We start from the raw sequence: 57,671 nt of genomic DNA on the forward strand, positions 1-57,671 counted from the left end.
CGCCCAACTGCTGAACGCGGGCAAACTGCCGCTGAATAACAGCGCGCAGCTATTGCAGCTGATCGGCGACCGATTAGCGACGGTGATGGGGGGCTCCAGCGGGGTGTTGATGTCTATCTTCTTTACCGCGGCCGGACAGGCGATTCACGACGGCAAAAAGCTGCCCGACGCGTTGCTCAGTGGGCTGATGCAGATGAAACAGTATGGCGGGGCCGACCTGGGCGATCGGACGTTAATCGACGCTCTGCAACCGGCGCTGGAAGCTCTTCGCGACCAGGGCATGCAAGCTGCCGTCAGCGCGGCGAAAACGGGAGCCGAAAGCACCGCCCGGATGCAGAAAGCGGGCGCAGGACGTTCGTCGTATGTGAACAAGGAGAACCTGGACGGCGTGACCGACCCGGGTGCGGTGGCAATAGCAGAAGTGTTCGCGGCGATGATGACTGGCTAATCCTGTAAGCCCGGCAAGGCGTCGCCGCCGCCGGGCACTCATTACTCAACGCGCGAGACTTAAAAATCCGCTTTCAGCACCACGCGATAACGGGCTTTGCCCTCACGGACGTGCTTCAGGGCTTCGTTGATTTGCGACATCGGGAACAGCTCGGTGGTCGGGGCCACTTTGGTGCGTCCGGCAAACTTCATCAGCTTGCGCAGTTCCGCCGGGTTACCGGTGGCAGAACCGGAGATGCTGCGGTCGCCGCCAATCAGGGTAAAGGCAGGCACCTGCAACGGCTTCATCACCGCGCCGACGGTATGGAAGTTGCCGCCGTAGGCCAGCGCTTCGAAGTACGGCTGCCAGTCCAGATCCACGCTCACGGTGTTGATGATCAGGTCGAACTGCCCGGCCAGCTGTTTCAGCGCTTCCGGATCACGGCTGTTAACTACGCGGTCGGCACCCATCGCCAGCACTTCTTTCTCTTTCGCCGGATTAGAGCTGAACGCCGTCACTTCTGCACCCATGGCGTGCAGCAGTTTGATGGCGATATGCCCCAGGCCGCCGATACCAATCACGCCCACGCGGCTGGTGGCGGTGACGTTATTGAGCAGCAGCGGTTTGAAAACGGTAATGCCGCCGCACAGCAGCGGGCCTGCGGATTCGATATCGATGCTTTCCGGCAGGGGAATGACCCATTGCCAGTCGGCGCGCAGTTTATCGGCAAAGCCGCCGCGGTTGATGATGGTTGGCAGCGAGCCTTCCAGACAGTTGATTTGGTTGCCGCTGATGCAGGCATCGCAATGTCCGCAGCTGCGCGCCGTCCAGCCCACGCCCACGCGCTGGCCCACTTTCAGGCCTTTATTCTGAGCCGCCGCGCCCAGCGCCGCCACGCGACCAATCACTTCATGGCCTGCAACCAGCGGATAGCTCGACATGCCCCATTCGTTGTCGATCATCGACAGGTCTGAATGGCAAATGCCGCAGTAATCGACCTGCACCTCGACGTCTTCCGGCTGCAGTTCACCCGCGTCGTATTCCCAGACTTCCAGATCGGCACCCGCCTGTTTCGCGGCGTAGCTTTTTATGATGGACATCGCACTTCCCTCAATTTGATGTTGAACTGGAAGTGTAGAGCATGGCAAGCGGCGGTGCTTAACAGAAGGCGGCGGGAAAGGTCTGAGTGTGGGGAACTATGCCTTAATTAACAGGGCATTCAGCCAGATTTCATTCCGCTCCGGGCGCTTATCTTCCGTCAGCCACATCGACTGAATATCAATGCCAGTGAGCTGCTCAATAAGGCCAGCCAGCGATTGCTCATTGTGATCGGTAAAATGGCGACCGTCTTTTTCGCGCTCGCCATCACCGTATTTGAACGAGACATACCACACGCCGCCGGGCTTCAGGGCGCGAGCCAGGGTTTGCATCGCATCCGAAAGCTCCGCAGCAGGCACATGCAGTAACGACGCGCAGCACCAGATACCATCGTAGCGCTCGGTCTCATCGAGCGCCTGAAACGTCAAATGTCGTACCGGAATACCGGCATAGTGCGAAGCCAGTTTGACCATTTCCGATGAGGCGTCGAAGGCCTCAACTTGATAGCCCATCTGGCGAAAGGCTTTGCTGTCGCGCCCGGAGCCGCAGCCTGCGTCCAGCACTCGCGCCGCAGGCGGAAGCTGAGTGGTGAAAGCGGCATACAGGGAGGACATATCCACCCTCACGGTGCTGTCAAAAAACGGCTGGGCGTTGGTCTGGTAAAAGTTTATGGTCATCAGAGGATCAGTGTCTCCCGAAGGGGTGGATTCCATTTTTGCAGTCGAAGACGTAAGGCTGCGTTCCAGCTCTCGTTTAAAAACGACCTGCGCGTCGGCTCATTCGTGCCCGTCTGATTAATAATCGCCTCATGCAACGGCAAGCGACTGTTAATAAAGTATTCATTGCGGGCGTGAAGACGATACAGCAGATCCAGCTCCGGGACACGATCTGACTTGCCTTCAATGCCCCGATTACACGGCTGACAGGCCAGCACCAGATTCCAGACCCCGTTCAGGTTCACGCCAGGCATCGACGGCTGTATTTTCAACGGTAAAAAATGGTCGACGTCGGCCAGTTGCGCATGCCCCGGCTCAAGACTGACAGGCGCATGGCAGTAGAAACAGTGTCCTTTCTGATAGCCATTCAGACTGTTTCGGCAACTGGTGAGGGTGATGCGTGACGATTTCAACCGGGTGAACAGCGTTTCCTGATTCGGGTCGTAATGCACGTCCAACAATTCAGGCGGGAGATTCATCTCCCAGGCTTTCTCCACCAGACGCCAGCGGGCATCTGTTTCATGCCTCAGGTTGTGAAACTGAGCGCTTTGAATGAGGTGATAAAAATCATCCGTCAGGCGGATGCTTTTACTTTCCCGCTGCTCATTGATGAAAAACTGTTTGGCGATAGGCCCGCCTCCGACGTTGTGAAACGCGTCCAGCACAATGCCGAACCCGTGCTTCACGGTCTGTTGAATGAGCTGGTCGTCGGCGATAACGCCCTCGTTAAACTGCATGCAGGCTTTCAGCAACGGTCCGGGTTTGCTCATATTGAGCGTTTGTTTGGAGGCATCCCGCAGATGCGCGCAGAGATGACGGCTGAACGGGACCGCCAAATCTTCAAGGCGGATAACTTCATGCTCATGAGAGACGTCATACAGCGCATGCGCCAGCGCAAACTTATAGGTCGCGAAGTTCTTGCCAAAAAGGATCACCCCGCGCCAGTAGCTTTCCCGCGTGGGGTCGACCTGATAAAACCGCATACGTTGTCCTGATTGATTCGGATGGTGAATAACGAAACCCGTAACAGGATCAGATAACAAAGTGCGGGGAATGTAAACCACAGCGGTCACGTTGCAGCGTTTTGCGAGCAAGGTTCCAGAAGAGTAGGGAAAGCGGGCGGAGTGACTGTTTTTTCGTCGTTCAGAAGGGCTTACGCTGGGCAAGGCTTGCACAGGGATGAGCAACAGGTATAATGCCACCCGCTATCAGCGTATCCCTTCCGTGCCGGAGTGGCGAAATCGGTAGACGCAGTTGATTCAAAATCAACCGTAGAAATACGTGCCGGTTCGAGTCCGGCCTTCGGCACCATCGGAACATCAATAGACGTCAACGGACGTCTTTTTTTGTGTCTGAAATCCAGTATCCACAAGGCTTCCCTCGCTTTTCCACTCAACCTAAGTCAACCTGATTCAATCTACATCAACTTACTGATGCGGGTACAACTGCGGGTATATCCCGGTTCGATTATGTTTGTACCCACACAGGACCCTTGAAAGGATTCTCATCATGGCTCTGAGTGATGTGAAGGTTCGTTCGGCTAAGCCTGAAGCAAAAGCCTATAAACTGACTGACGGCGACGGCATGGTTCTGCTGGTTCACCCTAACGGCTCCAAATACTGGCGGTTGCGTTATCGCTTCGGCGGTAAAGAAAAGATGCTGGCGTTGGGAAAATATCCCGAAGTCTCGCAGGCGGATGCCAGGTCACGGCGGGATGAAGCCCGTAAACTATTAGCTAATGGCGTCGATCCCAGTGAGAACAAGAAAGCCGTTAAGGTAGAGCTGGAGCAAGAGGCGATAACGTTTGAAGTGGTAGCCAGAGACTGGCACGCCAGCAATCAAAAGTGGTCTGAGTCGCATAGTGCTCGTGTATTGAAAAGCCTGGAAGATAATCTCTTTTCAGCCATCGGTAAGCGGAACATTGCTGAATTGAAGACACGGGATCTGCTTGTACCCATCAAAGCAGTCGAGTCATCCGGACGCCTTGAAGTCGCCGCCCGTTTACAGCAGCGTACTACCGCGATTATGCGGTATGCCGTTCAGAGCGGCTTAATCGACTACAACCCCGCGCAAGAGATTGCTGGTGCGGTTGCTACGGCGAAAAGACAACATCGTGCGGCTTTGGAGCTTAACCGTATACCTGAATTACTTCATCGCATTGATCATTATTCCGGCAGGCCTTTAACTAGATTAGCTGTCGAGCTTACTTTGTTAGTCTTTATCCGCTCGAGCGAGTTACGCTTTGCCCGTTGGTCAGAAGTGGATTTTGAAACGGCTATGTGGACGATTCCAAGTGAGCGTGAACCGCTGGAAGGAGTTAAACATTCTCAGCGTGGTTCAAAGATGCGGACGCCTCATCTTGTTCCTTTGTCGCGGCAAGCCTTAACTATTCTGGAAAAGATTAAAAGCATGAATGGGAATCGAGAGCTGATTTTCGTAGGCGATCACGATCCCCGTAAACCCATGAGTGAGAACACGGTGAACAAGGCTTTGCGAGTTATGGGCTATGACACCAAAACGGAAGTCTGTGGGCATGGTTTCAGAACGATGGCGTGTAGTTCGTTGATTGAGTCGGGGCTGTGGTCGAGAGATGCGGTAGAGCGGCAGATGAGTCACCAGGAGCGTAACTCAGTACGTGCAGCTTATATCCATAAGGCCGAGCACTTGGATGAACGCAGACTGATGTTGCAGTGGTGGGCGGATTATCTGGATGCTAATCGGGTGAAGGGGATAAGTCCGTTTGATTTTTCGAAAAAATAATTGAAATGTGCTGAGATACTTTGATGAAAAATCTCAGCGCATTTTCCTATAAGTGTATAATTATTAATCACTATAACATATTTTCTTTCATTTGAAGATCTTCTGCTTATGTAAATGTGATGAAGATTACAGATGTTTACTATCGACTTCTTTAGTCTTAGTGCTGTGAATAATAGCGAATATATCCAAGCTTGGATTGTTTTTAGGAATAAAGAATTAAATGGAAATAATGAGTTTTGAGGAAGTAATTACTTATCTACATAAGAAATCTCGGCCATGCTCTCTACTTATGGGGAATGGTTTTAGTATGGCCTATGATAACGAAATATTCTCTTATAACGCCCTCTACAACTTTTTAACTTCAAGAGATGATCAATTAATAAATAAACTTTTTGATGTGATAAAAACTAAAAATTTTGAATTAGTAATGCAGCAATTAGATACAACATTGGCTTTATTAAAGGCTTTTGGCTCGGATGATAAGTTGCAGAGTGATATTATTTTAGCAAGCAAAAAGTTGAAAGACGGTTTGCTAAGTTCGATACATCAACTTCATCCTGAGCATGTATATAAAATCCCAGAGAAAAAGATAATTGCTTGTGCTGAATTCTTAAATTTATTTATTAAAAGCGGCGGGCATGTTTTTTCTACGAATTATGACATGTTATTATATTGGACCCTTATGAGAAAGCATGTTGAAAATGCTATCGATGGCTTTGGTCGAGAGATAGAAAATCTTGATGAAGTGCTCCGTGGAGAAACGCCAGAATATTCTGATCTTGTGTGGGGGCCAAACATAGAGAACCAAAATGTTCATTATTTACATGGTGCTTTACATATTTTTGACTCAGGGATTAATATCGAAAAGGAACAATATGATCAAAGTAATTTTTTATTAGAGAAGATTAAAAAAAGACTTGATAGAGGAAGTTATCCAATTTTTGTAACAGCCGGAAATGGAGATGAGAAACTTAGTCATATTAGGCATAATAGATATCTATCACATTGCTTTGATAAATTATCATCATTAGATGGCTCTTTGATTACTTTCGGTTTTAACTTTGGTGAGTATGATGAGCATATCATTGATGCGATCAACAAAGCCACCCATGCTCAAAATAAAACACCTCCAAAACTATGGAGTGTGTATATCGGGGTTTATTCTGATAATGATGCGGAACATATTCGTTCAATTCAATCAAAATTCCACGCGAAAGTGAAAGTTTTTGATGCAAAAACAGTTAATGTTTGGGGTGTTTAATTTAAATACTGTAACGGTTTTCTTATGGCATGAATTAAGTTGAGGTTTATTAACCTCAACTCTTCTTCAATTCTAATGTTTTCGCTGATCTTAGCAACAAATACAGAATTATCTCTGGGGAAGCTCCAATTTACTCGCCGATCATTCGTTGCATGCTTTGTGTCCAGGATGCTTTGAATGCTGAGTCCCCTGCGAACAGTTTATAAAGCTCCAGCTCATCCTTACGTCGTTGCAACATGATCTCTTTAAGCATCTTTTCAAAAGCCAAATTTCTGTTATGTGGATCAGGATTATTTTTATACTTAGACTCAAAATCAGGGTGATTACGAATGCTCTCAGCAATGTTTATAAACTTCACTTTCTGTTCTTCAGGCGTAGCGCTCCACCCCTGGAACCATCTCTCATTGAAGGTGCGAATTATTTCGTCTAATGGATCTTTTTCCTTTTCACTGCTATGTGCTCCACGTGGATTTGGGTTTTGTGGATCAAGCTCAGCTTCCTCATCGCTCAACTTGATTGTGTGATTGAGCTTCACACGTTGCAGCCCATAGGAACTCAAATCAACAGAATCTAAAAGCTCATCAATGGCATCTGCATCAGGGTCTTCAACTTTCAGCTTAGGTATGAGGAATTTCAGGAACCAGAACAGTTTCTCCCAAGCCACCATCTCATAAGGCATGATAGAGGCCATTTGCCCGTAGATTTTCACGAATTGTTTGGCTTTAATTTTGAAATCAACTTTAGCTTCAGATTCGAGTTCTAACTCACAGTCAAAACGAGCTGCTGCAACATCGATTATCGGGCTAAGATTTTGGGCATCCTCGTTATTAAAATAACGAGTTACAAAGTCTTCAACCTCATGCCACTCATAAACCCCCACATCGTCCATTTCATCTTTTAACTCATGCAACACGTTGATATCGGTAGCTTGCGACAAAGATGTAGCAGTATAAAATGGGTCAAATGCTAACTGAATGTCTTCAACAGAATTGAAGAAATCCAGTACAAACAAATCTTCTGTTTTCTTTCCCAACTTGGGTGCACTACGATTGAGTCGCGACAATGCTTGCACACACAAGACGCTCGCTAGCTTTTTATCCACATACATCGCACAAAGCTTTGGCTGGTCGAATCCGGTAAGATATTTATTGGCGACAACTAAAAGTCGATATTCATCAGTGTCAAACATATCTTTAGTATCAGTTTCGGCAAAACCATTGATATCAGCTTCAGTGTACTCAATTCCATCAACTTCTTTCGTACCAGAAAATGCAATCAGGATTTTAAATGGGTTGCTTTGTTCTTCAAGTATACGTTTGATGGCTTTGTAGTAACGAATGGCAGTCTCAATGTTTTGAGTTACTACCATCCCTTTTCCTTTGCCTTTGAGCTTTTTCGCATTGACCACGTGAGGCACAAAATGCTCCAGCATGATCTCTGCCTTCGTATCTATAGTCTGCTGACTGCGTTCAACATAGGCTCTAAGTTTTTTCTGGGCTTTTTTAGTATCGAACTCTGGGTTGTCAGCTATCGATTTTTCAATCTCATAATAGCTCTTGTAAGTCGTATAATTGGCAAGCACGTCCAGAATAAAACCTTCTTCTATCGCTTGCTTCATCGAGTAAAGATGGAAGGGTTTAAACGCACCATCTTCTTGGTGTTCTCCAAATTTTTCTAACGTACTGTTTTTCGGCGTTGCCGTAAACGCCAGATATGATGCATTACCTCGCATTTTACGTGACTTCATAGCCTGAAGTATTTTATCCTGAGCATCCTCAGCCTCTTCAACGTCAGTCTTACCCATTGCTCGGTTCATATTGTCATGCGCTGAACCAGACTGAGAACTGTGCGCCTCATCGATTATCACGGCGAAACGCTTATCACTCAGGTCGGCAATACCATCAATGATAAACGGAAATTTTTGAATCGTCGTAATAATGATCTTCTTGCCGTTTTCAAGAGCTTGCTTAAGTTCAGATGATTTATGCGCAGGGGCAATAATATTTTTTACCTCTGAAAACTCTTTAATATTGTCCCGTAATTGCTTATCCAACAGGCGTCTGTCAGTCACGACAATCACAGAGTCGAATAAAGGCTGCTCCAGGCTTTTACCTCCTGCCACAGATTCGGTAGCAGGATAGGTCTCAATAAGCTGATAGGCAGCCCAGGTAATTGAATTAGACTTACCAGAACCAGCCGAGTGTTGGATTAAATATGTCTGACCAACGCCATGAGTAGCAGCATGATCGACCAATTTTCTGACAACATCTAGTTGGTGGTATCGAGGGAAAAACAAGGTTCGCTTCGTTAATGATTCTTTACTTGTGCCATCCAGACGGACAAAATGCTGAATGATGTTGGCCAGGCTTTCTTTGGTGAATATCTCTTGCCATAGATATGCCGTTTTGTGCCCTGCTGGGTTAGGAGGATTACCCTGGCCAAGGTTGTGTCCTTTATTGAACGGCAAGAAAAATGTATTGCTTCCCGCCAACTTCGTGGTCATGTAGACCTCATCCGTATCCACTGCCATATGCACCAGACAACGACCAAAGGTCAGTAATGGCTGAGTAGAATCACGATCGTCACGATATTGCTTTTGCCCATGGTAGCGAGCTGTTTGTCCCGTCCAGGCATTTTTTAACTCTAGGGTGATCAACGGTATACCGTTAATGAACAACACCATGTCTATTTCTTGTAAAGGATTTGCTACCGAGTAACGTACCTGCCTAGTACAACTGAAAACGTTATCAGCAAAGTTTCGCTTTACTTTTTCACTACTGCTTGCCAGTGGTGCTGGGTAGAGCAAAATGAAGTGGGCATCATCTACACTCAGGCCTTTCTTGAGCACGTGCAAAATACCGTGCTTTTTGATGAGCCGATCAAACCGTTCCAATAACTTGCGTTGCCAATCTGCTGGATTATTTTTTTGTAATTTAGTCAGTTCAGTTTCTTGTGTCTTTTCAATAAATTGCCAGAAGAAACGCTCATCAATGGCATATTGCATATTAAAGTCACTAGGAGCACCAATGACATACCCTGCACCGGAGAATTGGGGGCTTAGGCCACCTTTGAGGTCCTCAGTACTGATACCTACCAAACATTTTTCAATGGTTGACTCTAATGCTTGTTCATTGGTTTGACTAACCATAGTTATAAGATCCTTAATCAGAACATCTCTGTCTAGCGCCAGTATATCCAAACGTTCACGGGCATCACCAAAACCATCTTCCTTTAGTGCCATCTGCAATTATTTGCTTAGTGTTTCAGATCGGCGCGACGTCCATTTTCTAAGACTTTTGCGTGCGCTAAAGCCCCTAAAACCACGTTCGTTGAGCTTCTTGGCCTTAACCGTGCTGGGTTGATAATCCACCGTGAACATCTTGCAGTGTCCTATTGCCCCACCATCTCTTGCGTGATTTTTATTTTTCCTGTCACGGCGCTATTGATCAGTGTGGTTTTGTATTCTTTTAGCTTTTCGATTTGATCTTTCATTATAGTGATATTCCGAAGAAATAATTTTTCCTGATTGTCAATGAAATTAGCAATTGCGACCTGTTCCTCAAAAGGAACGATTAATAAATCCACCATGCAAAAGTTTTCATATCTTAAAGCTTGCCCGTCTCGAACTAAATTTGATGTACATTGAAGTGCTTCAATGTATCGTTGAGATTTTAAAAGATGTTTGTAGTATGGCGAATGAACCAGTTCACAAGGGATCAATGGTACATAGGCAGAACTAACACAGCCAGTATAAGCACAATACTCAATTCCTCCCTGAAAGCTCCTCATACTAATAACAAAATCATTTTCCTCGACATGTTTAAGTATATCAAAATTAAGCTCAACTTGAGTGACTCGTCGACCTTCGAGCTCCATGAATTTTTGTTGTGATATGACTCCATACTTTTGAGAAGCAGTTAGTTGTTCATCGCTTTTGCGTGCCTTTTCTTTCCGTTCTCGAAATAGCCATCTACTTCTTTCTGTCTCCCAGTGCTCTGGAATCGTACCAATCCAGTCTACACCTGAGTCCTTCATTGGTACGTTTGGGTCAAGCCCTTGAGTTACTGACTTTTGAATAATGATTTGCTTACGCTCTTTCAGCAGGTTGATTTCCTGCTCTTTGATAGTTACCGCTTCGTCGATTTGTGCTATTTTTTTGTCGAGAAAGTCCGCTATTTTGATCTGAGTTGTTTCTGGAATATCGAATACTGGCAAGCGCTTAAAATCAAGAAAACTTAAATTCTGTCGCAAGCCAGAACCAAATTTATAGAGCACCTTGGTTGTATCCAAAGAATACAAATAATAATGAAGGAACCTAGAGTTGAATCCATTTTTGACACTTAAGTTTAGATATGCACTTGTAATAATGCCTTTGTCCTTCGCCAGGCCGGTTCTTAAACTTACTTTATCATTCTGGAGATCTGTACAACGAATAATGATATCTCCAGGTTCAACTAATTGATATGTTTCAAAGGATTCAGGAACGAGGCCAACGAGTTTTTCTTCAGGTTTGATTACAATATTCCCATAGCTCAAAGATAAAACGATATTTTCCTTCATTCCTTTATTACTGCGCTTATTTTCAGTAAAGGCAACAACCCCTGGTTTTAGATTCCATGAACTTGGAATATCTCCTAACCACTCAACACCAGAGCTTTTATATGCCTCATGCTTAGGCATTAAAACTAAATTATCCATCATGCCTCTCCTTGTACTTCTGCGACTTTTATACCTAAAATCTGCGCAATTAGCCCATCCGCTTTGTGCTCCAGACTAATAATATCTGTTGCCACTTCTTCCAGACTTCGTAGAGGTTTATGACGGTAGAAATATCTGTTAAAGTTAATTTCATAACCAATTTTCACCGAATCTAGGTTGATCCATGCTTCATTTACATGTGGTCTTACTTCGTCGAGAAAGTACTGATAAATACTTTGTTTTAATGGAACAGACTCAGTGTCACGAAGGTCAGCATTGGTTTCGTAAGTAATGTATTCGCCTTTTTTACCGCTTGGGTAGTAGCCAAAATCAGGCAAGTCGCCCTCTTCGCATTCATAGCGATCAAGCAGACCATCTAATTTATCACCGCTTAACTTAACGACTTTTTTAACTACTTTCTTTGCTGATTCGTCATACCAACTGACGGCATTCAAGATGGCATTTTTCTCAGATGCAGATAACCTCACACCACTCACTTTAAGTGATTTATCAACAAGGCTCGTAAACTCATTAAAATCATCAAATTCATTATCGCCAATGTCAGACATCAATTTTTGCGCGGTTTCCAGAATGGTTCTAAGTGCCACCCAATGCTTGACATCAAGTAGTTTGGTTCTGGCTTTTGCATTTAAGCTGATTTCGTTCTCTTCACACCAGGCGAAGATTTCCTTCTCAATGGATTTCAGGAAACTCTTTTTCTGATCACTGCCGAAACCTGTGTTATTATAAACATCATCACCATATTCGGTATATAAGTGCGTCATGACGTCGCTAAACTGCTTATCAAAACGCAATGCTGCAATAGCGTCCTGAGTAAAGCGTGCTTTACGTCGGTCTGGACGTTCAATAGTGACTTTATAGTAACCAAAGTCATCATTGCTAAATACCTTGCTGGCAATACCAATGGGGTCATTGTTTGTATCTAACTGCCTTTCAACATCCAAGCAGGAAAGGTAGGTTTTGGTGATCTCAGTGATATGTTCAGGTGCAAATTCGCAGTTTTTATTGCCTAAATTTTTGCGCAGTTTGCGATAGAGTAAGCTAGCATCAATCAACTGCACCTTGCCTTTTCGCGAGGCGAGCTTATTGTTGTTAAGAACCCAAATGTAGGTAGTAATACCTGTGTTATAGAACAGGTTATTGGGTAATTGAACGATGGCGTCCAGCATATCGTTTTCGATAATAAACCGGCGAATATTACTCTCACCACCGCCCGCATCCCCTGTAAACAAGGATGATCCATTATGAACAGATGCGATCCGGCTACCGAGCGGACTGACGCAGGGATCTTTCATCTTGTTGACCATTTCCATTAAGAACAGCAACTGGCCATCACTTGAGCGCGGTGTGGCATCGACTACTTCAACGTTACCCCAATAGTCTTTCAGGCTCACTTTAAAGCGAAGGTCAATAACATCACTTCCGTCTTTGATGTGCCTCTGCTCAGATGCCCAACTTTTTCCGTAAGGCGGGTTGGACAACATAAAGTCAAACCGCGAGGATGCAAACTCGTCTGTAGATAGTGTAGAGCCTACTTTGATGTTCTCAGGGTTATTACCTTTAATCATCATGTCTGATTTACAGATAGCGTAGGTTTCGTCGTTAATCTCTTTGCCATACAGATAGATATCCCGATTGTCATTGGGATACTTCTCTTCAATGAAATTCTGAGACTCAGTCAACATACCGCCACTACCACAAGCTGGGTCGTAAACAGTCATGGTGAGTGGAAGCTGGTCCTTCACCGGATCAAAAACCAAGTGTGTCATCAGCTCTATCACTTCCCTGGGCGTAAAGTGTTCACCGGCTTCTTCGTTGTTTTCTTCATTAAACTTACGGATTAACTCTTCAAACACATAGCCCATACCCAAGTTGGTGAGGGCTGGCATCTTGTTGCCATCGGGATCTTCCACGATTTCTGGCGTTAAATTGATGTAGGGAGAGACAAATTTCTCAACCACATCCAGCAGAACTTGCTTCGAAGCCATGTGGCGAATCTGTGACTTAAGGTTAAAGCATTCAACGATTTCTTTAACGTTGTCGCTAAAGCCAAGTAAGTACTCTTCAAAGTTTGCCAGGAGTATTTGCTGGTTGTTAGTTGCGGTGTTAAATAGTGACTTCAATGTCCATTTTGATGTGTTATAAAACACATAGCCACTGGCTGCCTTTAAGGGCTCATCATCCAACTCTGTAGCTTGCATCTCTTCTTTTTGGAACTTAACTTCCGCCAACACTGCTTCCTTGGTTGGCTCTAACAAAGTATCCAAACGCCGCAAAACCACCATAGGTAAAATCACATCGCGGTACTTACCTCGAACGTACACATCGCGTAAACAATCGTCGGCAATGTTCCAAATAAAAGAGATAAGCTTGTTGTGTACACTATGATCCATTTTTCTTCCTAATCACTGCTCATTTTTACATCTGAATGAAGAACTAAACTTGGTCTGCATGACTGTTGGTATGTTCACAAAAAGGTACAAGCAGCCAAAGATAGTTTCGAATCGTCCCAGTTTAACCAAGTACGCTCCTTAGTCCAGCCCTAACCTAAGATGGAAAGATGGTGTTAGCGGACAGCTTGATATTCATGCTGTATCACATAGTAGATGGCTTCATTCTCGGCCGTTACAATGCTTCAGAGCACTGCTTGTAACTACTGCATTTCCTCATGCTTTTAGCCAATCAAAAGAAATTTCACCACAACTCATCTACAGCAACGCAATCACTGCACGGATGTCTTGACCTGCTCCCCGTTGATTAATACACCGTGATGTTAGTAATGTCTTCATCAGCAACGTGAGGGCATCCCTATGAAGAAGCGTTTTTCCGACGAACAGATCATCAGTATCCTCCGCGAGGCTGAAGCCGGGGTTTCTGCCCGTGAGCTCTGCCGTAAGCACGCCATTTCCGACGCCACCTTTTACACCTGGCGTAAGAAGTATGGCGGTATGGAGGTGCCCGAGGTTAAGCGCCTGAAGTCGCTTGAGGAAGAGAACGCCAGGCTCAAGAAGCTGCTTGCCGAAGCCATGCTGGATAAGGAGGCGCTTCAGGTGGCTCTGGGGCGAAAGTACTGACGACAGACCAGAAGCGGGAAGCCGTGATGTTGATGTGTGATGCGACCGGTCTGTCGCAACGTCGTGCCTGCAGACTTACAGGTTTGTCCCTGTCGACCTGCCGTTATGATGCTCAGCGTCCGGCTGCTGATGCACATTTATCAGGGCGTATTACTGAGCTGGCGCTTGAACGCAGACGTTTTGGTTATCGGCGCATCTGGCAGTTGCTGCGTAGGGAGGGCCTTCACGTCAATCACAAGCGGGTATACCGTATTTACCACCTTAATGGACTGAGCGTAAAACGCAGACGACGCCGTAAAGGGCTGGCGACCGAACGGTTTCCGCTTCTTCGCCCGGATGCGCCGAACCTTACATGGTCGATGGATTTCGTTATGGACGCACTGGCCAACGGTCGCAGGATCAAGTGCCTGACCTGTGTAGATGATTTCACGAAGGAGTGTCTGACGATCACCGCTGCTTTCGGTATTTCAGGCGTTCAGGTCACGCGTATTCTGGACAGCATCGCGTTGTTTCGGGGCTATCCGGCGACAATAAGAACCGATCAGGGAGCGGAGTTCACCTGCCGCGCACTGGATCAATGGGCCTTTGAGCATGGCGTGGAACTGCGTCTTATCCAGCCGGGCAAGCCGACTCAGAACGGATTTATTGAGAGTTTTAACGGACGATTCAGAGATGAGTGCCTGAACGAGCACTGGTTCAGCGATATTGTTCATGCCAGGAAAACGATTAATGACTGGCGACAGGATTATAACGAGTGCCGTCCACATTCTTCGCTGAACTACCAGACTCCGGCTGAATTTGCAGCGGACTGGAGAAACGGGAAATATGAAGAAAAAACAACCGACATTATGGACTGACCCCACGACAGTAGACAAATTCTGTCCTCACGATGAGGCCTGTTCAAAAGCCTCCGGACTGACGCCGCCGAGATGACTGTGGCGCCGGGACCGGTTATAGAACACTTCAATGTAATCGAAGATATCCGCCCGGGCCAGATCCCGGGTTTTGTATATTCTCTTCCTGATGCGCTCTTTTTTCAGTGAACTGAAGAACGATTCGGCCACCGCATTATCCCAGCAGTTGCCACGCCGGCTCATGCTCGGAGCCAGGTTATTGGCCCGGCAGAAGCGCTGCCAGTCGTCACTGCCGTACTGGCTGCCCTGGTCTGAGTGCACGATAACCTCGCCGTCGGGTTTACGTCGCCAGACCGCCATCATCAGCGCATCCAGCGCCAGTTCGCGTGAGAGAGTGGGTTTCATCGACCAGCCGACCACGTTACGGGCGAAGAGATCGATAACCACCGCCAGATACAACCAGCCCTGCCAGGTGCGGATGTAAGTGATGTCGGTGACCCAGACCTGATTGGCCCGGACAACAGTAAACTGCCGCTGCACGCGATTCGGGGCAACCACTGAAGGTCGACCAGCGATACGACGTGGCGCTTTATAGCCGCGTACGGCTTTGATCCGGTTCAGTTGCATAATACGACCCACCCGGTTTTTGCCGCAGGTTTCCCCGATTTCGTTCAGGTCGCCATGAACCCGCCGGTAACCGTATACGCCTCCGCTCAGTGAATATGAGTCACGGATAAGCGTCAGCAGGCGCTGGTTATCTTTATCACGTGCCGAGACCGGGTTGTGCAGCCACGCATAGAACCCGGCCCGGGCGACATTCAGTACCCGACACATCGTCATCACACCCCATACAGTGCGGTGCTCATTGATAAAGCGGTACTTCAGTCGGGCTCCCTTGCAAAGTACCGCGCGGCCTTTTTCAAAATATCCCGTTCCTCTTCGGTACGTTTTAGCTGCGCCCGTAGTTTCAGGATCTCGCTTTTGGCCTCCAGTAAATCCCGGGCATGCTGCTCGCTGTTATCGGGTTTAATCGCCCGTAGCCACTTGTAGAGGCTGTGTGCAGAAACGCCCAGACGGTCAGATACTTCGGCGACGGAATAACCGCGTTCCGTTATCTGACGGACAGCCTCTTCCTTAAATTCAGGTGTAAATCGTGGTGTGCCCATACGCTCCTCCTATGCTCAAACTATAGGGCAGGATCGTCTACCGGGGCGGGGTCAGTCCAACTATAGGGCAGGATCGTCTACCGGCGCGGGGTCAGTCCATTACTAGCTGAAGGTTGTATCTAATCTTGGGGGCAGGTCACTGCCAGTGAGGTTCCTTTCTTGCGTAACGAGGCGATGATATCCGCCTGGTGCCAGTCTTGTTTGTTCATGATTCCCTCCATGCGACGAAAAGTAATGTGATGTGCTAACAATGAAATGCTACGAGATTCGTAGTTTTATATCCATTACAAAAACTACGAATTTCGTAGTTTTGCGATCGTTCGTCATTTTTCAATGAAAGACCTATGTAACAAGAACTTATTGGAAACCGTGTCACATTAGTTACGTTTCTCGTAGTATCGTGAAACATATAAAGCTACGACTATCGTAGCTATGAATGAATCCACTACCCACCAACAGATTTTTTGCCAGCGTCTGAAACATGCAAGGCTGGCGAAAGGTCTCTCGCAGAAGAAGCTCGGCATGCTTGCCGGGATAGACGAGTTTGTCGCAAGCACCAGAATCAATCGTTATGAACAGGGCGTTCATCAGGCCAGTATCGAAGTAGTGCATCAACTCGCTAAAGCACTGGAAGTCCCGACGGCGTATTTCTATACCGAAGATGACGACTTGGCATTGTTGCTGTTCAACTGGGAGCGGATAGAGCCTGAGTTGAAGAACACATTATTGACATCTCTTCAGGCTGAACCTTTTAAGTAAAGTCGAATTAACAAAAACGTATTGGAAATCCAGCACCATGAGTTACGTTTCTCGTAGTATCGGGAAATGTATAAAGCTACGACTATCGTAGTTATGAACGAATCCACTAGCTACCAACAGATTTTTTGCCAGCGTCTGAAACATGCACGGCTGGCGAAAGGTCTCTCGCAGAAGAAGCTCGGCATGCTTGCCGGGATAGACGAGTTTGTCGCAAGCACCAGAATCAATCGATATGAGCAGGGCGTTCATCAGGCCAATATCGAAGTAGTGCATCAACTCGCCAAAGCGCTTGAAGTGCCGACGGCCTATTTCTACACTGATGATGACGATCTGGCATTGTTGCTGTTCAACTGGGAGCGGATAGACCCTGAGTTGAAGCGAAATCTATTGGCATCTCTTAAACCAGATTTATAGGGCCCAGCCGTTATTACGATGAGACCGGAAAGTTAATAGATCATCGCAAATTAATTCTTGGGATGAATAAATAAGTTCCAGTAATTATGTCTAGCGGGAGATTTTATTAACCGAAAATAAAATCTCCGTTCTTTTAATTCAGAGCGTTAGATCTCATATTGTCTTTTAATACGCCGTTAAGATTGCGTTCCACAAAGGATCGGCAAGGGACTGAAAGTGGATACGGTAGAGTAACTAAACGGGACATACTTTTATGCAGGCCATTCTAATCTGACGGCAACAGAGCTATTTTTCATGGTGTTCGTAATGACGACGGCCAATCATTTTGGGGTGAAAGATATTACAGCCATTGCTGCTCTCTATAGCGGCGTTAATAATCAGACCACTCGCGCAAAACCCAAAGACGCCATCCCCGGCACATCGCGAGTTTCAAAGCGTGTCAGAGGTCTTCTCAAAAATACGATGTTCCCTTGCGGTATAAAAATGCCAACATGGATAGGGGGTTACACCCCCTGGACCGTCGAACGGAGGATGGTACGCAAAGTTAGCACCTTCGTAGCCCGAACGATTCCCCTAATTGGTGAGGTTGTTCTGGCGGCAGATGTATCACAAATCGCTTACTGCTCTGTACGTGATTACAACGCGATAGCACGAGGCAGCGATAAGTTATGGTAGACGATATTGAACAGCGGGTGATTGCGCTCGTTACGCCCTATAGCGGCGTGTACATGTTCAGGAAAAAGAACTATGACACCTATACAGCTGAATCCAGTATTCACTTTGATTTCCGTCTGGATGTTGACGAAGCCGAAGAGTTAATGAATGCGTTTTTCACGGAGTTCAATGTCGACCCGGGGAATTTCAAACTGGAAACGTATTACCCGGAAGTAGAATTCTCATTGAATCCCTTCAAAAAACAAAGAGTCGATGTGCCCGATTTCACCATTGGCATGCTAATCGAATCCGCAAAAGCCGGGAAATGGTTATATGACAAATCACCCGCAAGGAGCGCAATAATGGCTGTTCCTGTTCAGAAACACTGCATATGGTGACAGACAGTGAAGTATTAGCGTTTTTCCGGGGAGAACTGGGTCTCATGGTCACATTTACTTTCAAGCCGATCCCCATTGAGCTTGATACGCCGCTGCAAGGCTATGCTGAATGGGACGAACTGCCCTATGCCATTGAGGATTTTGGTGAGAAATTTCACGTCGATATCTCGGTGATCGATTTCGGTGCCTATTATCCGTGGAAAAGAGAAAGTGTTTACCGTAAGTGGTTCACCAAAGAACCTGTGGTGCAAACCTCAGAACCCTTAACCATTCGCATGTTTGCCGAATCGGCGAGGACGGGTTACTGGTTATATGCCAGGATGCCTTAAAATAGGGGGTATCGCCCCCCGATAACCGCACAACCACTTACCCCACCAGTTCCACCCCATTCCCGTCCGGGTCGACGATCACCGCTTCGTAGTAGCCGTCCCCGGTCATTCTTGGGCCGCTTTTCAAAATCCCTTCTGCACGGGCCTTATCCGCCAACGCATCCACGGTTTGACGGTCGCCGACGTTGATGGCGATATGTGCCCAGCCGCAGAACTCGCGGTTCTCGGGGGCGTCGGGCAGGTTAGGGAGGGTCATCAACTCAATCGTTGGGCCATCGGCGAGGGTAATAAAATGCGAGGCAAAACCCGGTCGGTTTTTGCTGAGATACTTTTCGTTGGCTTTCCCGCCAAAATATCGCTGCCAGAAGGCGGCTTGTGCCTCCAGGTCGCGGGTCCACAGGGCTACGTGCGCAATCTTCATGGTTATCTCCTTGAATGCAGTCTCTCAATTATGCATCCATTGACCCCGGGCCGATATCGCCCGGCGTTCAGGATGTGATCGCGAGGGGGAGGAATGCTACTCTGCCTGTCCGCTAACTTCATTATGGATACCACGCGATGCTCACCGGTCTGAACCATCTCACGCTTGCGGTCACCGACCTTGCCCGCAGCATTGATTTTTATCAGCAGCAGTTGGGGCTGCGGCTGCATGCCCGTTGGAATAGCGGGGCGTATTTTAGCTGCGGATCGCTATGGCTGTGCCTGTCGGTCGATACGCAGGTGTCGGATAAGCGCGATTACACCCACTACGCCTTCAGCATTGCCGTCTCGGAATTTGCTGGATTCGTGGCACGTCTTGAAGCGCAAGGCGCGGTGATGTGGAAGGACAATAAAAGCGAAGGGGAGTCGTTCTATTTTCTCGATCCTGACGGTCATCGGCTGGAACTCCACGTCGGGGATTTAGCCCAGCGTGTGGCGGCCTGTCGCGAAAAACCTTATGCCGGGATGGTATTTTTTGACTGAACAGTAAAGTTCATATCACCGTCGCCTTCATCCCCTCAATCGATGCCGCATTGATTTTTCTCCAGCACCCGACACATCTCGTCAATCGGCAGCGGCCGCCAGAATAAGAAGCCCTGCGCCAGTTCAATGCCTACCGAGCGCACCAACGCCATCTCGTGCTCGGTCTCAATCCCTTCGATCAGGATCTGGCGTAGCTCATCTTCGGTCTCCACCCCTTCAATCACCACGTGACATTCGGTCAGCCGACAGAGTTTGGTGACCTGATTTAAGAACTGCAGACCCCCTTGGGTGGCTAAGCCCTGCACCAGCGAGCGGTCGAGCTTAATTTTGTCCAGCGGGTAGCGCGTCAGGTAGTTGAGCGTCGAATAGCCCGCCCCAAAGTCATCCAGCGCAATTTTTATCCCGTGCTGCTTGAGCTGGCCGAGAATAAACGACACCTGTTCTGGGTTGGTCAGCGCCTGAGACTCGGTTATCTCCATCTCCAGCGTCCAGCCTGCGGGCAGCGGTTCGCTCAGAATGCGCGAGATAACGTTGAACAGCCGCGGGTCATGCAGCGTCTGCGGAGAAACGTTTACCGACAGCGTCATGTCGCTGTAATTGCTCAGGTGTTCACGCAGGTAGCTCACGGCCTGTTCCATCACCCAGAAGTCGATATCGGCCATCGCGTTCAGGCGGTTGTAATAGTCTAAAAAGTAGGGCGGGGTGATGGTACCGTCGTTGCCCTGATGGCGAATAAGCGCCTCCATGCCGATGATCCGTCGGTCGCTCAGGCGCACCTGTGGCTGGAAGTAGAGGACGAAATGACCACTGGATTGCAGGGCATACACGCGGTCCAGCGCCTCCAGATAAGCTTTCTCTTCGGTCAGCGCGCGGTAATCGGGGACCAGCTCCAGATTGGTGGGTTGCATGAACAGATGCTGATCCGGGGCGTTCTTCTTGCTGAGGGTCCAGCGCTGAATAAAGGGGGCATAGATCATCGCCCCGACCACGATAATCAGCAGGTTCAGCGCGATGGCTGCCAGAGAGCCGTTGGTGCCAATCCAGGTGCTGATGATCGGTGGCACACTCCAGCTCACCGTCTCGGAAATGGTAGGCACCAGATGCCACGCGGTGGCGGCGTAGGCGATGATGTAGGAGACCGCAGGCACCAGCACGAAAGGGATAATCAGCAGCGGGTTCATGACGATCGGCAGGCCGAAGATCAGCGGTTCGTTGATGTTGAATATCGCCAGCGGCAGCGACGGGCCAAAAATATGGCGATGCGAATTATCTTTACTGAACAATATGCACAGCAGCAGGCTGAGGGTATTGCCGGTGCCGCCCATGGTGCACCAGATGTTGTAAAACTCCGGACTCAAAATATTGAGCGATCCCTGGCCCGCGTGCCAGGCAGAAATATTGGCCTGTGCCTCAGCGATGAAATGGCTGTCGATATCGCTGAAGATGAAATAACCGTGGATGCCAAACAGCCACGGAATGCAGCGCAAAACGATATACAGCAACCCGGTGGCGAAGCTCTGCGGATAACTCTGCTCCAGGGTGTGACGGATAATCGGTGCCAGTGGGTTCACTATTTGTTGCATCAGGGTATTCACCACAAAGGCGAAAACGGAAATCATCACCACGGAAAACAGAAACAGGGCGAAGTGTTTTTTGTTGCGCGTTTGCAGGCGGGGCTGCTTATCCACCGCACCAATGACCTGGTCTAATAATGTATTGACCACCAGGCCGGATAACAGCGCGACCGGAATCGAGATATCCATAAAAAATAGCCGATCGTGGCTGATGGCGCAGCTGATAAACAGCAGGCTATAGAAGTTGACCGTCAAAAAATGAACCACCGAACGGTGATTACGAATCGCCCAATGCAGCGCCATAAAAGCATTCATCAGGATCGGCATAAAATCCATCAGCGTTTGCTGGAGCAGTTCCAGCCAACTGGCAAAGGCGACCCATCCCAGATGGGCGGCAATAACGGAACACACCAGAAGCAGGGCGCGAATAATGACGAAGGGAACAATGGCTAACGAACTGGCGACGATGGCGCGGATAATGTTGTTGTTAAACAGCACTGCCTTGCTGGTGTTTAATTGATAAATAAAATTGTTGTGTAGCCATGTCTTCACCATCGGGATAACCACCGTTTGACAGCTTTGCCAGATATTTGCAGATATATTTCGATTCGCTGTTTCGGAATGAGGCGGGAACAGTCTGATCGCCTGAATAATGGGGCGCAGGTTTTTCAGCGACGGGCTGAATATAACCATATAACGGTATTGTCGATCAATAGAGAATAATTAATAGGTTTCTTTGATAGGGCTAAGTGATCAATTGCAGGACAGCGATCGGTGTAAGCTATTGATGTGTTGCTATTTTTGTGGGTTATGTATGAGTTGTGTGTTATTTGTTTGAATTATGTTTTTAGTGCCCGGACGTCGCTTTTAAGGGACGTCGGGCATGAGGGGCGATTTTCCACGTGAGGTGAAGGCGTTGTCTTTTATCCTCATTCACTCCATCGCTACGTGGATCGCCTCGCCAAGTTTTTCCATCACCTCACGGTGCTTGTCGCTGGTCGGCAGGGCGCAGTTGATACGCAGGCAGTTGCGATACTTGCCGGACGCGGAAAATAGCGACCCCGGTGCCACCTGTATTTTCAGCTCACACAACTGCTTCGCCACACACACCATATCGACGACTTCCGGTAATTCCACCCACAGCATAAACCCGCCTTCGGGCCGGGTGACGCAGATCCCGCAGGGGAAATACTGGCGCAGCCAGCAGGTGTAGGTCTCCATATTGCTCTGATAAATCTGGCGCATTTTGCGTAAATGGCGATGGTAGTGGCCTTCGCGTATAAACGCCGCGACCGCCAGCTGAGTAGTGGGTACGTTGGTGCCGCTGGCGGCATATTTCATGTGCAGCACCCGATCATGATAGCGGCCAGGCACTATCCAGCCGACGCGCAGGCCGGGGGCGATGGTTTTGGTAAACGAGCTGCACAGCAGCACCCGGCCGTCGATATCCCAGGATTTAATGGTGCGCGGGCGCGGGTAGTCATTCGCCAGTTCGCCATACACATCGTCTTCGAAAATGACGATATCGTGGCGTTGGGCCAGGGCGAGAACCGCGCGTTTGCGGGCATCCGGCATGATAAAGCCGAGCGGGTTGTTGCAATTAGGGACGAGGATCACCCCTTTGATGGGCCACTGCTCGAGCGCCAGTTCGAGGGCTTCCACGCTGATCCCGGTTTGTGGATCGGTGGGGATCTCGATGGCTTTAATGTCGAAGCCGCGCAGCAGCTGCATGGTGCCGTAAAACGACGGCGACTCGATGGCCACGATATCCCCCGGTTTGCACACCGACAGCAGGGCAATCGCCAGCGCCGCGTGGCAGCCGCTGGTGATAATGATGTCGTCGGCGCTGACCGCCGCTTCGCTGTCGAGCATCAGGCGGGCTATCTGTTCGCGCAGCTCCCGGCGGCCCGCCAGCTCGTCATAGCTGAAGATCTCGGCGCTGTTGTGCTGCACCAGGCGGCTCATCTCGCGCCAGAGCGGTTTCAACCCCGGCTGGGTGACGTCCGGCGAACCGCCGCCAAACGGAATAATTGATTTATCATGGCGGGCATCCAGCAGGGTTAAAATCTGATCCCAGTGGCTGACATCCACCGGACGCTGAACCGGGCGCGACATTGCCGGAACCGGCGGCTGGGCTTTGCGCGGGGCAATAAAATAGCCGGAGCGCGGTTGCGGCATGACCAGCTGCAGCGTTTCCAGCGTCTGATAAGCCTGCTGAACGGTGCTGATACTGACGCCGTGTTCCTGACTGAGACTGCGCACCGACGGCAGTTTTTCGCCCTGACGATACAGCCCTTGTTCGATCCGGTCGGCGATAATATTCGCCAGATGCTGGTAACGCGTCATTGCTGTATCCCCATTTCTTACCATACAGATGATTAAACCAGTACAGACAGGCGCGAAAAACGCCGTGCAGATACTGTTTTAGCGAATCTGTATGTTAAAGAAAAGTACAATTTGAATCTGTATTGTAAAGCCTGCTCGCGGCGATGATAGGGCATCGACAGCGTGGGGAGGTGCAGGATGGAATTTCATGAAAATCGCGCGAAAGCGCCATTCCAGATTTTTGTATTGATGGGTCGTTGGGCGCTGCAAAGCTGGCGGGTCAGACAGACGCGGCGAATGTTGGACCGCCTGAGCGACGAGCAGCTTAAAGACGTCGGCCTGCGGCGCGACGACTACTGCTAAGGGTTCAACCCGGCCATCGTGCCGGGTTTTTTGTTTCACATTCCATGCTGCGGGACTCGAACGTTTCTTGATACTTATCAAGGTAAGTATTATTCTGTCGCGACGTTGTGAGGAGGATAGCATGGCGGAACAGACGTTATTTGCCCATCGGCCATTGGGGATGCGCATGGCGATGGTGGTGCGCCAGTGGCGTGGAATTATCGATAATGCGATTACCGATACCGGCTTAACGCAGTCGAGCTGGACCACGCTCATGCAGCTCCAGCAGTCGGGTGACAACATTTCAGTTAGCGAACTGGCGGAAATGCAGGGTATTGAGCTGCCGCCGCTGATGCGCACCCTGGTTCACCTCGAACAACAGGGCTATCTGCTGCGTACGATATCGCCGTACGACAAGCGATGCCGCCTGTTAACGCTGACCCCGAAAGGCCGTGACGTTCTGCAACGGCTGACCAACGTGATTGATGCCTGCCAACTGCGGGTGACGGAAAATATTCCTGCCGACGTCATGGACGCTTTTAGCGACACGCTTAACCAACTCGCCTGCAATATGCGGAATATCCGCGACGACATAAATAAGATCTAAAAAATGATGAGTCCCGAACAAAAATTTGCCCGCTGGGTTAGGGTCAGTATTGCCTCTTTCCTGCTGATGTTTATCTACTTTATTGTGGCCGATATCTGGATCCCCCTCACCCCGGACTCCACGGTGATGCGGGTGGTGACGCCAGTGTCGGCCCGCGTCTCCGGCTACGTGTCGCAGGTATATGTCCATAACAACAGCCAGGTGAAAAAGGGCGATGTGTTATACGAACTGGACCCGACGCCGTTTATCAATAAGGTGGAAGCCGCGCAAATCGCGCTGGAACAGGCGAAGCTCACCAATCAGCAGCTGGATGCGCAAATCGCCGCCCAGCTTGCCAATCTCAAGACCGCGCAGATAACCGCCCGCAATAATCAGGCAACGTTCAGCCGCTATCAGCGCCTGGCGACGATGCAAAACGTGTCGCAGCAGGATCTGGATAACGTTCGCACCGCCTGGCAGAACAGCCAGCAAGCGGTCAGTTCGCTGAATGCGAGCATTGATAACCTGCGGATCCAGCGCGGCGAACGCGATGATGAGCGCAACGTCACGCTGCAAAAATACCGCAACGCGCTGGAGCAGGCGCAGCTCGATCTGGGCTGGACGAAGATCCGCGCCGAAGCCGACGGCACGGTGAGTAACCTGCAACTCAGCCCCGGACTGTACACCAGTGCAGGTACGGCGCTGGTGGCGCTGGTGAATCACGACACCGATATCGTGGCGGATTTTCGTGAAAAAAGTCTGCGGTATACCCGCCCAGGAACCGCTGCGGCGGTGGTGTTTGACGCGCTGCCGGGGAAAGTGTTCCGTGCCCACGTGACCAGCAGCGATGCGGGGATCCTGGCCGGGCAGCAGGCAGTCAACGGACAGCTTTCCCAGCCTGATAGATCGAACCGTTGGGTGCGTGATGCCCAAAGGATGCGCATTCACGTCGAGTTGGATGAGGCCGTCGATGCCATGCTGCCAACCGGATCACGTGCCACCGTTCAGCTGTATAACAGCGACGGGGTGTTTGCCCGATTCTTCTCCGGGCTGCAAATCCGTCTGGTGAGCTGGCTACATTATGTCTATTAATACCCTGGCGCGCGTATTCACCCCGCACGATAACATCGTCTACACCGCCAACGACTTTCGGCAGACGTTGCGGATAGTGTTCGCCGGGATGATTGCGCTCAGCATTTCGAGCTTCTACAACGTGCAGTACGGCGTCTTTTTCGTGGTCTATCCGCTGATGCTGCTCTCGCTGGTGCCGGTGATTAATCGCCATGTGGCGACCCAGTTTGTGTTTAGCGCGGTGCTGAACTGCATCGAAATGGTGCTAATTATTGGCTATCTGTCGCAATGGCCAGTGGTGATGACGGCGGTGGTGTTTGCGCTGTATGTAATGCGCTTTCGCTTTATGAGCCAGGGGCCGCTGTTTTTGTTCGGTTCGATGGGCGTGGTATGCCAGAGCGTGATGCTCAATTTTATGAGTTACTCCGCCAACAGCTGGCACACCCTGATGTTCTCTAACATCGAGGCCAGCATTATGGCGGTGGCGTTAAGCGCATTGATGCATTTTCTGCTGCCCGACGTGGAACCGCGTCAGCCGCCGCCCCGCATCGAAAAGGATGCGGCGCGTGTTCGCCATGAATCTCTGCTTTCCGGCACGGTGGCGACGATTATCTTTGTGATATTTCAGGTCTGCGATCTGAGCGATTCGCTGTCGGCGTTAATGGCGGGCGTGCTTATCCTGTTTCCAATGCATTATCGTGGCGCAGTGCTGAGTTCGCTCTGGCGCGTGGTCGGGGTGGTACTCTCCTGCCTGTATATCCTGCTGGTGCAGCTGGTGCTTTACGACCACAGTAGCCACATGTTGCTGATGATGCCGTTGATTGGCCTCGGGCTGGCGTTCAGCGCCCGTCTGCACGTGATGGAAAAAGTCGGGGCCGGGGTTGGGTTTGCCAGCATCACTACCATTGGCATCATGTTCGGGCAAAATCTGCACCCGGAACAGGACCTGGTGTTCAGCGATCTGTACCGCGTGGTCTCGGTGACGGTCTCGCTGCTGACCACGCTAACGATGGTCTTTCTGCTGCACCTGATCCTCAACCGCTTCGCCGCTACCCGCTTTGTGGTGAATAACCCGAATGCGTGACGGGCTTTTTTGCCCGATGGCGCTGGCGCTTATCAAGCCGTAGGCCTGGCAAGCGTAGCGCCAGCGGGCGTTAGCCTCAATGAATCATTGGCATCACTAACGCCGGGAGCTGAGACAGCAGCCATAAAATCAGGCCAATGGTGCCGCCGACCAGCGTGCCGTTGATGCGGATAAACTGCAGATCCTTGCCGATGTTGAGCTCAATCTGGCGCGACATGTCCCGTGCATCCCAGCTTTTGACCGTGTCGCTGATGTGGCGGGTGAGGAATCTGGCAAAGTCAGGTGCTACACGGCGGGCGGCCTGTTCGAGATGGCCGTTGAGCGAGGCGCGCAGGGCGCTGTCGGCCACCAGCGTTTCGCCGAACCATTGCCCGGCTTCGGCAATCCGCTTCTGCGTCCGGGAATCCTCGTTTTGCAAATCCTCCTTCAGCCACTGGCGCAGATCGGCCCACATTTCGCCGAGATAGCGGTTAAACGCCTCATCGTCTTTCAGATAGCGTTTGATATTGTCGGCTTTAACGGCCATCTCCGGGTCGGATTTCAGGTTGTCGATGAGCTTGCGTACCGCGTTATCAAAGGCATGACGCACCTGATGGGCGCTGTCCTGGCTGACGTCATCCAGCAGGGTATTCACCGCCTCGGTGACCATTTCGGCGCTGTGTTCGCCCAGCCATTCGGTCGGCAACAGTTTGGCTTTCAGCGGATGCTCTTTCTCCAGCCAGTGAATGATTTGCCGGGCGATAAACTCGCGGCTGCTGTCCCGCTGGAGCAAGGCGATCAGTTGGGCAATCAGCGCGTCGAGCAGCTTCTGATGGCGGTTGTTTTTGGTCATACTCTCCAGCATCACCGCGCTGGTGCCGGTCAGGTCGACCTTATCAATCGCTTTATGCACCGCGCGTTTGAGCAATCCCTGAATCCGTGAATCGTCAGTCAGTTCAAGAAAACCGCTCATCACCTTGATCAGATGCTGGCCGACGCGCTGTGCGTTATCAGGCTGCTTAAACCAGTTCCCAATCATCAGCGCTGGCTCATGCTTCTGAATTAAATTGACCAGCGACTGGGTATCCAGAAATTTTTCCTGCACGAAATGCCCGAGATTGTCGCCAATCCGGTCTTTATTGCGGGGGATAATCGCCGTATGACGGGAAATAAACGGCAGCGGCACCCGGCGAAATAAGGCCACTACCGCAAACCAATCAGCCAATGCGCCAACCATTGCCGCCTCCGATATCGCCTTCAGCGCCCCGACCCACGGGACAGGCGGCAAGAATAGCGTGGTGACGAAAATGGCGGCCGCAATCAGCAGCAATGAGAGCGCCAGCAGTTTGGCGCGTTTTAGTTCAGCTAATTTATCCATAGGTATAAGCATAGAGCGGGACGGCGGTGGAGTGCAAAATGTTGCACTAAACGGCGACTCTGCGGCTGATTTCGACCACTTGATCGCCCGGCAGATGATAATAGTGTGTCGCGTGCGAGCAGTTCCGGGCCATAAAGGCATAACAGCGGCGCTGCCAGTGGGCGATGCCCTGGCCGTCTTCGCGCCCGACGATGGTTTCATGGCCTAAATAATAGGTGGCGTCGGTCAGGTCAAACGGGCAGTTTTTGTGGCTGATTTCATTCTGCAACGCCGGGATATTCGGGCGCTCCATAAAGCCATAATAGGCGACCGCGCGCCAGTAATCCGGCGCGGCCTGGCGGATCACCAGTCGGTTGCGGGTAGCTATTCGCGGCACGTTCAGCACGATAACGGTCAGGGCTAGCACCTTTTGCTGCAACGCCCGATTACGCGTGACATGCCAGCGCATGACCGGCGGAATACCGCTTTGCGAGCGGGTCAAAAACACCGCCGCGCCCGGCCCGCGCGGAATGTCGTTTTCCCGTAGCGAGCGAAAGAACGTTTCCACATCCATGCCTTTATCGTCCAGCGATCGCAGCGTCGCCGCCCGGCCACGGTGCCAGACCAGCATCACCGAGCAGATAACCGTCGCCAGCAGCAGCGGGATGTAACCCCCATCCAGCACCTTGATCATATTGGCCACCAGGAAGCAGGCATCAATAGTCAGAAACAGCAGGGCGACCAGCGCGCTGGCGGTGCGGTTCCAGTGCCAAATCCGCCGCATCGCCACATACAGCAGGCCAGAGGTCATCAGCATGGTTAACGACACCGCAATGCCGTACGCGGCGGCGAGGTTATCGGAGGATTTGAAGAACACCGCGAGGAACAGGGTGGCGAACATCAGCAGCCAGTTGACGATGCCGATATAAATCTGCCCGTAGTTGTCTTCTGCCGTCTGCTTGATGTTCAGGCGTGGCAGCCAGCCGAGCTGGATAGTCTGGCGGGTCATCGAGAACGCCCCGGTAATGATCGCCTGGCTGGCAATAATGGTGGCAAGTGTAGCGAGGATAACCAGCGGGATTTGCAGGGCAGGCGGGCACAGTCGGAAGAAAATGTTGTGACTGATATCTGCCCCAGAGAGCAGCAGCGCAGACTGGCCCGCATAGTTCAGCACCAGGCTGGGGAACACCAGGCCAAACCAGGCCAGCCAGATCGGTTTTTTACCGAAATGCCCCATATCGGCGTACAGCGCCTCCGCCCCGGTGACACACAGGAACACACCGCCAAGCACCAGAAAACTGACCAAACCGTTCGACAGTAAAAAATGCACGCCGTAATACGGATTTATCGCCATCAATACCGCCGGATGTTGCGTAATGCCCCAGATGCCCAGCCCGGCGAGGATGAGAAACCACAGGATCATGATCGGACCAAAGACGATGCCGATTTTAGCGGTGCCAAAGGGTTGGATGGCAAACAGCCCCAGCAGAATGACGACGGTCACGGGCAGGATGTAGTGTTGCGCTTCGGGGAACACGATGTTCAGCCCTTCCAGCGCTGACAGCACCGAAATAGCGGGCGTGATCGCCCCGTCGCCGTAGATCAGCGCCGCCCCGAGCAGTCCGGCAAAGATGATCATCCCCCGGCCTTTACCTTTGCCGTTGTGCTGCAACAGCGACATCAGCGCCATGATCCCGCCTTCGCCCCGGTTATCAAAGCGCATCGCGAACGCCGCGTACTTCAGCGAGGTCACGAGGATCAGCGTCCAGATAATCAGCGACAGCAGGCCGAGGATTATCTCCGGCGTGGGAGTGCTGCCAGAGAGCAGGATCACGGTTTTCAGGGTATATAACGGGCTGGTGCCGATATCACCGAACACCACCCCGACGGCGCTACCCGCCAGCAGAAGCTTGTTGGAAGCGTGCGGCGGTGCGTTTTCCGTTGCCGTGTGGTCCATAGAGACGTCCTGTGAAAGATTTGGCCTGATAAAAATATAGTCAGGGATCAAACTACTGTTATATGAAAGCGCTTATTCGTTGAGCAATGCTTGTAAATAACAGGCAAATAGAAGGGTAGGGGAAGGCTAACGTGTGATGATGTCATGGTTGAAATGCGACAAGACGCTAATTTTTGACATCGTCAGAGGTATAGAGTTTTGGGCTTGTAGAACAAGGAGGTGTTATGTCGGATATCATTTCGATCGCAGACAGGATCGTCGATGTCATTGTTTCACCTAATACTATTAGCGGTTTAATTAGTGGTGCAACATCGGTTCCCGTGGATTTGGGCTATCTGGTACAAGGATTTTTTGATACGGATAGTCACTCTCGATATCATCGGGAAACTGAACGTATAAGGATGATGTCAGCCGTTAAACACGATCTTCTGAACTATGAGCATTTAAAGGAAGCTGTAACCATAATTTTACGTGAGTTTGAAACACATGTTTCTGTTGGCGAAAAAGACGCGTTTTATAGCAGAACAGTTTTTGCTGTCCTGGGCAGGATATCAACCAACTCCCTTCTTTCATCGAAAATCACGAATGCGATACTCGATGAAGCTTCATTTCTTGCGAATATGCGTAATAGCTTGTTTATTGGAAATGTCATGTTAATCGGTGGAATGATGGAAAGGAGTATCAGAACATCAGATAGACTGGCGGCCAGTGATCCGTATATCTATGATTTACTACGCGCACGGGATTATGATTTGCTTTATTTCCTGATCGAACCAGCGATGAAGCCCTTTGTTGATGCTCTAAATGTAAGACAGCAGGGAGGACAACCGCAGTTTGATAAAATTATCAAACGGGTGGAGGAAAGACTTCATGGGCAATAAATTTGAAGACTGCCTGATAGGATGGTTAGGAGGAATGTTCTCTTGGCTTATAACAGCCCTTTGTCTTTTTTATATTGCCTATTTTGATACATGGCTAGTTACGCTTTTTTTTATTGTAATGACTATTGTCGGTGGTCTCCTGTTTGCCCAGTGGGTCGACAGGTCAAAAAAGTGACTTACTCATAAAAGGAATTAAATATGTCTAATCCAGCTTATCTCTGGTTAACCGATCAGAATGATTCACCTATTTCTGGAGCATGTTGCGTATTAGGGCGAGAAGGTGCGATAGAAATCAAACACCTCACTCATAATATGAATATTCCAACAGATGGCAACACAGGAAGACTGACTGGAACACGTGTACACTCTCCAATTATCCTACAAAAGGAGTTTGACCGTACAACACCGACCCTATACAGGGCGATTAGCGAGGGGACGGTGCTAAAGTCGGCTATGATCAAAATGTATACTATCCTTGAGTCAGGATTAGAAGCTGAATATTTTAATATAATATTGAATAACGTAAAAATTGTTTCTATCACCCCAGTCTTGTATCCAGGTAATCAGACAGGATTGCATTCAGAATCTCTTCACTTACGCTATGAAGCCATTACCTGGAAATATGTGGATGGAAACATCATCTACAAAGACTCATGGAATGCACAAGCTATTGCTTGAAAACGCTTTTACGATCGGCTTCAGAAAGATGTTCTATGAGGTTGATCGTATTTAAAATAAACTGAGGTTTCCATAAGATAATTACATGTCAAACAATAAAATGCATATCGCTTTCTTAAAAGGGACTTGGCTATTGAAGTTTTCTTGTGCGGTTTTATTTCTGATGGCTTTTAATTTTATAACGAATATTTTTGGAATTATAGTATCTTCCAGCATCGGTTGCAGATTCTTAGCGGTAATGAAATTGCATTCGTCTATCATGCGGGCTTCCAACTTACGCCCGGGCTCAAAACCGGCTTTCGCCAGCCACTGGCCGCGCAACATAATCGCAGGCAAACGATCGTGTTTTGGATAGTTGCTCCCATAAGAGACGGTATAACTGTGCAAAGTGGAAGGAAACACTACCGCTTTCATGCATTCCTCAATATTATTGGTGTTAACCATAATTTCTATTTCCGTTTAAATAGGATTTTCGGCGAGTTCTCGTCAGATGCTGCAATACCTGGCGGGAACTATCAATTTGACAGTTTTGATAATTATACGAAATCCTATGTTCGCGAATAACCGATATTGAGATGGTGTCTACCTGCTCCCCATAAACCGTCACCTTCCCGTCATCTTTCTGTCATCTGCCATTCTTATGGTGTTTCACATTCATAAAAAGGTGACAACAACATGAAAATTAAACTTATTTCTCTGGTAATCGGCACGACCCTATCTTTCTCTGCACTGGCGGCGGAACCGACCGCGGAGCATTATGTGGTGAGCATCCCTGAAGGCTCGCACATCAACTACAGCGGCGCGTTTGCCAGCGCATTTCCAAACGGTTTGCCGGTGGGGATCGGCTCTGGCCTGTTGTTTACCGGCAAGCAGGGCGATGCGCTGACTTTTGCTACCGTGACGGATCGTGGCCCGAACGCGGATGCACCGAAGATCGGCCAGAACGAAGCGAAGATTTTTGTGACGCCGGATTTTGCACCGCAGCTGCTGTCTATCCGGGTGGAAAGCGGCAAAGCCGAGGCCACAAATGTGCGTCCGCTGCATGACGATAAAGGCAATATCAACGGTCTGCCGCTGCAAAGCGGAATGATTGGCTCAACCAACGAAGTGGCGCTGAGCGATACCCTAAAAACCCTGACCGGGGATAATCGTGGCCTGGATACCGAAGGCATTACCCCGGACGGCAAAGGCGGTTTCTGGCTATGTGACGAGTACGGGCCTTTCATCGTTAACGTCGACGGCAAGGGCAAAATCATCGCCATTCACGGCCCACAGGCGCTGGACGGCGAGAAATCGATTGCCGGTGGTCTGCCGAATATCATCAAGTGGCGTCAGCCAAACCGTGGCTTTGAGGGCATTACCCGGATGCCGGACGGGCGCATTATCGCGGCGGTGCAGAGCACGCTGGATATCGACGGCAAGAGCAAGAAAAAGGCGCTATTTACCCGCCTGGTTAGCTTCGACCCGGCGACTGGAAAAACCGCGATGTATGGCTATCCGATTGACGACGTGTATGACAAAAACAGCGATGCCAAAATTGGTGATATCGTGGCGCTGGACGACCAGCACATCCTGCTGATAGAGCAGGGCGGCGATAAGAACGATGTGATGCGCAATAACATCTACAAGGTGAACTTGAGCCAGGCCAGCGATCTGTCGGCGTTTGATAAACCGGGCGAATACCCGGAATTTGACAGTGCGGATCAACTGGTCAAGCGCGGGATCCAGTTGGCGAGTAAAACCCTGGCGGTCGATCTGCGTAAGCTCGGCTGGCAGCAGGAAAAAGCTGAAGGACTGGCTTTGATCGATAGCAAGACTCTGGCGGTGGCTAACGATAATGACTTTGGGGTGAAAACAGTGATGCAGCAGCCGGTTGACGGCAAAAAACTGAAGGATTACCGGGTCAACGATCAGGGCAAGCTGACGGTGGACGATAAGGTGGTGGCAACGACTATCGGCATTAAGCCGCTGGAAAAACCGGAAGCGGATAGCGAGCTGTGGGTGGTGACCCTGCCGGAACCGTTGCTGTAATTATCTGCATTCTGCACAGGGTAAATTCCACCGTTTATCTGATTCATCACCCTATGCATGATGGGTGTCGTGTTCGGTTAAAACTGTGGAATAATGTCACCATAATGGGCCTATCCCGTTAGGCTCTAACCATGATATGGGAGTGGATAATGGCGACTGAACTGCTGGGACTGACGTGGGATGAGAACGTTCTCCCCGAGGTCAAAGAAGTGGGTACACGTGTAGCACTTTTTACCTTTAAAACCCATATGGCAGGGTTCGTCTGGGATGCCGCCCAGTTGGAGAATAATCCCTACACCTTTGTTGAAGTGAAAACCTTGCTCGATGGCGTGACCGTGGGAGGGCATAAAGTCAGCGATACCGAGCAGGTGCTAAATCTGGCGGATAGCGGTAAAAAGCTGATCGAATTAGTGCAGTCTGGTCGGTTTGACCTTGATAAAAGAACCTTCACGCTGCTGCATAGCATCATTGCACGTAATGAAGCCTTAGAGTGGGGAGTGTTCCGGGGCGAGGGCGAGGAAGTGCATTACAGTGCCCGTGTTCATCTCGGGGAACTGGGCACCCATTTTCCTCCGATGACAGAGGCCGGAGCGCAGGAGTTGAACCGAATTTTTATTGAAGGCGTCAGTCAAATAAAAATGCTGGATCCTTTTGAAGGTGCGCTGGCGATGTTTTTGTTTGGTGCATATTTTCAATTTTTCTTTGATGGCAACAAGCGCACCAGTCGCCACATGATGAACGGCTGGCTGATGCAGCATGGCTATAATCCAATCAGTATTCCTGCGGCTCGCGCACTGGAATTTAACAGTAAAATGGTGCGTTTTTATCACAGCAAAAACGCGAGCGAAATGATGGCGTTTTTGGCGGATTGTTATCAGCCGTGAGTAGATGCCGGAGGGCAGCGCGCAGAGAGATGCCTGGTCACTCAATCATCTGAGACGCACGTTCATACGTTTCGACTAAATGATCGCGCAACACACCCGAACCATGCATAGTCACCAGAAGATTCTGCCGTGCCCGGGTAAAACCGACGTATAACCGTTTAATGTCATCGCTGAGATCTTCTTCGTTATCCCTTCTCTTCGCCGCATCCAAAATAACAACCGACTGGAATTCAAGGCCTTTGCTGCTCGGCAGGGGCATTATGCAGAGGTTTTCATGCTGTGGAGACCAGCGCTTTTTATCGTAGCTGTTAACAATGATTTGATGGGGAATTTTGCGCGTTTCGAGATGAGACTGGAGTGACTGACGGATGCTGGAAGTGGAGGGACAGAGAATGGCGATATCGGACCATGCCACGCCCTGCTGATGTTGCTTAACGACCCAATCCAGAGCATAGGTTATTTCTTCATCTTGACGATTGAAACAGGCAAGAGAGGGATAATGACCATGCTTTCCTCCGGCATCAGGCTGATGATACTGGAGTGCATCTTCAATATGGTCGTTCAGATAGTTAAAGGCGATACTACTGGCGAAATGCAAGATTTGCTGCGTATTGCGGTAATTGATATTGAGAATAGTCGTGCGACCCTGCGCTTTAATATCCACGCTTGATAAGGTGAAATCCAACGCTTTCTTTTTTTGATAAATAGATTGCGTATCGTCATAAAGAAACAGCAACGCGTTATCCTTCGTATCTGGCATGCGTGCAAGGATTTTCAGCCACTCAGACTTAAAGTCGTGACCTTCATCTATTAATACGGCACTGTATTGCTCAGGTTCAATGACCCCATCGTTGAACCCCTGGATAAATGCCGCTTCCATTCGTTCAATATAGTCTTCTTTATTGGTAGGCTGAAGATTATGTTGCTTTAATAATTGATTGCACCAGGCATGAAAATGCGTGACTTCAACAGGTAGACGCAGCGTGTGGGTCGCCAACATTGACTTCAGTTTTTTTGCCAGAGTGATGTTGTAGCAAATCACCAGGATGGGTTTATCGCTCTCAAGCGTTTTGGCGAGTTCCAGACAGCGGTGGAGCAAAATGAGTGTCTTACCCGAACCGGCGACGCCGTGTATCACTCGATGTCCTGCACCCATGCTTCGCGCCAGGAGCTCTTGTTGCATATCCATAATTGAGACAATATCCGGTGCGCTGAGGGTAAACGTGTTGGCAGCCACTTCGGTGATAGCGGGGTTAATACGAATGTCGGGATAGAGGTGCCAGCGAATACGGTCAATTTTCTGCGGGTCTATCTGGTGTGAAAAAGGATGCTTAAGCAATGACATAAGGCAGTGAGACACACTCTCCCGAGACATGAATTCATTGAGCTCGTCTTTACAGATGACCAGATCGTTGGGCAAGATCTCGGCGAGTTCTTCATGCGAAAAGGCTTTTTTGAGCTGGGTGCGGGTGATGTTGGAAAGGTAGACGCCGTAGCCGTAGGGCAGAATAAAACTCCCCTTGTATTTGCCTTCCTGTTGCTGTAATTGCGGATCTTTTTTCAGGCTATCAATGGTCTGGAAAGTGTATTGCCGAACTTGTTCGATGGGGTTTTTTAACGCTTCGACGGCATTTTTTGTTTCATAGAATACCGTGGTTTTATTGGCGGATTTAATTTTAGTGATAAACCAATCTTTAACTTCCAGAAACAACATGCCGTTATCGGGGGCGAGGATGACAAAATCAGGATGCATACGCTTTTCACCCATCGGTATGTCATACCAGCACGTGCAATTATCGTTTAATCCCCTTTCTAAAATCCGTGCTAACCTTTTCTCACCTGCCGTTATTTTTTCACTACAGCTGCTTATTGTCGGAATAATGATAGCCATATCTTGTCCAAATTGGGTGCCCTGATATTATTCATCGGTTGAATATCAAAGCCTATATTTGAAAGGATTTTTTTTGAATATTTGGACTCTAGCAAAAAAAAGACGTGTCGGAAAGAATCATTATACAAATCACTACCTGGGGGATTGCCATCCCCCATTCGCTTTGAGTCTCGGTTACTTCTGCAACCCCGCAAATGCCGCGCGAATCTCCGCTTCCGGTAGTTGCACACCGATAAACACCAGCACGCTGTGCGGTGTTTCCTCCCCCCACGGGCGGTCCCAGTCGGCGCTGTATAGGCGCTGTACGCCCTGGAACAGTAGGCGGTTCGGTTCGCCGTCAATCCATAGCATCCCTTTGTAACGCAATAACTTATCGGCAAAATCGAGCAGCAGGTTTTCCATCACCCGTGAAACGTCGCTGATATCGACCGGGTAGTCGAGTTCTACCACAATCGATGAGATGTCGTTTTGCTTCTCGGCCATAAAGTGGAAGCGCGGTTTGGGCTGGACAACGTTCTCTTCGAGCATAAAACCGTTGGTGTTGAACAGCTGGGCCAGGTCGATATCCCCGTGAATAACGGTGTAAATCGGTGCCCGGGCGTTGATGCGTGTCAGCCGTTCGCGCAGCTTGTCGTTGTCGGTGGCGACGTCGGTTTTAGTCAGCAGAATACGATCCGCATAGCCAACCTGCGATTGGGCCAGCGTGAACTGGTTCATCTGTTCATCGGCGTGAACGGCGTCCACCAGGGCAATCACCCCATCGAGCAGGTAGCGTTCGCAGAGGATCTCGTGTGAGAAAAAGGTCTGCACGATAGGGCCGGGATCGGCCATCCCGGTGCATTCAATGACCAGACGGTCGAATTGGATATCCCCGCGGTCGCGGGCGTCGAGTAAGTCCAGCAGCGCGTCTTCCAGCTCGTTGGATTTGCTGCAGCAGATGCAGCCGTTGGTCAGGGTTTTAATCTGCGTGGCGCGATCGCCAATCAGCTGATCGTCTACCGAGACTTCACCGAACTCGTTTTCGATCACGGCGATTTTGAAACCGTGCTGCTCGTTGAGGATGTGGCGCAGCAGGGTGGTTTTGCCTGCGCCGAGAAAACCGGTCAGAAGTGTGACTGCAATCGGGGTCATGGTGTCTCCATTAACAGCAGCGCATGCCGCCTTCTCCACTGCCGCCGTAACGCGCCTGCTGGCGCTCGCGGAAGAATTCATCGTAGGTCATGTACGGCTTATCCGGATGATTGGTCTGCATGTGTTCGACGTAGTTGTCGTAGTCCGGGATGCCAATGAGCATCTTTGCCGCCTGACCGAGATATTTTTTGGCCTGCCCTAAGTTACCAAACATTGTGCCATCCAGAAATAAGAAGCCCGGCGTCGCTGCGCTTGCCAGGCCTACAGGGTAGGTAGGGCGGGTAAGCTTGCGCCACCCGCCGTTGTTTTTTAATGGTGTGAAGAGGTCTTCACCCCGCCTTCCGGCACCGGAACGTACGGGGTCTCTTTGTCGGTACGCGCGTCGATGGCGCGGGCCTTCATCCAGGTTTTAATCCCGTAGAAGATGATGCTGTAAACCACCACCAGGAACAGAATGCTCAGACCCGCGTTGGTGTAGTTGTTCACCACGATATGGTTCATGTTGGCGATCTGCTGGGCGGTGAGGTCACTGCTGCCTGCGGCAATCTTCTCTTTGTACTGGTTCGCCATGAAGAAGAAACCTTCCAGCTGTGGGTTGGTGCTGAACAGCTTCAGGCCGAGCGCCCAGGTGGTGCACAGCAGCAGCCACAGGGCCGGAACCACGGTGACCCAGATGTATTTGGTCCGTTTCATTTTCACCAGCACGACGGTGCCGAGCACCAGCGCCACGGCGGCCAGCATCTGGTTAGAGATACCGAACAACGGCCACAGGCTCTTCACGCCGCCCAGCGGGTCAACCACGCCCTGATACAGCAGGTAGCCCCACAAACCAACGCAGCCCGCAGTACCCAGAATCCCGGAGACCAGAGAGTCGGTTTTTTTCAGGAACGGCACGAAGTTACCGAGCAAATCCTGCAGCATGAAGCGGCCCGCACGGGTGCCTGCGTCCAGCGCGGTGAGGATGAACAGCGCTTCGAACAGGATCCCGAAGTGATACCAGAAGCCCATGTCGGCCCATGGCAGCACTTTGTGGAATACGTGTGCGATCCCGACGGCAAGCGTTGGTGCGCCACCGGCACGGTTCAGAACTGACGGTTCGCCGATGTCTTTCGCAGTCTGCATGATCTGCTCAGGCGAAATCACGAAGCCCCAGGAGCTGACGGTCGCTGCGGCGTGAACACTGGCATCTTTCAGCTGTGCCATGATCATCGCCGCGTTGTCACCGCCCATCTCATGCAGGTTTGGCATGGTGATGCCGAGTCCTGCCGGTGGGGTGTTCATCGCAAAATAGAGGCCCGGTTCGATGATAGACGCTGCAACCAGTGCCATGATCGCCACGAAGGACTCCATCAGCATCGCGCCATAGCCAATCAGACGGGCGTCTTTCTCATTCGCCAACAGTTTCGGCGTGGTGCCGGAAGCGATCAGCGCATGGAAGCCAGACACCGCGCCACAGGCGATGGTGATGAACAGGAACGGGAACATCGCGCCTTTCCACAGCGGGCCAGTCCCGTCGATGTACTGGGTCACGGCAGGCATTTTCAGTTCCGGGTTGAGGATAACGATCCCCAGCGCCAGGCCGACAATCACCCCGATTTTCAGGAAGGTGGCGAGGTAATCGCGTGGAGCCAGAATCAGCCACACTGGCAGCAGCGCAGAAACAAACGCGTAGCCAATTAGCGCGAAGGTGATGGTGGTGTCTTTAAAGGTCAGCGCCGGGCCCCAGTACGGGTCGTGGGCGATAACGCCGCCGAACCAAATGGAGGCCACCAGCAGCACGATGCCGATAACCGATATCTCGCCCACGCGACCCGGGCGGATAAAGCGCATATAAATACCCATAAACAGCGCAATCGGCACGGTGGAGCAGACGGTAAACACGCCCCACGGGCTTTCGGCGAGGGCTTTCACCACGATAAGCGCCAGCACCGCCAGGATGATTATCATGATCAGGAAGCAGCCGAACAGGGCGATGGAGCCCGGCACGCGGCCCATTTCCTCTTTGACCATTTCACCGAGCGATGAACCGTTACGGCGCGAGGAGATAAACAGCACCATAAAGTCCTGCACCGCCCCGGCCAACACTACGCCTGCCAGCAGCCACAGGGTGCCGGGCAGGTAGCCCATTTGCGCCGCCAGAACCGGACCGACCAGCGGGCCTGCTCCTGCAATCGCCGCAAAGTGGTGCCCGAACAGCACGTAGCGGTTGGTCGGGACGTAGTTGAGTCCGTCGTTGTTGATGACAGCAGGCGTGGCGCGCGTTTCATCGAGTTTCATCACCTTTTGGGCGATGTACAGGCTGTAGTAGCGATAGGCCACCAGATACACTGAGACCGAGGCGACCACGATCCACAGGGCGCTGACGTGTTCGCCGCGGCGTAGGGCAACCACCGACAGGCAGAATGCCCCGATGACCCCAATGATGACCCACGGCACATGCTTGAGAAGTTTTTTCATATCCATAGTTAAAAACCTGGCGTTATTAGATGCGTTAAGTGTTTGTTGGAACGGCTTAATAGAGGTATTGATGCTGCGGCTATGGTGCCAGAGGTTCGCGCGCGCAGAATCGCGAAAATCGGTGAGCGGTTGTATGCGCGGATAAGCGGTCTTTTTAGGCGATGAGCGGTTGGAGAGTGCGGGGAGTGGGGAATAATATGTGATTGAGATCACAGTGAATTCCCCCTCACCCTGAGCGGGCGAGGGGCTGTCACGGATTAGAACAACGTATCCAGCTCTTCAAGCACGCAATAGCTGTCGTCCACCAGCAGCAGGGTTTTCCACTTATCAAACGTCAGGCACGGGTGTGACGTGCCGAACACCAGGATATCGCCGACCTGCACGTCGCTGCCTGCCGCCAGTTTCAGCATGCAGTGTTGGTCCATAATACCGGTGCTGGTGATGGCACCAGGAGCCAGCGGCAACGCTTCGCCGTGGCGGTAATGGGCGATGGGCTGCGGCAGTCCGGCGTCGAAGGCGCTGTCGCGCTTCCCGATGTTCACAACTGCTCGCCCGGTTTCCGGCACCGATTGCACCATCGCCACCAGCTCCAGGGCAGAGCTGAGGTCCCCGCCGAGATCGCAGGCTACGCGGTCGCGGGCTTTCAGCTGCTGTTGGGCCTCGTCATAAATCCCGGCGTCGTGGGTGATGTAACACCCTGGACGGATAACGACCCGGCACTGCGGCGGTTTTTGCGCCGCCAGCCAGACGCTGCACACCACGTCATACCAGACGCTGCCCGCCCCGGTGAGGATGAACTCCCCGTCGACATAACGAGCCATGTCGCAGGCCAGCGCGGCGGCATCGCGTAGCAGGGCTTCGACTAACGGCTGCGGGTTTTCACCGTGTAGCACGCCTTCGTACAGCTCCAGCCCGCGCAGACGCAGGCCGGGCAGGTCGGCGATGTTTTGCGCCAGTGCCAACCCTTGTTCGGTGGTGCGACAGCCGCAGCGTCCGCCGGGTACGCCCAGTTCCACCATCACATCCAGCACCTGATCCTGCGCGGCGAAGAAGGCGGACAGCGTGTTGGCATTCGCTTCGCTGTCAACGCAGCAGATAAAATCGGTGTCGCGATAGTGCTGTTTTAGCTGCGCCACCACCTGCATGTTGGCTTTGCCGACCAGTTGATTGACCATCAGCACGCGCTTTACACCGCTGGCCATCGCCGCATTGGCCTGCCACGCGCTACCCACGCCAATCGCCCACGCGCCCGCCGCCTGCTGCGCCTGAAAAATCCATGGGGTCATGGTGGTTTTGCCATGCGGAGCCAGCGACACGCCGCGCGCGTCGGCATAGCGCTGCATCCACTGAATATTGTTTTCCAGGGCCGAATTTTTTATGACTGCCGCAGGCAGACACACGTCTTCTGCCAGCACGTTGGCAGGGGAAAATAGGATGGCGGATTTGTGGGGGACAACCGTATCGGAGTGGTATTTCATTTCACGTTCCTTATCGGGCAGGCAAGAGGTGATGTTTCTATATCAGTTATAACTACATGAAATAATAATATATTTTATGATTTATCTACTTTTAATGAATAAAAGTATCATCTTTTAATGGCTTCTTTGCGTAGTTTTTCACTGTTTTAGCGGCTTGTAAATGGTTAACTTATCCGCAGAACAGAATCAAAGTGAGGCGATATGAAGGTGGACTGGCTGTTTAAAAATGTCACCGTGGTGGACGGGAGCGGTGGGCCGCAGTACCGCGCCGATGTGGCCGTCACGGACGAGCGGATTGTGGCGATTGCCCCGCGTCTTGATGTCGAGGCGGCGCAGGTGGTCGATGGCGAGGGACGGGTGCTGTCGCCGGGTTTTATCGACGTGCATACCCACGATGACATCAACGTTATTCGCATTCCGGAATACCTGCCGAAAATCAGCCAGGGCATTACCACGGTGATTGTCGGCAACTGCGGGATCAGCGCCGCCACGGCGACGATGAAAGGCGAAGTACCAGACCCGATGAACCTGCTGGGTGAAAAGCCGCAGTTTATCTACCCGACCGTGGAAGCCTATGCCCACGCGGTGGAACAGGCCCGCCCGGCGGTGAACGTGGCCACGCTGATTGGTCACACCGCGCTGCGTAATAACCATATGGACGACCTGTTCCGTACCGCGACCGAACAGGAAATTAGCGCCATGCGTGAACAACTGCGCGAGGCCCTAAAGCAGGGGGCGCTCGGGTTGAGCACCGGCCTGGCCTACGCCAGCGCCCATCAGGCATCGACTGAAGAGGTGATGGCGTTGGCGGAGGAACTGGCGGCGGAGAAAGGGATTTACACCACCCATTTGCGCTCTGAGTTTGAGCCGATTCTGGAGGCGCTTGACGAAGCATTCCGCATCGGTCGCCACGGTAAGGTGCCGGTAGTGGTTTCGCACCACAAATGCGCCGGGGCGAAAAACTGGGGGCGGACGCAGGAGACTCTGGCATTCTTTGACCAGATGCGCCAGCACCAGGACATCTCCTGCGACTGCTACCCTTATTCGGCCAGCTCCTCAACCCTGGATATGAAACAGATAACCGATGAGTTCGACATTGTGATTACCTGGTCCGAGCCGCACCCGGAGATTGCCGGACAGACGCTGCAACAGATTGCTGATGGCTGGCAGATGACGCTGCACGAGGCGGGTCAACGTCTGATGCCTGCGGGGGCTATTTATTACAATATGGATGAGCAGGATGTGCGACGGGTTATGCGCTATCCGGTGACGATGATCGGTTCCGACGGTTTACCCAATGACCCGATGCCACACCCACGTTTGTGGGGCGCGTTCCCGCGCGTGCTCGGCCATTACTGCCGCGATGAACAACTGTTCCCACTGACGCAGGCGGTGCACAAGATGACCGGAATGTCGGCAGCGCGTTTTCAACTGGCCCAGCGCGGGTTGGTGAAAGTGGGTTACTTCGCCGACCTGGTCCTGTTTGATCCGCAAACGGTGCGCGACGTGGCGAGCTTCTCCGACCCGAAACAACCGGCGGCGGGGATCGAGGCGGTGATGGTCAACGGCGTAATGAGTTATGGTAGTGATAAACGCATTATCGGACGGGCAGGGCGATTCCTGCGGCGTCAGGACAGCAATAAGGAGTGTGTATGAGCATTAAACGTTACGGCGTGGAAGGCGGAACCGGCACCGGAGGGCAGCATCTGCCGTTCGCCCGTGCGGTGGAAGCTGGTGGCTGGCTATATGTGTCCGGTCAGACGCCGATGAAAGACGGTGAGGTGGTGGAAGGCGGCATCGTCGATCAGTCCCGACTGGCTATCCAGAACTGCGTCGATATCATGACGGAAGCAGGCTACACCCTGGCGGATGTGGTGCATGTCAAAGTGATCCTCACCGATTCCCGCTATTTCCAGTCGTTCAACAAAGTCTTCCGTGAGTTCTTCGGTGCCAATCCACCGGCGCGTATTTGTTGCGTGGCAGATCTTGTGGTCGACTGCAAAGTGGAAGTGGATGTGACCTGCTATAACGCCTCCCGCGTATAAGTAAATTGCCCCCGCATTAAGGGGGCTGAATAAATATAAAAATGGTTATGCGGTACATTTTCTGAATGTTACCTGGAATCTCTTTTATCTGAGGGACGACTGGCTTCTGTACGCCTTTTATCAGGTAACCCTTCACGTTAATACATAATATTGGGACGTGAGTTATGAATAATATGTCATTTCTACTTTGGTTCGCTCTATATGCCTGCGCGATGATTACGCTCGGCTGGTATGTTTCCCGCAAGCAAAAAACCGGCGACGATTTTCTGCTGGGCGGACGCTCGCTGCCGATGATCCTCACGCTGGGCTCAACGGTCGGCACTATGGTGGGGACCGGCTCCAGCGTAGGTGCGGTAGGCTTTGGCTATACCAACGGCTGGGCCGGGATGCTGTACGGTTTGGGCGGGGCGGTCGGGATCCTGCTGGTAGCGTGGTTATTTGCGCCCGTGCGTAAAATGCGCTTTATGACCATGAGCGAAGAAATGTGTTATTACACCGGCGGCAGCAAGATAATAAAAAACCTGGTGGCGGTGCTGATATTTATTGCCTCAATTGGTTGGCTGGGGGCCCATATATTGGGTGGCGGATTATATCTCGCCTGGGCCAGCGGGATTGATATTAACGTCGCCAAAGTGATTATTGCCGTTGCCTTTATTGTTTATGTCGGGATTGGCGGTTATTCCGCGGTGGTGTGGATAGATACCATTCAGTCTATTGTGCTGTTCGTCGGATTTATTCTGATGGCGGTGCTGGCGGTGCACCACGTGGGGGGCTGGAGCCATATTCAGCAGGCGGTCGACCCGGCGGCGCAAAGCCTGTTTGCGGTCGATAAACTCGGCGTGCTGCCCGCGTTCTCGCTGGCGCTGGTGATTGCCGTCGGCGTGCTGGCGACGCCCTCCTATCGACAGCGGATCTATTCGGCGAAAACCGTTTCTTCGGTTCGCCAGTCCTTTACCATCACCGGCCTGCTGTACCTGATGTTTTCATTCCTGCCTGCCATTATCGGGATGGCGGTCTGGACCATGAATGCCCAACTGGAAAACAGCGGGTTTGCCTTCCTGTTTGCCACCCAGGTTCTGCCCCCGGTGCTGGCGATGGCGGTGTTGATTGCCGGGATGTCGGCCAACATGTCGTCGGGCAGTTCGGATGCGATTGCCGCAGTGTCGATCATGCTGCGTGACCTCTACACCCTTGTGACCGGACATATGCCCGCGCCGGAAAAGGCGATCCGCACTTCGCGCTATTTCCTGGTACTGGTGATTGCCCTGGCCCTGGTGTTTACCCTGACCTCCAACGACATCATTAGCTACATCACCAAGATGATCTCAATGATCATGTCCGGGATGTTTATCTGCTCAATGCTGGGGCGTTTCTGGACTCGCTTCAACTGGCAGGGAGCCGTCGCAGCGCTGGCCGGAGGCGCAGGTGCGTCAATGGTGGTGCTTATGGACAGCAGCTGGATGGCGTTCTGGGGCAACCCGTGCCTGCCGTCGGTGCTGACCAGCCTGATTGCCGGCGTCGGCGTGACGCTGGTGACGCCTGCCAGCCGCGTCAGCCGCGAAGAGGCGTTGGCGATGATTACCGCCGAACGTGAAAGCCAGCCAGCCGCGCCGCCGCTGCCGATTGGCAAACGTAAAGCGACGGAGAGCTAACGATGCAGACCTATATTGCCGTCGACTGGGGTTCGACCCATCTGCGTGCCTGGCATTTTGAACACGGTCAGTGCATTAACACCCTGAATCTGCCCTGCGGCGTGACGCAAATCGCCCCAGGGGAAGCCCCCGACGTGTTCACCCGCCACATTGCGCCGTGGCGCACGGGCAACGCGCTGCCGGTGGTGATGGCCGGAATGATTGGCAGTGAGGCGGGCTGGCGAGCGGTGGACTATTTACCGTGTCCGCTGTCGCTGGATAACCTCGGCGAGCGGCTGTGCGAGGTGGCCGACAACGTCTGGATTGTGCCTGGCCTGAAGCAAGAGCTGGACGGCGAATACAACGTCATGCGCGGGGAAGAAACGCAGCTGCTTGGGGCGATGCAGTTGGCACCGGCTCATTGCTACGTGATGCCCGGCACGCATAGTAAGTGGGTCGGCGTTGAAGATGGGCAGGTAAGGCGGTTTGACACGGTGATGACCGGCGAATTGCACCATTTGCTGATGCAACATTCGCTGATTGGCAAAGGGCTTCCCCCCCAGGTGCGCGATGATGCCGCGTTCCGGCATGGGCTGGAAACGGGGATTAACACGCCTTCGCTGGTTAATCGACTGTTCGCCACCCGCGCGGCCTGGGTGCTGGGCGCGTTGGCGAAAACCTCGGTCAATGATGCGCTGTCGGGGCTACTGATCGGCGCAGAAGTGGCGACGCTCAGCCGTCAGTATCGGCCGCAGCAGGTGACCCTGGTGGCCAGCGAGGTTCTTACCCCGCTTTATCGGCAGGCCTTCGCTTGTCTCAATATCACGGTCGTGGAATGCGCGGCGCAAGCGGCATTTTTAGACGGGATCAGGAGGATCAATGATGCACGATATTAAGCTGGTGGCGATCCTGCGCGGAGTCACGCCGCAGGAGGCCGCCGATCATATCGGGGTGCTTATCGAGGAAGGTTTTCGCTATATCGAGATCCCGCTCAACTCACCTGACTGGCCGCTCAGCATCCCACAGGCGGTGGCGCGTTTTGGCGAGCAGGCGATGATCGGGGCAGGCACGGTGCTGACCGTGGCACAGGTGACGACGCTGGTGGAGGCTCGGGCCAGACTGGTGGTCACGCCAAATACGCAGCCGACGGTGATTCGTCGCGCGGTCGACAACGGGATGCTGGTATGTGCGGGGTGTGCCACGGCGACTGAAGCCTTTACCGCCCTGGAGGCCGGGGCGCAGTGGCTGAAAATTTTCCCGTCGTCGGCGTTCGGTCCTGCCTATATTGCAGCGTTGAAGGCGGTGTTACCCCCTGATGTGCCGGTGCTGGCGGTGGGGGGCATCACGCCCGACAATCTGGCTGACTATCTGGCGGCAGGGTGTGCAGGTGCAGGGTTGGGCAGCGACCTGTATCGCGCCGGGCAGAGCGTGGCGCAGACGCGTGTGCAGGCCCAGCGGTTTATGCGGGCCTGGCATGCGGCGCACGCCCACGGGTATTAATCGCCAAGCGGCTGGCGGTCAACGCCGCCGCGATGGCTGTCGAGCACCAGCTTGATTCGGCGCATCCGGTCTTTGGCCTGCGCCTTGTTGGCCATCGCCAGTTCGGTGGCCAGCACGTCGACCATCGCCAGCATCGCGTACCGTGAGGTGCTTGGTTTAAAGATGTAGTCGTTTTCACGCACCAGCAACGGCAGCACCGAATCGGCCAGTTTGGCCAGCGGCGTCTCTTCCGGCGTAATGGCGATCACCTTGGCACCATACTGGCGAGCAATCGCCGCGCTTTCGCAGATTTCAGGGGTAAAGCCACCCAGTGACAGCGCCACCACCACATCCTGCGGGGCGACGGAGGAGCACATCATCCGCACCAGCAGACCGTCATTCTGGCTCACTACCGGAAGGCCGAGACGAAACAGGCGATACTGCATTTCCTGAGCGCAAATCGTCGAGCCGCCGCCCATACCGATCGCCAGGATCTGCCGGGCATTGCTCAGCCAGCTCACCGCCTGGTTAAGGGCCGTGACATCGAGTGCGCGACGGTTGGTTTCCAGCACGCTGATTATTGACTCATAAATCCCCTGCACGCCCTCTAAGTCCGGCACATCGAGGATGAAGCGCTGTCCGACTGCCAAAGACTGCGCCAGTTTCAGCTTCAGCTCACGCACGTCTTTGCAGCCAAGCGCGCGGGCGAAACGGGTGACCGAGGCCTGGCTGGTGTGCGTCAGACGCGCCAGTTCGGCGATCGGTAATTCAGCGGCGCTGGCAACATCGTCAAGAATGAACTGGGCGATGCGCTTTTCCGTGGCGGTCAGAGACATAAAGCGGTCGGTGATGCAGGAGATGATGTCGATTGTCCAGGCCATACGCAGTACCAAAAAATTTAATAAGATTGGTACTTTGTACCACAAAATACCGCCGAACGCTGAACTGCGCGCTTGTAGACGTAATGTGCGGATAGCGCAAATGAAAATAGGGTTTTTTCGTGTGATCGCATGCGAATTTTCTTAAAGTTTTTCGTTTCCAGGCCGAATAAACGGTTAACTTCCCACTGGAAAAGAAAAAATGTTAAATCGCATAAAAATTGTCACCAGCCTTGTGCTGGTTTTGGTCATATTTGGCCTTTTACAACTGACATCCGGCGGTCTGTTCTTCAACGCGTTGAAACACGACAAAGAAAACTTCACCGTCCTGCAAACCATCCGCCAGCAGCAGGCCACGCTGAACGGCAGTTGGGTCTCCTTGCTGCAAACCCGTAACACCCTCAACCGCGCCGGGATCCGTTACATGATGGATCAAAACCATATCGGCAGCGGGGCGACGGTGGCGGATCTGATGCAGATTGCCAGCAAATCACTGGATGATGCGGAGAAGCGCTGGGCGGAATATGAAGCCCTGCCGCGCGATCCGCGCCAGAGTGAAGCCTCGGCCCTGGAGATCAAACGTAACTATGACATCTACCACGGTGCGCTGGCGGAGCTTATCCAGCTGCTCGGCGCGGGCAAGATCAACGACTTCTTCGATCAGCCGACTCAGGGCTATCAGGATGGTTTTGAGAAAGCCTACGTGAACTACTTCCAGCAAAACGATCATCTGTATGAGCTGGCGGTGGAAGATAACAACAGCTCTTACCACCAGGCGATTTGGGTATTGATCAGTGTGCTGGTAGCAGTACTGGCGGTGATCGTGGTGGTCTGGCTAGGGATCCACAAAACGTTGATCCAGCCGCTGACGCGCGTGATCGACAGCATTCGTCATATCGCCGGGGGCGATCTGGTTAAGCCTATCGATGTGCACGGCAGCAACGAAATGGGCCAGTTGGCCGATTCCCTGCGCCATATGCAGAGTGAACTGGTGCGTACCGTCGGCGAAGTGCGTAACGGCGCGGACGCGATTTACAGCGGTGCCAGCGAGATTGCAATGGGCAACAACGATCTCTCTTCCCGCACCGAACAGCAGGCCGCTTCCCTGGAAGAAACCGCTGCCAGCATGGAAGAGCTGACCGCGACGGTGAAACAGAACGCCGAAAACGCCCGTCAGGCGAGCCATTTGGCGCTGAGTGCGTCAGAAACCGCGCAGAAGGGCGGCAAAGTGGTGGATAACGTAGTGCAGACGATGCGCGACATTACCAGCAGTTCGCAGAAAATTGCCGATATCATTAGCGTTATCGATGGCATTGCCTTCCAGACTAACATTCTGGCGCTGAATGCCGCGGTTGAAGCCGCCCGTGCGGGTGAGCAGGGTCGTGGGTTCGCGGTTGTGGCCGGTGAAGTTCGTAACCTGGCGCAGCGCAGCGCCCAGGCCGCCCGTGAAATTAAGAGCCTGATTGAAGACTCGGTCAGCCGCGTCGATATCGGTTCTACGCTGGTGGAAAGCGCAGGTGAAACCATGGATGAAATCGTCAATGCAGTGACTCGCGTGACCGATATCATGGGTGAAATCGCTTCGGCGTCTGACGAGCAGAGTCGCGGTATCGACCAGGTCGGTCTGGCCGTCGCCGAGATGGATCGTGTGACCCAGCAGAACGCCTCGCTGGTGGAAGAATCCGCGTCTGCGGCAGCGGCTCTGGAAGAGCAGGCCAGCCGTCTGACTCAGGCGGTGGCGGTGTTCCGCATTCAGCCGTCGCAGATGGCGGCTAAGCGTGATGCATCCGCCCCGAAATCCAGTGCGCCGGTTCAGACGCTGCGTAAAGCTGCAGCCACTGAAAACGGTGAGAACTGGGAAACCTTCTGATCCGCAAAGGCCCGGCGGTCTGCCGGGCCTAAAAACGCAAAGGCCCGGCAGTCTGCCGGGCCTGGAACATTTTAACCTTCTGATTTCACCACTTTGATTTCCACCATCCCAATCCCCAGCTGACGCGGTGAGTGACCGAGAATGTTCCCCTCGTTGGTGGTCTGCGGATCCGGCGGCACGATGGTCAGCAGATTGCTGCTGGTCGGGTTGTCGAAATGCAGTGTGGTGGTGGTCACCTCAGTGCCCAGGGTCAGCGTCTGCTCGCTGTTGCCGACGCGGACCGGAATCGGCTTGTTAGCGTTCGGGCCAAAGGCTTTGGCGGTGATCACCAGGTCGAATTTCTGCGGCAGCGGATCTTTGTATTCAATTTTAACTTCATTGGCGAGCTGCGCATTAGACCAGCGGCCCCAGGTTTCCGGGCGTGAAATGCCGCTGAACTGTTTGACCTCTTCCGGTGCCCCGGCGACGTTAAAGATGAAGCTGTCGGCCTTATAGCGAATATCGTTGTCGACAATTTTCAGGGTATCAACGTTGCCTTTGTAGCGCTCCATATCGATGAGGGTGTCTTTGAACGCGGCTTTGCCTTTCCATTGCGCTTTATCGACATGCTGCACAGTTTGCTGGCCGCCAAGCTGGCCCTGCGACACGCACCAGTCAGTCGATAGCGCCAGTTCAGGTGCCCACAGCTGGGCCATTTTGTAGCAGCGATCAATCCACATGAAGTTGTCACGCGGGGCGAAATCTGCCAACTGGTAGCGCAGCGGGGCGGAATATTCACTTTCCGGCAGCGGTTCGACGCGGTTGTCCGACACGCGTAACAGCAGCGGCAGGCGGAAATGCGACCCGGAGAAGGCCATCATCCCTTTCTTCTCGTCGATGGTGAAATCTTTAATGGCTTTCGGGAAGTTCCACAGACGAATGATATCCGGCTTCCACGCCAGCACTTTCTCTTTCATGTTGAGGAACACTTCCGCCAGCGACTGCCCGGAAAGGCTGCTGCGACCGAGGCCGATAAAGTTGTCGCCACCGAGAATATCGAGCACCGTAGCGCCGTTATCCAGGGTGCTGCGCTTTACGCCCATCACTTCCTGCTGCGGCTGGTCGCCACGGATAACGAAGAACAGGTTGCTGCGATCCTGTTTGTTGAGGTAGTCCCAGGCGGTGTTTTTCATCGCCAGATGGTCTGAGGAGACCACGATAACCGTGTTTTTGAAGTACGGTGAGGCCTTAATTTTTTCAATGAGCGCCGCAACGTGCTCCTGGCTACAGGTGACTGCACTGAATGACTGGTTGGCTTTGCCATCGATGTCGTACTTTTTACGGTCGCAGGTTCGCGAGATAAAGCCGTCCGGATGATGCGTGTCGACGGTCAGGGTAAACAGCGAGAAACGCTGGCCCGATTTTGAGAGTTCCTCGTACTTTTTCCACACTTCATCAAGCACGGTATCGTCGTAGAACCCCCAGTCGTTGCGATAGCTCGGGTCTGGAACGGTGGCTTTCAGCTCTTCTGCGCCGTACAGGTGATCAAACCCGTGCGATTGCAGGAACACATCTTTCCCGGCGAAACGCAGATTCGCGCCCTGCATAAAGTAGTTCTGGTAGCCGGAATTTTTCAGGATATCGCCAAGGCAAATGTTCTGCGGGAAGAAGCTCGATACCGAGGCCGAGGCATTGCCTTCAAACGGCGCGAACAGCGGAATACCACACTGCGAGGCGACCATCCCGGCGATGGTGTAGTCGGTGCCCGGCAGCTGCATGGTATGGCTGAAATCAATGCTTTCGTCTTTCAGCTTGCCCAGTTCCGGCGTCAGGTTCGGGAAGGCATTGTTATCAAAATAGGTCCGCTCGAGGCTTTCCCCGTAGATATACACCAGGTTCAGCTTCGGATTAGGGATGCTTTTCGATGGCTCTTTATACCAGGCCGCAAAATCCGGATCGCCGTCGCGGGACTGGGATTTCACCAGCTCGCTTATCTGACGAAACGCCGGGCTGGCGTCCACGGAGGCGAGCGCCAGCCCCAGCGCCAGTACGCTGTAACCCAAATGATGAGGATGATGGCGACGACGGCGCAGTACCCAGCCGAGTCCACCGAAGACCAGAATCAGCGCCAGCACCAGGCCCACGCCGGGAAGAATGTATTTGCCAATGCCCGCACCGGTCAGACTGTTGGTGAGGGTGTAGAGCACCGCGTCGTTGATGCCGTCGCCGGTGAAATAGTTACTGGCGTACAGCGTCAGGTTCAGGACCACAAAAAGGCCGAGCACCGTCAGGATGGAAGCAAACCACCAGGTATTACGCCCCGCTTTCCATGCATAAATCACCACAGAAGCGAGAAACAGAGCAATAGAGACAAGCTCGGACACAGCACATCCTCAGTCACACTGGTCATCCTCTGACCAGCCACAATTTTCGGCCCTACACTGTAATTGCAGTGCAATATTGCTGCAATTGTAGCGTCATTAAATTGTGCGTGGATACAGATTTGGTTTAGATATGCGGTTTTTTTAACCCGCTCACATCCTGTGTGGGCGGGTTCTGAGGCGGGATTAAGAGATGAATTTCGTGCCTTGTTTGAGTACCAGATCGCAAGCCTTGGTTTTAACTTGTTTTCCTAACTCGGAATCGCCCAGCGTGCTGAGATTCAGCTGTTGGCCATTCTGCGCATTCAGCAGACCCTGAATACCGTCCATATAGTTGGTATCCGCTTTCTGCTCGGTGGCGGTGTCGAGGCCCAGTTTATCCAGCACCTGATTTTTAACGTTGTCGGCGTTGGTCACGGAGGTCAGCTTCTGTTTAGCACAGTAGCTGAGGATACCCGCGGCATTGTTCATGTTGTCTGCGCTCAGCGCTTGACCGCTGCCGTTCAGCAGGCTGGTTAACGACGAGAGTGATGTCCCGCCCTGTGAAGACGTTGAGCCGCTCAGTTCACTGGCAGCGCTGGAAAGGGTGTCGCTAAGAGAAATAGCAAAAGTGCTGGTGGAAAGCAGGGCGCTGGTGAGCGCGACGGTGCAAAGAAGGCGTTTAACTGTTTTCATGGGTTCGACTCAGTTGGCAGAAACTCTGCCAGTATAGCGCTGGCAGAGTTCGGAATGGTCTCAATACTCTTTGCCGGTGACGCGGCTGCGGTAGCTGTCCCAGTTGAAGATCACCCACAGGCTGTTGCCCAGACGCATCCTGTCCATCACGCGTTCGCCCAATAGCTTGTTCATGTCTTCCATGTTGCTGTTGGTGAGCATCCCGGTCGGACGTTTAGACGACGAACGGCGGTCAACAATCTGGTTGATGATCACTTTCTCGTAGCGCGATTCGGTCTGGACACCAATCTCGTCGATCACCAGCAGGTCAACGTTGCTTAGGTCGTTGAGCAGCTGTTCTTCGGTGGTTTCGCGGTTGGTAAAGGAGTCTTTCATGGCGGACATGATGTCGGCCACGGTGATGATCAGCACCGATTTTCCACGCAGCAGCAGTTCGTTGCAGATGGCCGCCGCCAGGTGATTTTTACCGGTGCCCGGCTTGCCGGAAAAGATGAAGCTCGCGATGTTGCCATCGAACTCATCAACGTACTGACGCGCTTTCGACAGGGCGTTCATCTGCCCGTCGCACTCCACGCGGTAGTTATCAAACGAACAGTTCTGGTGCAGGGGACGAATGCCGGAGCGGTTAAAGGTGCGCTGCATTTTCATCGCCCGGTTTTCACGTTCCAGCGCGGCAGAGCGCAGCTGTCCCTGTTCCTTTTGCCAGGCCAGCAGTTCTTCGCCCGTTTTGAAGGCCGGTTCGACGTGTTTCGGCATCATTTTTTGCAGGCGCTGCATCAGATCACCAACATTTTTCATCATTAACCTCGAAAACCCGGTGGAATTTGATTATCAGGCTCGGAGAGCGTGTTGAGATCGCGTCTCGGCTGTCCGCCGTTACTGGCCCGGCCTATTTGCAGGCTGCGCGCCAGTTTCTGCTGCCACTGAACGTGGTGAAACACTTTGCCTTCCGCCTGCCAGTAAGCGGTAAAGGAGGCCAGTTCTTCCGGCGTGGCGGGCTGGGTGAGCGCGATGCCCCACAGGGCGGCCATGCGCTGGAAATCCGCATCCGGCTGCCAGTCGGGGTACATGGCGAATTTTCCCATCGGCACCGCCACAGGCACGGCCTGTGGCTCATCGAAGAACTGCCCATCCAGCGTGACATCGCTGCCCGGACGGGCGAGCTTCGCTTCAAGCTCCAGCAACTGCTCCAGACGCGCAGGTGCAATCGCATAAAACGCCGGGGCGTTATTGGCAAACACCGCCACGGCACCGTTATCGGCTTTGTTTAATACGCCATCAGGATCGTGCAGAAACGCATCAATCCCGATGACGCTGGACGTCAGAATTCTGGAAGACATGGTGATTACTCAAGCAAAACGATGAGACGTATAACATGGGCAGATAGTAGCACAGACCCGCGTGCAGGAGGAGATGCCCGGCACGCGGCTCAGACGCGAGGGCGTTTGCGGTACAGCCACAGGCCGGGGATTGATAACCCGACCGACAGCGCGCCCACAATTGAGGTAGCTTTGAGGAAGTTCTCGAGTAGGGTCATCATCAGCGCGTCGCTGTAGCCGACATGGCTGATTTTTACCGCGGAGATCATCGCGGTATAGGCTGATATACCGGGAAACATTGGTATAACGGCGGCGACGGTAAAAATTTTGGGGTGCGCCAGATACCAGCGTGACCATTGGATCCCAATACTGCCGACCAGCATGGAGGCAATAAACGTCGACCACTCGATGTTCATTCCGGCCATCATCATCACCATTCGCGAGCTGTGGCCGACGGCCCCGAGCAGCGCGCACCAGCGAAGCGCCCGCTGCGGGACATTAAACACCATCGCAAAGCCAACGGCGGGGATCGCCGACAATATAAGGTCCTGTAGCAACGCCTGTAGGAAATCGATTATGCCCATCCGCGCAGCCCCCATAACGTCATTGCCATCACCACCCCGATGCAGGTCGCCAGGGTTAACAGGCTGGCGATGGCCCAGCGGGCGAGCCCGGTATTAATATGACCTTTGAACATATCGGCGACGGCGTTAATCAGTGGAAAGCCCGGCACCAGCAGCAGGACGCTGGCGGCCATCGCCACCGTTGAGGTTTGCTGAAAGGTGGGCAGGCGCAGCATCAGCCCTGAGACGGTGGTGGCGACAAAGGCGGTGATACAGAAATTGATTTGCGGGTGCATCGAGCGATGGGTGAGTAACTGGCGGATGTACATGGCAATCGTACTGGCGCAAAGCGTCACAAAAGCGCCATCCCAGCCACCATTATTGAGCTTACAAAAACAGGCGCAGGACAGCCCCACCATCGTGACCACCAGCCAGCGCGGGTAGCGTAGCGGTTTGATTTGCGTAAAACGTTTCTCGGCGTCTTTCGCATCCAGCAATTTGTGTTCAGCCATGATGACGATGTGCTGCACCTCGGTCACCACATGCATGTTGATCCCTCGATCGTTGTTCTTGCGGGTCGTGGTCAGGCATTGACCCTCTTTAAGGGTGGTTAACACAATGGCGTTGGAGGAAATGGCACTCTCCACGCCGTCCATCCCAAGCGCTAAGCCCAGACGGGTGGAGAGCTCGTCCACCAGCGCGCTTTCGGCTCCGTGTTGCAGTAACAGCAGGGCGCACTGAATGCATAACCGCGTGACGGTGCGTTGCTCTGCTTGATTTGCGTCCATATCCATCCGGTCTTCACACATCAATACCATTACCCATGCCCCGTTTTACCTGAAGCCCTTGCCTGGCATGGCCTGACGAGATCAAACATTGCGCACAAGGAGGGTAGGTAACGTGCATTTTTTGAACTGCGCCACAGTTTTGCAAGATCGTTCAAAAGTGCAGGTTTTGCACGATTTATGCCCTTCTTTTTCCGCTCCGGGTTATCAAAAATGCAACAAGACACTTTATGTATACAAAAAATAAACAAATAATTAACCATCTGGAGCGAAGCCATGAAAACGCAGGTTGCAATTATTGGCGCAGGTCCGTCAGGGCTGTTGCTGGGTCAGCTGTTACACAACGCCGGGATTGCGACGGTGGTCCTTGAGCGTCAGACGCCGGAATACGTTTTGGGTCGTATTCGGGCAGGGATCCTGGAAAGCGGCACCGTCAGCCTGCTGCGCGAGGCGGGCGTCTCCCGGCGAATGGATGCTGAAGGCCTGGTGCATCACGGGGTGGAGTTCCTGTTTGATGGGGTGCGTATTCCGGTTCCGCTCAGCGAACTGACGGAAGGCAAAAGCGTGATGGTATACGGCCAGACCGAAGTGACCCGGGACCTAATGGAAGCCCGGGCTAGCAGCGGGGCAACGATTATCTACGGTGTGAGCAACGTGCAGCTCCATGACATGAAGACGGATAAACCCGCGGTGACCTTCGAGAAAGACGGAGAAGCGTGTCGGCTTGAGTGCGATTTCATTGCCGGGTGCGATGGTTTTCACGGGGTCTCGCGCCAGGCCATCCCGAAATCGGTCCTGCGGGAATATGAAAGTGTCTGGCCTTTTGGCTGGCTGGGGCTGTTGGCCGATACCCCGCCGGTCAATCCAGAGCTTATCTATGCGCATCATGAACGCGGATTTGTGTTGTGTAGTCAGCGCTCACTAACCAGGAGCCGTTACTATTTGCAGGTGCCGCTTACCGATAACGTTGAGGCGTGGAGCGACGAACGCTTCTGGCAGGAGCTGAAATGCCGCTTGCCGTCAGAATTAGCGAATAAGTTAGTGACTGGTCACTCACTAGAAAAGAGCATCGCCCCGTTGCGCAGTTATGTGGTCGAGCCGATGCAGTATGGCAGGCTTTTTTTAGTGGGTGATGCGGCGCATATCGTCCCTCCGACTGGGGCCAAAGGGCTTAACCTTGCTGCGTCTGACGTGAATTACCTGTGGCGGATACTTTGTCAGTTTTACCACCACGGGCGCGAAGATTTGCTTGCCAGCTATTCGTCATTTGCCCTGAATCGCGTGTGGAAGGGCGAGCGTTTTAGCTGGTTTATGACCCATCTGCTGCACGATTTTCATGATAAGAGCCCGTTCGACCGGAAAATGCAGGAGGCCGACCGCCGCTACTATCTAGGCTCACGGGCCGGGCTCACGACCATTGCCGAAAACTACGTGGGCCTGCCTTACGAAACCGTTCGTTAGTTTACCCTTTGCCAGAGAGGTTATGGTGCAGCGTAGTCCAATCCCCGTTTTTAAACTGTACGGCGAGCAGCGTGACTGGCCAACGCCGGAGCTGCTGCACTGTGAGTCCATTCATCAGCGCAGCAGCCTGTATCAGTGGCATATCCGTGTGCATCAGCATGTGGAATTAGTGCAGCTGTTGTATCTGCACAAAGGGGAGGCCTGCATCGAAATCGAAGGTGAAACGCGGGTGGTGAAGGAAGCCTCTATTCAGGTGGTGCCCTCGTTGTGCGTCCACGGCTTTCGCTTTTCGCCCGGAACCCAAGGGTATGTGTTGTCGCTCGCACTGCCGCTGCTCAGCCGCTTCGAAAATCAGTTTGGTCGCCAGCTTGCGGTCCTCAATCAGCCACATTGCGTAAGCGTAAAGGGATCCCGCGCACATATCCGTACCCTGTTTTCCACGCTGCTGGAGGAGTACCAGCAGAACAATGATGCCCGGGAATTGATGCTACATGCCATGCTCAGCGCTCTGCTGGTATGGATCAATCGACAATGTCAGTCCGTGACTCCAGCAGAAGACCGGGCCGAGCGACGTCGGGCGGTGATGCAGCAGTTTGCCAGACTGATAGAAAGCCATTATCGCGAGCATTTGCAGATGTCCGAATATGCACATGCCGTAGGGCTGTCGGTGACGCATTTAAATTATTTATGCCGGGAGTTTCACAATTGCAGTGCGCTGAATGTGTTACATCAACGCTTAATGCTTGAGGCAAAACGCAGTCTGCAATACACCAGTATGTCGATAACACAACTCTCTGATTACTTAGGTTTTAGCGATGCGACCTATTTTTCGCGTTTTTTTCGGCGCTACGCCGGTGTTCCACCTAAATTATTCAGGGAGAAAATAAAAGATATTAAGTATGTCTAATTAATACATTTAGATGACTTGATTAACTATGAGAAACTTTATGCGAGCGCTTGGCGTGTATATTTTTATTATGTTATTCTGAAAAGGTTGTTTTATGCGTTAATTGCCCCTCATCGATAATTGCGAATTCTCCACTCGTGGTTTAAATGAAAGGAACAGGGCTCGGAATAATTTAAGTCATGAATTATTGAATGATATTGATAATATCCATGAATGATTCTGCAATATAATCTGCATCATAAAAGGGACGTGTTATGCTCGCGGGATTAAAAAAATGTGGCGTGATAATAAGTAGTATCCCCATTGTTCGGGCTGGTCTGATGGCCGTCATGACGGATAACTTTCCAGACTATACGATAAGCTGCCATCAAAGTGTTGATGAACTCACGCTTCTGGAGTT

General features: G+C 52.1%; 51 protein-coding genes, 1 tRNA gene and 2 pseudogenes (2 of these 54 only partly in view). 28 read left to right on the plus strand and 26 right to left on the minus strand.

All coding sequences use genetic code 11. The features are described 5' to 3' along the window. Nucleotides 1-448, plus strand: partial view of a dihydroxyacetone kinase subunit DhaK gene (locus tag SIK69_RS00535; protein ID WP_319628352.1) — the end only. Its footprint begins 1,193 nt before the window's first position; only the last 448 of its 1,641 coding nucleotides appear in the window; its start codon lies beyond the left edge, outside the window; it ends in the stop codon at nt 446-448. A 59-nt stretch (nt 449-507) separates the two neighbouring features. Here the strand turns inward: SIK69_RS00535 and ahr are convergent, their stop codons facing one another. The 3 genes from ahr to SIK69_RS00550 all read right to left on the minus strand — a co-directional run bounded on the left by ahr (nt 508) and on the right by SIK69_RS00550 (nt 3,224). Beyond that, nucleotides 508-1,527 carry an NADPH-dependent aldehyde reductase Ahr gene (gene ahr / locus SIK69_RS00540; RefSeq protein WP_319628351.1) on the minus strand — a complete coding sequence of 340 codons (1,020 nt, stop codon included), beginning with the start codon at nt 1,525-1,527 and terminating at the stop codon, nt 508-510. A gap of 96 nt (nt 1,528-1,623) precedes the next feature. Then, the gene (locus tag SIK69_RS00545; RefSeq protein WP_319785157.1) at nt 1,624-2,202 is read right to left on the minus strand and encodes a class I SAM-dependent methyltransferase; all 579 of its coding nucleotides are present in this window, start codon (nt 2,200-2,202) and stop codon (nt 1,624-1,626) included. Further along, nucleotides 2,202-3,224 (minus strand): HNH endonuclease family protein, encoded by a 1,023-nt coding sequence (locus SIK69_RS00550; RefSeq protein ID WP_319785158.1) that lies wholly within the window; start codon nt 3,222-3,224, stop codon nt 2,202-2,204. Before SIK69_RS00550 ends, SIK69_RS00545 begins: the two co-directional genes overlap by 1 nt. Nucleotides 3,225-3,467: 243 nt before the next feature. On the opposite strand from SIK69_RS00550, the gene SIK69_RS00555 reads away from it, so the two are divergent. From SIK69_RS00555 to SIK69_RS00565, 3 genes are all read left to right on the plus strand, one after another. Continuing rightward, a tRNA-Leu gene (locus SIK69_RS00555) sits at nt 3,468-3,552 on the plus strand. A gap of 198 nt (nt 3,553-3,750) precedes the next feature. After that, the gene (locus SIK69_RS00560) at nt 3,751-5,001 is read left to right on the plus strand and encodes a tyrosine-type recombinase/integrase (protein WP_319785159.1); all 1,251 of its coding nucleotides are present in this window, start codon (nt 3,751-3,753) and stop codon (nt 4,999-5,001) included. 289 nt (nt 5,002-5,290) lie between these two features. Continuing rightward, the gene (locus SIK69_RS00565; RefSeq protein WP_313485363.1) at nt 5,291-6,262 is read left to right on the plus strand and encodes a DUF4917 family protein; all 972 of its coding nucleotides are present in this window, start codon (nt 5,291-5,293) and stop codon (nt 6,260-6,262) included. 130 nt (nt 6,263-6,392) lie between these two features. On the opposite strand, the gene SIK69_RS00570 is transcribed toward SIK69_RS00565, so the two are convergent. From SIK69_RS00570 to SIK69_RS00580, 3 genes are all read right to left on the minus strand, one after another. Further along, nucleotides 6,393-9,410: a type I restriction endonuclease subunit R gene (locus SIK69_RS00570; RefSeq protein WP_319785282.1), complete on the minus strand. Its 3,018-nt coding sequence runs from the start codon at nt 9,408-9,410 to the stop codon at nt 6,393-6,395. 242 nt (nt 9,411-9,652) lie between these two features. Then, nucleotides 9,653-10,963, minus strand: a complete 1,311-nt coding sequence (locus SIK69_RS00575) for a restriction endonuclease subunit S (protein WP_319785160.1) — start codon at nt 10,961-10,963, stop codon at nt 9,653-9,655. Then, complete coding sequence (locus tag SIK69_RS00580) at nt 10,960-13,374, minus strand: type I restriction-modification system subunit M (protein WP_319785161.1); 2,415 nt, start codon at nt 13,372-13,374, stop codon at nt 10,960-10,962. Before SIK69_RS00580 ends, SIK69_RS00575 begins: the two co-directional genes overlap by 4 nt. Nucleotides 13,375-13,791: 417 nt before the next feature. Between SIK69_RS00580 and SIK69_RS00585 the strand changes: the two genes are divergently transcribed. Then, a protein-coding gene (locus SIK69_RS00585) for an IS3 family transposase (RefSeq protein ID WP_319785162.1) occupies nt 13,792-14,912 on the plus strand; the annotation gives its coding sequence in 2 pieces (ribosomal slippage) (nt 13,792-14,050 and nt 14,050-14,912; 1,122 coding nt in all). A 27-nt stretch (nt 14,913-14,939) separates the two neighbouring features. On the opposite strand, the gene SIK69_RS00590 is transcribed toward SIK69_RS00585, so the two are convergent. Then, nucleotides 14,940-16,075 (minus strand): IS3 family transposase gene (locus tag SIK69_RS00590; RefSeq protein WP_319785163.1). Its coding sequence is split into 2 segments (ribosomal slippage): nt 14,940-15,829 and nt 15,829-16,075, totalling 1,137 coding nucleotides; the frame shifts between segments, so codons are not numbered across the junction. Between the two features lie 119 nt (nt 16,076-16,194). Then, nucleotides 16,195-16,284 (minus strand): helix-turn-helix domain-containing protein, encoded by a 90-nt coding sequence (locus tag SIK69_RS00595; protein WP_319785164.1) that lies wholly within the window; start codon nt 16,282-16,284, stop codon nt 16,195-16,197. Between the two features lie 223 nt (nt 16,285-16,507). Here SIK69_RS00595 and SIK69_RS00600 point away from each other — a divergent pair, with 223 nt between their 5' ends. The 5 genes and pseudogenes from SIK69_RS00600 (at nt 16,508) to SIK69_RS00620 (ending at nt 18,629) form a co-directional block, all read left to right on the plus strand. Beyond that, nucleotides 16,508-16,834, plus strand: coding sequence for a helix-turn-helix domain-containing protein (locus SIK69_RS00600; protein ID WP_319785165.1), 327 nt, complete (start codon nt 16,508-16,510; stop codon nt 16,832-16,834). 93 nt (nt 16,835-16,927) lie between these two features. Next, a complete protein-coding gene (locus SIK69_RS00605; RefSeq protein WP_319785166.1) occupies nt 16,928-17,248 on the plus strand; it encodes a helix-turn-helix domain-containing protein in 321 nt (106 codons plus the stop codon). Between the two features lie 216 nt (nt 17,249-17,464). Beyond that, nucleotides 17,465-17,923: pseudogene (locus SIK69_RS00610) on the plus strand (STM2901 family protein). Further along, nucleotides 17,917-18,240, plus strand: a pseudogene (locus SIK69_RS00615) (DUF1493 family protein); the annotation flags it as partial. The pseudogenes SIK69_RS00610 and SIK69_RS00615, both read left to right, overlap by 7 nt. A 53-nt stretch (nt 18,241-18,293) precedes the next feature. Continuing rightward, on the plus strand, nt 18,294-18,629 hold the full coding sequence (locus SIK69_RS00620) for a DUF1493 family protein (RefSeq protein ID WP_319785167.1): 336 nt from the start codon (nt 18,294-18,296) through the stop codon (nt 18,627-18,629). 37 nt (nt 18,630-18,666) lie between these two features. On the opposite strand, the gene SIK69_RS00625 is transcribed toward SIK69_RS00620, so the two are convergent. Further along, nucleotides 18,667-19,050, minus strand: coding sequence for a VOC family protein (locus SIK69_RS00625; protein WP_319628334.1), 384 nt, complete (start codon nt 19,048-19,050; stop codon nt 18,667-18,669). A 137-nt stretch (nt 19,051-19,187) separates the two neighbouring features. On the opposite strand from SIK69_RS00625, the gene fos reads away from it, so the two are divergent. After that, complete coding sequence (fos, locus tag SIK69_RS00630; protein ID WP_319628333.1) at nt 19,188-19,592, plus strand: fosfomycin resistance glutathione transferase; 405 nt, start codon at nt 19,188-19,190, stop codon at nt 19,590-19,592. A 35-nt stretch (nt 19,593-19,627) separates the two neighbouring features. Here fos and SIK69_RS00635 read toward each other — a convergent pair whose 3' ends face one another. Next, nucleotides 19,628-21,721, minus strand: coding sequence for an EAL domain-containing protein (locus SIK69_RS00635; RefSeq protein ID WP_319785168.1), 2,094 nt, complete (start codon nt 21,719-21,721; stop codon nt 19,628-19,630). A 378-nt stretch (nt 21,722-22,099) separates the two neighbouring features. Further along, nucleotides 22,100-23,512, minus strand: a complete 1,413-nt coding sequence (locus SIK69_RS00640) for an aminotransferase-like domain-containing protein (RefSeq protein WP_319628331.1) — start codon at nt 23,510-23,512, stop codon at nt 22,100-22,102. Nucleotides 23,513-23,689: 177 nt separating this feature from the next. On the opposite strand from SIK69_RS00640, the gene SIK69_RS00645 reads away from it, so the two are divergent. The 4 genes from SIK69_RS00645 (at nt 23,690) to SIK69_RS00660 (ending at nt 26,574) form a co-directional block, all read left to right on the plus strand. Further along, nucleotides 23,690-23,854 (plus strand): DUF1127 domain-containing protein, encoded by a 165-nt coding sequence (locus SIK69_RS00645; RefSeq protein WP_319628330.1) that lies wholly within the window; start codon nt 23,690-23,692, stop codon nt 23,852-23,854. Nucleotides 23,855-23,975: 121 nt separating this feature from the next. After that, nucleotides 23,976-24,440, plus strand: coding sequence for a MarR family winged helix-turn-helix transcriptional regulator (locus SIK69_RS00650; protein ID WP_319785169.1), 465 nt, complete (start codon nt 23,976-23,978; stop codon nt 24,438-24,440). 3 nt (nt 24,441-24,443) lie between these two features. Then, a complete protein-coding gene (locus tag SIK69_RS00655; protein WP_319628328.1) occupies nt 24,444-25,511 on the plus strand; it encodes an HlyD family secretion protein in 1,068 nt (355 codons plus the stop codon). Further along, on the plus strand, nt 25,501-26,574 hold the full coding sequence (locus tag SIK69_RS00660; protein ID WP_319785170.1) for a DUF2955 domain-containing protein: 1,074 nt from the start codon (nt 25,501-25,503) through the stop codon (nt 26,572-26,574). Before SIK69_RS00655 ends, SIK69_RS00660 begins: the two co-directional genes overlap by 11 nt. 76 nt (nt 26,575-26,650) lie before the next feature. Here SIK69_RS00660 and SIK69_RS00665 read toward each other — a convergent pair whose 3' ends face one another. Together SIK69_RS00665 and SIK69_RS00670 are read right to left on the minus strand one after the other, a co-directional pair. Further along, nucleotides 26,651-27,931, minus strand: coding sequence for a DUF445 domain-containing protein (locus tag SIK69_RS00665; protein ID WP_319628326.1), 1,281 nt, complete (start codon nt 27,929-27,931; stop codon nt 26,651-26,653). A 46-nt stretch (nt 27,932-27,977) separates the two neighbouring features. Beyond that, the gene (locus SIK69_RS00670) at nt 27,978-29,867 is read right to left on the minus strand and encodes a potassium transporter Kup (protein WP_319785171.1); all 1,890 of its coding nucleotides are present in this window, start codon (nt 29,865-29,867) and stop codon (nt 27,978-27,980) included. A gap of 224 nt (nt 29,868-30,091) precedes the next feature. Between SIK69_RS00670 and SIK69_RS00675 the strand changes: the two genes are divergently transcribed. Both SIK69_RS00675 and SIK69_RS00680 read left to right on the plus strand, forming a co-directional pair. Further along, on the plus strand, nt 30,092-30,748 hold the full coding sequence (locus SIK69_RS00675) for an Ssp6 family T6SS pore-forming effector (protein WP_319628324.1): 657 nt from the start codon (nt 30,092-30,094) through the stop codon (nt 30,746-30,748). Nucleotides 30,749-30,946: 198 nt separating this feature from the next. Next, nucleotides 30,947-31,426 (plus strand): Hcp family type VI secretion system effector, encoded by a 480-nt coding sequence (locus SIK69_RS00680; RefSeq protein WP_319628323.1) that lies wholly within the window; start codon nt 30,947-30,949, stop codon nt 31,424-31,426. 81 nt (nt 31,427-31,507) lie between these two features. Here SIK69_RS00680 and SIK69_RS00685 read toward each other — a convergent pair whose 3' ends face one another. Beyond that, a complete protein-coding gene (locus SIK69_RS00685) occupies nt 31,508-31,870 on the minus strand; it encodes a SymE family type I addiction module toxin (RefSeq protein WP_319785172.1) in 363 nt (120 codons plus the stop codon). Between the two features lie 231 nt (nt 31,871-32,101). On the opposite strand from SIK69_RS00685, the gene SIK69_RS00690 reads away from it, so the two are divergent. Together SIK69_RS00690 and SIK69_RS00695 are read left to right on the plus strand one after the other, a co-directional pair. After that, a complete protein-coding gene (locus SIK69_RS00690; RefSeq protein ID WP_319785173.1) occupies nt 32,102-33,457 on the plus strand; it encodes an esterase-like activity of phytase family protein in 1,356 nt (451 codons plus the stop codon). Nucleotides 33,458-33,606: 149 nt separating this feature from the next. Further along, a complete protein-coding gene (locus SIK69_RS00695; protein WP_319785174.1) occupies nt 33,607-34,341 on the plus strand; it encodes a Fic family protein in 735 nt (244 codons plus the stop codon). Between the two features lie 37 nt (nt 34,342-34,378). On the opposite strand, the gene SIK69_RS00700 is transcribed toward SIK69_RS00695, so the two are convergent. The 5 genes from SIK69_RS00700 to SIK69_RS00720 all read right to left on the minus strand — a co-directional run bounded on the left by SIK69_RS00700 (nt 34,379) and on the right by SIK69_RS00720 (nt 41,298). Next, nucleotides 34,379-36,232, minus strand: coding sequence for a 3'-5' exonuclease (locus SIK69_RS00700; protein WP_319785175.1), 1,854 nt, complete (start codon nt 36,230-36,232; stop codon nt 34,379-34,381). Nucleotides 36,233-36,406: 174 nt separating this feature from the next. Beyond that, the gene (yjiA, locus tag SIK69_RS00705; protein WP_319785176.1) at nt 36,407-37,363 is read right to left on the minus strand and encodes a GTPase; all 957 of its coding nucleotides are present in this window, start codon (nt 37,361-37,363) and stop codon (nt 36,407-36,409) included. 10 nt (nt 37,364-37,373) lie between these two features. Then, complete coding sequence (locus SIK69_RS00710; protein ID WP_319628319.1) at nt 37,374-37,577, minus strand: YbdD/YjiX family protein; 204 nt, start codon at nt 37,575-37,577, stop codon at nt 37,374-37,376. A gap of 95 nt (nt 37,578-37,672) precedes the next feature. Next, a complete protein-coding gene (locus SIK69_RS00715) occupies nt 37,673-39,826 on the minus strand; it encodes a carbon starvation CstA family protein (protein WP_319785177.1) in 2,154 nt (717 codons plus the stop codon). Between the two features lie 251 nt (nt 39,827-40,077). Next, entirely contained in the window at nt 40,078-41,298 is a 1,221-nt protein-coding gene (locus SIK69_RS00720) for an amino acid deaminase (protein WP_319785178.1), read from the minus strand. Nucleotides 41,299-41,499: 201 nt separating this feature from the next. Here SIK69_RS00720 and SIK69_RS00725 point away from each other — a divergent pair, with 201 nt between their 5' ends. The 5 genes from SIK69_RS00725 (at nt 41,500) to SIK69_RS00745 (ending at nt 46,474) form a co-directional block, all read left to right on the plus strand. Next, nucleotides 41,500-42,954: an N-acyl-D-amino-acid deacylase family protein gene (locus SIK69_RS00725; RefSeq protein WP_319785179.1), complete on the plus strand. Its 1,455-nt coding sequence runs from the start codon at nt 41,500-41,502 to the stop codon at nt 42,952-42,954. After that, nucleotides 42,951-43,343, plus strand: coding sequence for a RidA family protein (locus SIK69_RS00730; protein ID WP_319628315.1), 393 nt, complete (start codon nt 42,951-42,953; stop codon nt 43,341-43,343). Before SIK69_RS00725 ends, SIK69_RS00730 begins: the two co-directional genes overlap by 4 nt. 164 nt (nt 43,344-43,507) lie before the next feature. Next, nucleotides 43,508-44,995 (plus strand): sodium:solute symporter family protein, encoded by a 1,488-nt coding sequence (locus SIK69_RS00735; protein ID WP_319785181.1) that lies wholly within the window; start codon nt 43,508-43,510, stop codon nt 44,993-44,995. A 2-nt stretch (nt 44,996-44,997) separates the two neighbouring features. Further along, entirely contained in the window at nt 44,998-45,870 is an 873-nt protein-coding gene (locus SIK69_RS00740) for a 2-dehydro-3-deoxygalactonokinase (RefSeq protein ID WP_319785182.1), read from the plus strand. Further along, nucleotides 45,857-46,474, plus strand: coding sequence for a 2-dehydro-3-deoxy-6-phosphogalactonate aldolase (locus tag SIK69_RS00745; protein WP_319785284.1), 618 nt, complete (start codon nt 45,857-45,859; stop codon nt 46,472-46,474). The genes SIK69_RS00740 and SIK69_RS00745 overlap by 14 nt, the downstream gene beginning before the upstream one ends. On the opposite strand, the gene SIK69_RS00750 is transcribed toward SIK69_RS00745, so the two are convergent. After that, a complete protein-coding gene (locus SIK69_RS00750; protein WP_319785183.1) occupies nt 46,471-47,334 on the minus strand; it encodes a MurR/RpiR family transcriptional regulator in 864 nt (287 codons plus the stop codon). The genes SIK69_RS00745 and SIK69_RS00750 overlap by 4 nt on opposite strands. Before the next feature lie 199 nt (nt 47,335-47,533). On the opposite strand from SIK69_RS00750, the gene tsr reads away from it, so the two are divergent. Beyond that, entirely contained in the window at nt 47,534-49,201 is a 1,668-nt protein-coding gene (gene tsr / locus SIK69_RS00755) for a methyl-accepting chemotaxis protein (protein ID WP_319628311.1), read from the plus strand. Nucleotides 49,202-49,272: 71 nt separating this feature from the next. Here tsr and opgB read toward each other — a convergent pair whose 3' ends face one another. The 6 genes from opgB to SIK69_RS00785 form a co-directional block, all read right to left on the minus strand. Then, nucleotides 49,273-51,564, minus strand: coding sequence for a phosphatidylglycerol--membrane-oligosaccharide glycerophosphotransferase (opgB, locus tag SIK69_RS00760; RefSeq protein WP_319785184.1), 2,292 nt, complete (start codon nt 51,562-51,564; stop codon nt 49,273-49,275). Between the two features lie 183 nt (nt 51,565-51,747). Continuing rightward, entirely contained in the window at nt 51,748-52,236 is a 489-nt protein-coding gene (locus tag SIK69_RS00765) for a YjjA family protein (protein ID WP_319785185.1), read from the minus strand. A 60-nt stretch (nt 52,237-52,296) separates the two neighbouring features. Beyond that, a complete protein-coding gene (dnaC, locus tag SIK69_RS00770) occupies nt 52,297-53,034 on the minus strand; it encodes a replicative helicase loader DnaC (RefSeq protein ID WP_319628308.1) in 738 nt (245 codons plus the stop codon). Nucleotides 53,035-53,036: 2 nt separating this feature from the next. After that, a complete protein-coding gene (gene dnaT / locus SIK69_RS00775; RefSeq protein WP_319628307.1) occupies nt 53,037-53,576 on the minus strand; it encodes a primosomal protein DnaT in 540 nt (179 codons plus the stop codon). An 89-nt stretch (nt 53,577-53,665) separates the two neighbouring features. Continuing rightward, nucleotides 53,666-54,139 carry a threonine/serine exporter gene (locus tag SIK69_RS00780; RefSeq protein WP_319628306.1) on the minus strand — a complete coding sequence of 158 codons (474 nt, stop codon included), beginning with the start codon at nt 54,137-54,139 and terminating at the stop codon, nt 53,666-53,668. Next, nucleotides 54,130-54,906 carry a threonine/serine exporter family protein gene (locus SIK69_RS00785; protein ID WP_319628305.1) on the minus strand — a complete coding sequence of 259 codons (777 nt, stop codon included), beginning with the start codon at nt 54,904-54,906 and terminating at the stop codon, nt 54,130-54,132. The genes SIK69_RS00780 and SIK69_RS00785 overlap by 10 nt, the downstream gene beginning before the upstream one ends. A gap of 273 nt (nt 54,907-55,179) precedes the next feature. On the opposite strand from SIK69_RS00785, the gene pobA reads away from it, so the two are divergent. From pobA to SIK69_RS00800, 3 genes are all read left to right on the plus strand, one after another. Next, a complete protein-coding gene (gene pobA, locus SIK69_RS00790) occupies nt 55,180-56,364 on the plus strand; it encodes a 4-hydroxybenzoate 3-monooxygenase (RefSeq protein ID WP_319785186.1) in 1,185 nt (394 codons plus the stop codon). Nucleotides 56,365-56,386: 22 nt separating this feature from the next. Continuing rightward, on the plus strand, nt 56,387-57,271 hold the full coding sequence (locus SIK69_RS00795; RefSeq protein WP_319628303.1) for a helix-turn-helix domain-containing protein: 885 nt from the start codon (nt 56,387-56,389) through the stop codon (nt 57,269-57,271). A 254-nt stretch (nt 57,272-57,525) separates the two neighbouring features. Further along, nucleotides 57,526-57,671, plus strand: the start of a protein-coding gene (locus SIK69_RS00800) for a helix-turn-helix domain-containing protein (RefSeq protein WP_319628302.1). It continues 589 nt past the right edge of the window; the window shows 146 of its 735 coding nt (coding positions 1-146); the start codon lies at nt 57,526-57,528; its stop codon lies beyond the right edge, outside the window.

The organism is Scandinavium lactucae (assembly GCF_033843265.1).
GTDB classification, from domain to species: domain Bacteria; phylum Pseudomonadota; class Gammaproteobacteria; order Enterobacterales; family Enterobacteriaceae; genus Scandinavium; species Scandinavium lactucae.

What these genes read in the sequence shown, in the direction of transcription:
- SIK69_RS00670 (WP_319785171.1), bottom strand. Translation starts at nt 29,867, where the DNA reads ATGGACCACACGGCAACGGAAAACGCACCGCCGCACGCTTCCAACAAG.
- fos (WP_319628333.1), top strand. Translation starts at nt 19,188, where the DNA reads ATGCTCACCGGTCTGAACCATCTCACGCTTGCGGTCACCGACCTTGCC.
- SIK69_RS00725 (WP_319785179.1), top strand. Translation starts at nt 41,500, where the DNA reads ATGAAGGTGGACTGGCTGTTTAAAAATGTCACCGTGGTGGACGGGAGC.
- SIK69_RS00595 (WP_319785164.1), bottom strand. Translation starts at nt 16,284, where the DNA reads ATGAACAAACAAGACTGGCACCAGGCGGATATCATCGCCTCGTTACGC.
- ahr (WP_319628351.1), bottom strand. Translation starts at nt 1,527, where the DNA reads ATGTCCATCATAAAAAGCTACGCCGCGAAACAGGCGGGTGCCGATCTG.
- SIK69_RS00620 (WP_319785167.1), top strand. Translation starts at nt 18,294, where the DNA reads ATGGTGACAGACAGTGAAGTATTAGCGTTTTTCCGGGGAGAACTGGGT.
- SIK69_RS00645 (WP_319628330.1), top strand. Translation starts at nt 23,690, where the DNA reads ATGGAATTTCATGAAAATCGCGCGAAAGCGCCATTCCAGATTTTTGTA.
- SIK69_RS00640 (WP_319628331.1), bottom strand. Translation starts at nt 23,512, where the DNA reads ATGACGCGTTACCAGCATCTGGCGAATATTATCGCCGACCGGATCGAA.
- SIK69_RS00785 (WP_319628305.1), bottom strand. Translation starts at nt 54,906, where the DNA reads ATGGACGCAAATCAAGCAGAGCAACGCACCGTCACGCGGTTATGCATT.
- SIK69_RS00735 (WP_319785181.1), top strand. Translation starts at nt 43,508, where the DNA reads ATGAATAATATGTCATTTCTACTTTGGTTCGCTCTATATGCCTGCGCG.
- SIK69_RS00545 (WP_319785157.1), bottom strand. Translation starts at nt 2,202, where the DNA reads ATGACCATAAACTTTTACCAGACCAACGCCCAGCCGTTTTTTGACAGC.
- SIK69_RS00605 (WP_319785166.1), top strand. Translation starts at nt 16,928, where the DNA reads ATGAACGAATCCACTAGCTACCAACAGATTTTTTGCCAGCGTCTGAAA.
- SIK69_RS00750 (WP_319785183.1), bottom strand. Translation starts at nt 47,334, where the DNA reads ATGGCCTGGACAATCGACATCATCTCCTGCATCACCGACCGCTTTATG.
- SIK69_RS00680 (WP_319628323.1), top strand. Translation starts at nt 30,947, where the DNA reads ATGTCTAATCCAGCTTATCTCTGGTTAACCGATCAGAATGATTCACCT.
- SIK69_RS00730 (WP_319628315.1), top strand. Translation starts at nt 42,951, where the DNA reads ATGAGCATTAAACGTTACGGCGTGGAAGGCGGAACCGGCACCGGAGGG.
- SIK69_RS00570 (WP_319785282.1), bottom strand. Translation starts at nt 9,410, where the DNA reads ATGGTTAGTCAAACCAATGAACAAGCATTAGAGTCAACCATTGAAAAA.
- dnaT (WP_319628307.1), bottom strand. Translation starts at nt 53,576, where the DNA reads ATGTCTTCCAGAATTCTGACGTCCAGCGTCATCGGGATTGATGCGTTT.
- SIK69_RS00550 (WP_319785158.1), bottom strand. Translation starts at nt 3,224, where the DNA reads ATGCGGTTTTATCAGGTCGACCCCACGCGGGAAAGCTACTGGCGCGGG.
- SIK69_RS00575 (WP_319785160.1), bottom strand. Translation starts at nt 10,963, where the DNA reads ATGATGGATAATTTAGTTTTAATGCCTAAGCATGAGGCATATAAAAGC.
- SIK69_RS00560 (WP_319785159.1), top strand. Translation starts at nt 3,751, where the DNA reads ATGGCTCTGAGTGATGTGAAGGTTCGTTCGGCTAAGCCTGAAGCAAAA.
- SIK69_RS00745 (WP_319785284.1), top strand. Translation starts at nt 45,857, where the DNA reads ATGCACGATATTAAGCTGGTGGCGATCCTGCGCGGAGTCACGCCGCAG.
- SIK69_RS00675 (WP_319628324.1), top strand. Translation starts at nt 30,092, where the DNA reads ATGTCGGATATCATTTCGATCGCAGACAGGATCGTCGATGTCATTGTT.
- yjiA (WP_319785176.1), bottom strand. Translation starts at nt 37,363, where the DNA reads ATGACCCCGATTGCAGTCACACTTCTGACCGGTTTTCTCGGCGCAGGC.
- SIK69_RS00580 (WP_319785161.1), bottom strand. Translation starts at nt 13,374, where the DNA reads ATGGATCATAGTGTACACAACAAGCTTATCTCTTTTATTTGGAACATT.
- SIK69_RS00635 (WP_319785168.1), bottom strand. Translation starts at nt 21,721, where the DNA reads ATGGTGAAGACATGGCTACACAACAATTTTATTTATCAATTAAACACC.
- SIK69_RS00685 (WP_319785172.1), bottom strand. Translation starts at nt 31,870, where the DNA reads ATGGTTAACACCAATAATATTGAGGAATGCATGAAAGCGGTAGTGTTT.
- SIK69_RS00695 (WP_319785174.1), top strand. Translation starts at nt 33,607, where the DNA reads ATGGCGACTGAACTGCTGGGACTGACGTGGGATGAGAACGTTCTCCCC.
- SIK69_RS00650 (WP_319785169.1), top strand. Translation starts at nt 23,976, where the DNA reads ATGGCGGAACAGACGTTATTTGCCCATCGGCCATTGGGGATGCGCATG.
- SIK69_RS00710 (WP_319628319.1), bottom strand. Translation starts at nt 37,577, where the DNA reads ATGTTTGGTAACTTAGGGCAGGCCAAAAAATATCTCGGTCAGGCGGCA.
- SIK69_RS00795 (WP_319628303.1), top strand. Translation starts at nt 56,387, where the DNA reads ATGGTGCAGCGTAGTCCAATCCCCGTTTTTAAACTGTACGGCGAGCAG.
- tsr (WP_319628311.1), top strand. Translation starts at nt 47,534, where the DNA reads ATGTTAAATCGCATAAAAATTGTCACCAGCCTTGTGCTGGTTTTGGTC.
- SIK69_RS00600 (WP_319785165.1), top strand. Translation starts at nt 16,508, where the DNA reads ATGAATGAATCCACTACCCACCAACAGATTTTTTGCCAGCGTCTGAAA.
- SIK69_RS00665 (WP_319628326.1), bottom strand. Translation starts at nt 27,931, where the DNA reads ATGGATAAATTAGCTGAACTAAAACGCGCCAAACTGCTGGCGCTCTCA.
- SIK69_RS00780 (WP_319628306.1), bottom strand. Translation starts at nt 54,139, where the DNA reads ATGGGCATAATCGATTTCCTACAGGCGTTGCTACAGGACCTTATATTG.
- SIK69_RS00660 (WP_319785170.1), top strand. Translation starts at nt 25,501, where the DNA reads ATGTCTATTAATACCCTGGCGCGCGTATTCACCCCGCACGATAACATC.
- SIK69_RS00740 (WP_319785182.1), top strand. Translation starts at nt 44,998, where the DNA reads ATGCAGACCTATATTGCCGTCGACTGGGGTTCGACCCATCTGCGTGCC.
- SIK69_RS00625 (WP_319628334.1), bottom strand. Translation starts at nt 19,050, where the DNA reads ATGAAGATTGCGCACGTAGCCCTGTGGACCCGCGACCTGGAGGCACAA.
- SIK69_RS00700 (WP_319785175.1), bottom strand. Translation starts at nt 36,232, where the DNA reads ATGGCTATCATTATTCCGACAATAAGCAGCTGTAGTGAAAAAATAACG.
- SIK69_RS00655 (WP_319628328.1), top strand. Translation starts at nt 24,444, where the DNA reads ATGATGAGTCCCGAACAAAAATTTGCCCGCTGGGTTAGGGTCAGTATT.
- SIK69_RS00690 (WP_319785173.1), top strand. Translation starts at nt 32,102, where the DNA reads ATGAAAATTAAACTTATTTCTCTGGTAATCGGCACGACCCTATCTTTC.
- SIK69_RS00565 (WP_313485363.1), top strand. Translation starts at nt 5,291, where the DNA reads ATGGGGAATGGTTTTAGTATGGCCTATGATAACGAAATATTCTCTTAT.
- pobA (WP_319785186.1), top strand. Translation starts at nt 55,180, where the DNA reads ATGAAAACGCAGGTTGCAATTATTGGCGCAGGTCCGTCAGGGCTGTTG.
- SIK69_RS00765 (WP_319785185.1), bottom strand. Translation starts at nt 52,236, where the DNA reads ATGAAAACAGTTAAACGCCTTCTTTGCACCGTCGCGCTCACCAGCGCC.
- SIK69_RS00715 (WP_319785177.1), bottom strand. Translation starts at nt 39,826, where the DNA reads ATGGATATGAAAAAACTTCTCAAGCATGTGCCGTGGGTCATCATTGGG.
- dnaC (WP_319628308.1), bottom strand. Translation starts at nt 53,034, where the DNA reads ATGAAAAATGTTGGTGATCTGATGCAGCGCCTGCAAAAAATGATGCCG.
- SIK69_RS00720 (WP_319785178.1), bottom strand. Translation starts at nt 41,298, where the DNA reads ATGAAATACCACTCCGATACGGTTGTCCCCCACAAATCCGCCATCCTA.